Origin of the sequence: Pseudoalteromonas sp. 2CM41L, assembly GCF_023161905.1 — a bacterium.
Classification (GTDB): domain Bacteria; phylum Pseudomonadota; class Gammaproteobacteria; order Enterobacterales; family Alteromonadaceae; genus Pseudoalteromonas; species Pseudoalteromonas atlantica.
This window is the reverse complement of record NZ_JALNTN010000003.1, coordinates 287168-344838: the sequence shown is the minus strand read 5'-3', so window position 1 is coordinate 344838 and position 57671 is coordinate 287168. Positions and strand designations below refer to the sequence as shown.

Below are 57671 nucleotides of genomic sequence, written 5' to 3'. Positions count from 1 at the left end.
TAGTTACGTCGGTATCTGCTGGGCCACCGTTAGGTGGATTGTACTTAAAGCCACCGTCTTCTGGCGGGTTATGTGAAGGCGTTACCACAATACCATCGGCTAATTCGTTAGGATTTAATTTGTTATGGCAAACAATAGCATGGCTAATGACAGGGGTTGGCGTGTAATCGTGATTTTGCTGGGTAATTACTTGCACCTCATTAGCCACTAATACTTCTATGGCAGAGTTAAAAGCAGCTTCACTTAATGCATGCGTATCTTTACCTAAAAAAAGCGGACCAAAAATGTCATTTTGCTTTCTGTAGTCACAAATAGCTTGTGTAATGGCTAAAATATGAGATTCGTTAAACTTAACATCGTAAGAGCAACCACGGTGACCCGACGTACCAAAAGCAACACAATGCTCTGGGTTTTGCTCTAAGTCTGGCTCATTTAAATAATAAGCCGATACCAGTTTTGGTACGTTAACTAAAGTTGAATGTGGCGCAGTTTTCCCAGCACCTGAATGAATAGCCATGTTTATTTCCTTACAAGTAATCGCGAATTTCTTCTGCTTGCTCTGCTGAATAACCTAAGCACAGCGCAACCTCGTGTAGCATCATTTTTTTACGTGTCGTGTTTGAATTTGTCATTACCCAGTACTCACTGTCGGTAATGTTTTTAGGGTTCATACTACTGCCGCTATTAACTAAGTCTTCTTTGCTGGTTGCAAAGTAAACGCGGTCGCGCCCTTTTATATCAAGCACAGCACTAAACTCTTTTTTATGCGTTCTATAAAAAGCACTTAAAATAAATAAAAACCTGCCTACCACCCCTTTTTGCATTGCTAGTTCTTCTTTATTTAGAATATTAAATACATTAGCGTTTGTTTGCTTCACGGGTGTGACAACCTCTTGCTCTTGGCTGTCGTTAGTAGCTGGCGTGTCGTCAAGTGGGGCTTGAGTAGCTGTTTGGTTGTTTTGATTGTTCTTAGCAACGGGAGTGTTGTCATCACCGTTTAGATTTAATAAACGACGTAAAATAGTGGATGCGCTTTCGCCAATACTTTGTGTATTGCTAGCAATATACTGATATAACTCGTCGTCTATGTCGATTTGTTTCATGTTGTTCCTGTCATTACGGGCCACATTTTTTCTTTCCCCGTGATTATACCCAAACCAAATATAAATGCGAGTTACAACAAGCACTCGCACAAACATAACCTATAAACGCGCTAATAAAGGTGTGTTGATTATTTGCTTATAAACCCAATGTAGTAATTAACAGCTTTTAAAAGTACTACCCATATTATTATCTCCATTAGACTGGTAACACCAAAGAGCCCATAACTGGCGTAAAAATAAACTGTGTTACCCCATAAAAGGCGCGTGCAGAGCAGTTAACCGTTATATCTTTTGCTTTTTAGGGCAATGCTCGGCAAACTAAGCCAAAATTTTAGGAGGCGGTCATGCTATTAAACTATAAACAATACGGTGAAGGTCCGGATGTAGTGATCATTCATGGTTTATTTGGCTCTTTAGAAAACCTAAATGTTATTGCAAAACCATTGAGCGAGCACTTTAGGGTAACGAATGTAGATTTGCGTAACCATGGCGCTTCACCGCACAGTAATGAAATGAACTACCCTGCAATGGCCGCAGATATTGTTGAGCTAATGAACGCGTTAAATATTAACAATGCGCACCTGATTGGCCATTCAATGGGCGGTAAAGTGGCGATGGAAGTGGCGCTAATGCATAGCCAAAAAGTAAATAAGCTGGTGGTACTTGATATTGCCCCTGTGAGTTACCCTGCCCGCCACACACAAATTATTAATGCACTAAAAAAAGTGGCAACTAGCCAGGTTACTGATAGAAAACAAGCTGATGCTATTATGAGCGAGTACATTAATGAGCTAGGTGTTAGGCAGTTTTTACTAAAAAGCTTAGCTAAAAACGACGATGGACAGTACAAATGGCGATTTAATTTAGATGTACTTGATGAAAAATATTCGACAATCACAGCCAATGTTAATGAAAACAATTCTTGTTTGTGCGATACTTTGTTTATCAAAGGTAACGATTCTGATTACATACTGCCAGAATACCGCGATGAAATAACAAAGCGCTTTAAAAATACACGAGCAAAAATTATACACGGTGCAGGACATTGGCTTCATGCACAAAAACCCGCTGCAGTTAATAAAGCAATAAATGACTTTTTAACAGGGCTTTAATGCAATTTTAATCATGTGTTTTTGGTTATCCGTACTAAATTAATGCATATTTATATGCTATAGTACGCGCCGTTTAATTTAAAGGTTATACGTTGATGGTCAGTCAGTTTATTAACGAATTTGATACCCTAGGGTTGTACTTTGGCTTAGCCGGTATTTTTGTATTCATCGGCCTGGCAATTAAAGACGTACTTAATAGTGGTAACGTACCTAAGTTTGGTCGCTACATTGTGTGGGGCGTCCTCTTTTTAGGGTGTTCTGGCTTTATTGCGAAAGGACTTATACAAGTTTTTTGGCAAGGTGCAGGTGTAGGTTAGGCATGGCGAAGTCAGAAACAGATAGAACAACTCCCGATTTATTTGAATACGAAAAGCGCCCAGGCAGGCCTAAAACGAACCCTTTACCAAGGGATATGCAGTTAAAGGTTAATAAACGTAATCAAATAAAACGAGATAAAGCACGCGGTTTAAAGCGTGTAGAATTTAAAGTTTCATCACAGTTATATCAGGCACTGAGTGATATGGCAGATGCACAAAATATTAGCCGTAGTGCGCTGATTGAAACAATTTTACAAGAAAGATTGGCTATTGATAGATAAAAGGTTTGAAGTCCATGGCAAGTGTAGGCATTTTTTTCGGAAGTGACACAGGTAATACAGAACACGTAGCAAAAATGATCCAAAAAGAATTGGGTAAAAAGCTTGTGGCTGTACACGACATTGCAAAAAGCTCTAAAGAAGAGATTGCAGAGTTCGATTTAATCTTATTCGGTATTCCTACTTGGTACTACGGTGAAGCACAATGTGATTGGGATGACTTTTTCCCTGAGCTTGAAGAAGTAGACTTTGAAGGTAAGCTAGTGGCTATTTTTGGTTGTGGCGACCAAGAAGACTACGCAGAATACTTTTTAGACGCTATGGGTATGATCAACGATATCGTTACCGAGCGCGGTGCTATTGTGGTTGGTCATTGGTCTAGTGAAGGCTACGACTTTGAAGCATCTAAAGGTATGGCTGATGATACGCACTTTGTAGGCTTAGGTATTGATGAAGACCGCCAACCTGAATTAACAGAACAACGTGTTAAAGCATGGTGCGCACAAGTATATGATGAAATGTGCTTAAGCGAACTAGCAGACTAACCTCCCCCCCCCTTTTATCGCTAACTGTTTAAATAATTATCAAACAGTTAGCGACTTTAGAATTAATAGCAAAATTGATCAATTGTTCTTTGCACTCAGTGCTTAGGCGCGTTATCCTTGTTATTGCTAATGTGTCGTGTGCATCTGTAAGAGATGTCTAGTATAACCAAACAAATTTGAGACAGATTTAATGACTGATCATAACTTGGAACTTAAAAAAGCCGGTTTAAAAGTAACTTTACCGCGTATTAAAATCTTAGAAATTCTACAATCTCCAGATAACCAACACATCAGCGCTGAAGATGTATACAAAATTCTTTTAGATTTAGGTGAAGAAATTGGTCTTGCGACTGTTTACCGTGTATTAAACCAATTTGATGACGCAGGTATTGTAAGCCGTCACCATTTTGAAGGCGGAAAGTCAGTATTTGAACTTTCTGGCAGCACTCACCACGACCACCTAGTGTGTTTAAAATGTGGTAAAGTTGTTGAATTTGAAGATGACTTAATTGAACGTCGCCAGTTAGAAATAGCCGAAGAAAACGGTATTACACTAACAAATCACTCTTTATACCTATACGGTGAGTGTCAAGACAAAGCAGCGTGTAAAGCATTTAGCGATTCAAATAGCTAATAACGCGCTATAGTAATAAAAAAACCTGCTATTGCAGGTTTTTTTGTGCTTAAAATTAAACATTTAAACTATGTTTAATACCAATTTGCAATAATAATATATTATGCAAATTGGTATTTTAAAGCGTTACTGCTTCTCGATTTTAGCCCATGAATCTCTAAGACCAACCGTTTGGTTGAATACTAAATTTTCTGACTTTGTATCACGTGAGAAATAGCCAGTACGCTCAAACTGGAAGCCTTGAGCCGGTTCGGCTTTAGCAAGCGATGCTTCTAGTTTTGCATTTTCTAATACAACTAACGAATCAGGGTTAAGTGTTGATTCGAACTCTTCAGCTGCACCTGGGTTTGGTACATTAAATAAACGGTCATACAATCTAACTTCTGCATTAACCGACTCAGGCGCAGAAACCCAATGAATAACCCCTTTTACTTTACGACCGTCACTTGGGTTTTTACCTAGTGTTTCGTTGTCGTAAGTACAGTAAATAGTGGTAATTTCACCATTTTCATCTTTTTCTACACGCTGGGCTTTAATTACATAAGCACCACGTAAGCGTACTTCTTTATCAAGTACTAAGCGTTTAAATTTATTATTCGCTTCTTCGCGGAAATCTTCACGCTCAATGAAAAGCTCACGAGTAAACGGTACTTCACGACGCCCCATTTCTTCTTTATTAGGGTGGTTAGCTACCGACAATGTCTCTACTTTATCTGCATCAAAGTTTTCTATTACAACTTTAACTGGATCGAGTACTGCCATTGCACGTGGTGCGTTTTCATTTAAGTCTTCACGGATACACGCTTCAAGCATGCCCATTTCAACCATGTTTTCTTGCTTAGTCACACCGATACGTAAACAGAACTCACGTATTGAAGCCGGTGTATAACCACGACGACGTAAACCAGCAATAGTTGGCATACGTGGGTCATCCCACCCTTCTACATAGTTATTTACAACTAAGTCGTTTAGCTTACGCTTAGACATAATTGTATATTCAAGATTTAAGCGCGAAAACTCAATTTGCTGTGGGTGGCATTCAAGGCTGATATTATCAAGTACCCAGTCGTATAAACGACGGTTATCTTGAAACTCAAGTGTACACAATGAATGGGTTATCCCTTCAAGCGCATCAGAAATACAATGTGTGAAGTCATACATTGGGTAAATGCACCACTTGTCGCCTGTTTGATGGTGATGAGCAAAACGAACGCGGTAAATAATTGGATCGCGAAGCACCATAAATGAGCTTGCCATATCAATTTTAGCGCGAAGAACACACTCACCTTCTTTGAATTCACCCGCGCGCATTTTTTCAAACAATGCGAGGTTTTCTTCTATTGAGGTGTCTCTGTATGGGCTGTTTTTACCCGGCTCTTTTAACGTACCTCGATACTCGCGTGCTTGATCGGCCGTTAAAAAACAAACGTACGCTAAGCCTTTTTCAATAAGCTCTACTGCATAGCCGTATAGGGTATCAAAATAGTTTGACGAATATTTTATCTCACCACTCCAGTTGAAGCCTAACCACTGCACGTCTTCTTTGATTGAATTAACGTAGTTAATATCTTCTTTTTCTGGGTTTGTATCATCAAAACGTAGGTTACATAAACCATCGTAATCTTTTGCAATGCCAAAATTCAAACAAATTGATTTTGCATGGCCAATATGTAAAAAGCCATTTGGTTCAGGTGGAAAACGTGTATGCGTAGTTGCATGTTTGCCACTTGCTAAATCTTCATCAATTCGAGTTCTTATAAAGTTACTTGGGCGATTCTCAATTTCCGCCATAGGAGTGCGATCCTCTGAATATTCGTGATAACAAAACTAATGCATTATTACAAAAACAAACACTAACATACAGCACTAGATGCGGGTTTATTCTAGTTATTATGGCAATGGTGCATTAGTTTATTACTTAAATTTGTTTTAGCGCAATATTTGAGTCATGAAAGGCATTTATAGTACCTAAACTTAAGCTCCTTAAAAGGATTCAAAGATGGCCAGTTCTACACAACACAGAGTTTATATACCAACAAATGCGCGAGCTAATCACTATTTACTCGCTGAAATAACACCCACTGATGACTTTTACACTAGTTTTAGCGATATCGATAGTTGCTATACCCGCATTGCCAAGCAACTATTTGCAAGCTGTGATGAATACGAGCTACATAATGTACACCTACTCGCTAACGACAAATTACCCGTTGTCAGATTTCATGATGAGTCGTATCAATTAGAAACAGCTAAGCAAATGTTGTTTTTTTACAACCCGCGTTACCACGAGGCGCACAAACTACACTACACCCCTACTTTTAAAAGTAAAAAAATTCGCTTGTTATTTTTAGCCACCGGTGATGATTTACGCGCAAGCTCGGCACAATTTCACAGCAGGGTGCAAAAAGTGTTAGATAATTTACAAACACAATTATTTATTGAACAACCCCAGTTTAAGCTTCGCGATCATCAGCATTTAACCTATGACTTATTTGCCAAGAGCAAAGGCTGTAACCAAAGTTACGGCTACAAACTTAGAAGCCTATACCCCCGTTATTTAGCTCGCCAATGTAAAATACCCGCCGAGCATGCAGAAATGACCTATGCAACGTTTTCTATACCGGTTTCACGCGGCATTAAAACGCAATTTCAAAGCTTAATAAATAAAAATAATTACACTGAGTTTTATAACTACTTTGCCCAATCATTTAAAGGGTGCTGCGAGCGATACGAATTATCTCACGGCGCTATGGTTGCTAATGGTGCAAGGCCCATAGTGCGTAATAGCCAAATAGATAAAAATGATGGGAATGCAGAATTACAAAAAATAAGTTTTGATGTGAATGGCACAGCCACGCAAATACATATTTTTTTCAATGCTGAAAAGTTGGTAGAGTCACTACACTTTGTGATTGTTGCCACCCATAAAGATAAACATGAAATGGGCTACGGCCGCTTTATGAATCAAATAGAAAAAACAATACATGCTATGTGCTCAGAGCTGGCAATAAATAAAGAACGACAAGATTTATCAGTACGGTTTTTTCAACACATTAGTTACCCATACTAATTTTTAAGCCAATAACAAAAAGGCTCGCAAATGCGAGCCTTTTTAAAGATTAAGCAAACTGATTACCAGCCTGTTTTCTCTTTAAGTGCTTTACCGATATCAGCAAGTGAACGTACAGTTTGTACGCCAGCAGCTTCTAGTGCAGCAAATTTCTCATCAGCAGTACCTTTACCGCCTGCGATGATTGCGCCAGCGTGACCCATACGCTTACCTTCTGGTGCAGTTACACCAGCAATGTACGAAACAACAGGCTTAGTTACGTTAGCTTTAATGTACTCTGCAGCTTCTTCTTCTGCAGTACCACCAATTTCACCAATCATTACAATTGCTTCAGTTTGTGGATCTTTTTCGAACATTTCTAGCACGTCGATAAAGTTAGTACCTGGGATTGGGTCGCCACCAATACCAACACACGTAGACTGACCAAAACCAGCGTCTGTAGTTTGTTTAACCGCTTCGTACGTTAAAGTACCAGAGCGAGAAACAATACCTACTTTACCAGGCTTGTGGATGTGACCAGGCATGATACCAATCTTAGTCTCACCAGGAGTGATAACACCTGGACAGTTAGGACCGATCATACGAACACCAGAGTTATCAAGCTTAACTTTAACGTCAACCATGTCTAGTGTTGGGATACCTTCAGTGATACAAACAATTAGCTCGATGCCCGCATCGATAGCTTCTAAGATTGCATCTTTACAGAACGGTGCTGGTACGTAGATAACTGACGCTGTTGCGCCTGTTTCTTTAACTGCATCGCGTACTGTGTTGAATACTGGAAGACCAAGGTGCGTTTGACCGCCTTTACCTGGGCTTACACCACCAACCATTTGTGTACCGTACTCAAGCGCTTGCTCAGAGTGGAAAGTACCTTGGCCACCAGTGAAACCTTGACAGATAACTTTTGTATCTTTATTGATTAATACAGACATTATTTGCCCTCCGCAGCAGCTACAACTTTCTCAGCAGCGTCTGTTAGTGATTCAGCAGCGATGATATCTAGGCCAGAGTTCTTAAGAACGTCACGACCTAATTCAGCGTTAGTACCTTCTAAACGTACAACTACAGGCACGTTTACACCTACTTCTTTAACTGCGCCAATGATACCTTCAGCAATCATGTCACAACGTACGATACCACCAAAGATGTTAACTAAAACAGCTTTTACGTTATCGTCAGAAAGGATGATTTTGAATGCTTCAGAAACACGCTCTTTAGTCGCGCCGCCACCAACATCTAGGAAGTTAGCTGGCTTGCCGCCGTGTAGGTTTACGATGTCCATAGTACCCATCGCTAGGCCTGCACCGTTAACCATACAACCTACGTTACCATCTAGTGCTACGTAGTTAAGCTCGAAGCTTGCTGCGTGAGCTTCACGTGCATCTTCTTGAGATGGATCATGCATTTCACGGATTTTTGGTTGACGGTAAAGTGCATTACCATCGATACCGATTTTGCCGTCAAGACAGTGAAGGTTACCTTCGTCTGTGATTACTAACGGGTTGATTTCAAGAAGAGCGAAATCAAAATCGTTGAACATGTTGCCAAGACCCATAAAGATCTTAACGAACTGCTTCATTTGTGTAGGGTTAAGACCCAGTTTAAAACCTAACTCACGTGCTTGGTAAGCTTGAGGACCCACTAATGGATCGATCTCTGCTTTGTGGATAAGCTCTGGAGTTTCTTCAGCAACAGTTTCAATTTCAACACCGCCTTCAGTAGACGCCATGAAAACAACTTTGCGAGAAGCACGGTCAACAACTGCACCTAAGTACAATTCGTTAGCGATATCTGTACAGCTTTCTACTAAAATTTTAGCAACAGGCTGACCATTTTCGTCTGTTTGGTAAGTAACTAAGTTTTTACCTAACCAGTTTGCAGCGAATTCTTTTACTTCTTCGATTGTTTTAACTAGCTTAACACCGCCAGCTTTACCACGGCCACCTGCGTGAACCTGAGTTTTAACAACCCACATATCACCGCCAATTTTTTCGGCAGCTGCTGCAGCTTCTTCAGGTGTATCGCAAGCGAAACCTTGAGAAACTGGTAAACCATATTCGGCAAAAAGTTGTTTTGCCTGATACTCATGCAAATTCATGATGCTTTATCCAATTTTTTATACTAAAAGAGCTGAATATTTATGCAAATAAACAGCTATCCCAAATTGCGCACCTAGTATAGATCCCAAGGCTTAACATGAAAACCCCAGTAACACCAAAGGCGCAAAAAAAAAGCTGTGAATTGTCATTCACAGCTTATATTTCATACTACTCGATTAAACATCCAGTAATAAGCGAGTTGGATCTTCAAGTAACTCTTTAATAGTCACTAAGAAACCAACAGATTCTTTACCATCGATTTGGCGGTGATCGTAAGATAGTGCCAAATACATCATAGGAAGAATTTCAACTTTACCATTTACAGCCATAGGACGCTCTTGGATTTTGTGCATACCCAAGATTGATGACTGTGGTAAGTTAATAATAGGCGTAGAAAGTAACGAACCAAATACACCACCGTTAGTAATGGTAAAGTTACCACCTGTCATATCGTCAAGTGTTAGTTTACCGTCACGGCCTTTAAGGGCTAATTCACGAATACCTTTCTCAATTTCAGCAACAGATAGTTTGTCGCAATCTTTAAGTACTGGTGTAACTAAACCACGTGGTGTAGATACAGCGATGCTGATATCAAAGTAATTGTGGTAAACAATATCGTCACCATCAATTGATGCATTTACGTCAGGGAAACGCTTAAGTGCTTCAGTTACTGCTTTCACGTAGAAAGACATAAAGCCTAAACGAATACCGTGACGCTTCTCGAATACTTCTTGGTATTGCTTACGAAGGTCCATGATAGGTTTCATGTTTACTTCGTTAAACGTAGTTAACATTGCTGTTGAGTTTTTCGCTTCTAATAAACGATTAGCAATGGTTTTACGTAAGCGCGTCATTGGTACACGTTTTTGTGTACGGTCACCCATCGGTGCAGCAGGTGCTGAAGCGGCTTCTTTTTTAGCAGCTGGAGCAGGTGCTTTTAAGAAAGTATCAACGTCTTCTTTAGTTACACGGCCATTTTTACCTGTGCCTTTAATTTTAGACGCATCAAGCCCTTTTTCAGCGATTAAACGACGTACAGACGGCGTTAACACATCTGAGCTATCGTTAGACTCACTTGCAGCAGGCGCTTCTTCTGCTTTAGCAGCAGGTGCTGCTGGAGCGCCGCCCGCTTTAACGTTACCAATAACTTGTTCGCCAAGTACAGTATCGCCTTCTGCGTTTAGTTGCTCGCCCATGATACCGTCTTCTTGAGCTACTACTTCAAGAACAACTTTATCAGTTTCAATATCTACCAAGTTTTGGTCGCGAGTTACCGCTTCACCTGGTTGTACATGCCATGTAGCAATTGTTGCGTCTGCAACTGATTCTGGAAGTACAGGTACTTTAATGTCCACTTCTTTACCTTCTGATGCTGGAGCTGATTGCGCCGCAGGCGCGTCTTCTGATTTTTCAGGTGCGGCTTCTTCTTTAGCCGGAGCACTGTCACTTGCTGGTGCTGCATCAGCATCACCAAGTAAACCGATAACTTGGTCGCCAAGTACCGTTGCACCTTCTTCTTGTGATATTTCAGTAATTACACCGTCATTTTGTGCAACCACTTCTAAAACCACTTTATCTGTTTCAATGTCTACTAAGTTTTGGTCACGGCTTACTTTGTCGCCTACACTTACATGCCATGTAGCAACGGTAGCATCTGCAACCGACTCAGGAAGAACAGGAACTTTAATTTCTGTGCTCATTGCTTATCCTTTCTTTTGTATAGTAAGCGCGTCTGCAACGAGCGCTTGTTGTTCTTTAGTATGTACTGACATGTAACCACACGCTGGAGATGCCGACGCCTTACGCCCTGCGTAAGTCAATTTAGCACCCTGTGGGATTGCATCAATAAAGTGATGTTGCGAACAGTACCAAGCACCTTGATTTTGTGGCTCTTCTTGACACCAAACAAAATCAGTAACGTGTTGGTAACGTTCCATAATCGTGTCCATTTCTGCATGCGGGAACGGGTATAACTGCTCCACACGTACAATAGCAATGTTATCTTGCTCAAGCTTACGACGCTCTTGTAATAGTTCGTAGTAAACTTTACCACTACAAAATACTACGCGTTCTACTTTCTCAGGGTTAATATCATCGATTTCGTCGATCATATTGTGGAATACACCTTGTGAAAGTTCTTCAAGTGAAGATACCGCAAGTGGGTGACGAAGTAGTGATTTTGGTGTCATTACAATCAATGGACGTCGAAGTGGTCTAACTGATTGACGACGTAGCATAGCGTAAACTTGTGCAGGTGTTGAAGGAACACACACTTGCATGTTGTGATCGGCACAAAGCTGTAAAAAACGCTCTAAACGTGCAGAACTATGCTCTGGACCTTGACCTTCATAACCATGCGGAAGCAAACATGTTAAGCCACATAAACGGCCCCACTTTTGCTCACCAGAGCTTAAGAACTGGTCAAATACGACTTGTGCACCATTTGCGAAGTCACCAAACTGGGCTTCCCAAAGGACTAATGATGTAGGTTCAGCTGTTGCATAACCATATTCAAAAGCAAGTACCGCTTCTTCTGATAAAACAGAATCAAATACTTCAAAAGTACCTTGGTCTTCACTTAAATTTTGAAGAGGTAAGTAAGTTGAACCATCCGACTGGCTATGTACTACAGCATGGCGGTGGAAGAAAGTACCACGCCCTGAGTCTTGGCCAGTTAAACGTATATCTGTGCCTTCAGAGGCAATTGTTGCATAAGCAAGTGTTTCTGCCATACCCCAATCTAGTGGTTTTTCGCCACTTGCCATAAGCTTACGGTCATCGTAAATCTTTTTAACACGAGACTGTGCTTTATATTGCTCAGGGAACTGCGCAACTTGTTCGCCAAGTGCTTTTAGCTTATCTACCGGTACGCTTGCGTCGTACTCAACATTCCACTCATGGCCAACATATTTTGCCCAATCAGATGAGTGCGAAGTTTCTGGCTGAATTTCTTCAACAACACAGTTACCTTCATCTAAGCCGTTACGGTATTCATCAGCTAATGCTTTAATTTCACTCTCAGTGAATGAGCCTTCAGACATAAGTTGATCAGCGTAAATTAAACGCGGAACCGCATGCTTTTTAATTTTTTGGTACATAAGAGGCTGTGTTGCATTAGGCTCATCAGCTTCGTTATGACCATGGCGGCGATAACATACTAAATCGATTACTACGTCACGTTTAAACTGGTTTCTAAAATCAAGTGCAAGTTGTGTAACAAATGCAACGGCTTCAGGGTCATCAGAGTTAACGTGGAAGATTGGTGACTGAACCATTTTAGCAATGTCAGTACAGTAATCTGTAGAACGTACGTCGTCTTGTTTTGAGGTTGTAAAACCAACTTGGTTATTTACAACAATACGGATACTACCACCACATGAGAAGGCATTTGTTTGCGACAAATTAAATGTTTCTTGTACAACACCTTGGCCTGTAATCGCTGAGTCACCGTGGATAGTAATAGGTAATGCTTTGCTACCTGAACTGTCACCTAAACGGTCTAAACGTGCTCTTACTGAGCCCATAACCACAGGATTAACAATTTCTAGGTGAGAAGGGTTAAACGCAAGTGCCATATGAACATTGCCACCTTTGGTCGCAAAGTCAGATGAATAACCCATATGGTATTTAACGTCACCAGAGCTTAACGTGTCTTTGTGTTTACCAGCAAACTCATCGAATAATTCAGATGGGTTTTTACCTAACACATTAACTAGTACGTTTAAGCGACCACGGTGGGCCATACCAATAACTGCTTCTTTTTGCCCGCTTTCGCCGGCACGGTGAATAAGTTCTTTAAGCATAGGAACTAACGCATCACCACCTTCAAGTGAGAAACGCTTAGCACCAGGGAACTTTGCACCTAAATATTTTTCAAGACCATCTGCTGCGGTTAATCCTTTAAGGATACGCAGTTTTTCTTCTTTAGAAAAAGTAGGTCGTGATTGAACAGATTCTAAACGCTGTTGTAACCAACGCTTCTCTTCTGTTGATGTGATGTGCATATACTCAGCACCAATAGAACCACAATAGGTGGTTTTAAGTGCCTGGTATAGTTCACCTAAAGGCATAGTATCGCGGCCTACGGCAAACGATCCTACGTTAAATTCGCGGTCAAAATCAGCTTTAGATAAGTCGTGGTATTCTAGCTCTAAATCTCGAACACGCTCTCGTTGCCAAATGCCTAATGGATCTAGGTTAGCATTTTGGTGTCCTCGAAAGCGGAAAGCATTAATAAGTTGTAGTACTTTAACCTGTTTAAGGTCACCGCCACTACCCTCTGCTACCACTACCTCTCTATGCTTGTTTTTAGCAAGCGCCGCAAACTGTGAACGAACTTCTGAATGCTTTACTTCAACATCCACACCATCTACTTTTGGTAATTGTTCGAACACTTCTCGCCATTCTTCTGGCACAGAAGTCGCATCATCTAAATACGCTTCATAAAGCTCTTCTACATAAGCAACGTTGCCGCCGTTTAAATGTGAAGATTCTAGCCATGCCTTCATCACACCTTCGTGCATTTATAAGCCCTTTTCTTTAGCGCAGAAATTAATAGTTGTCATAACAAGATGGCTAATAAAAATATTAGCCATCTTACGTTACTAAGTGATTAAACCGCGCGGTTTAATAACATAGATTTAATTTGTCCAATTGCTTTGGTCGGGTTGAGACCTTTAGGACAAACGCTAACACAGTTCATGATACTGTGGCAACGGAACACACTGAACGCATCGTCTAAGTCTGCTAAACGTTCTTCAGTTGCCGTATCGCGGCTATCAGCCAAGAAACGGTAAGCATGAAGAAGGCCTGCTGGACCAATGAACTTGTCTGGATTCCACCAGAACGAAGGACACGATGTAGAACAACATGCACATAAAATACACTCGTAAAGTCCATCTAATTTATCACGTTCTTCAATAGATTGAAGACGCTCACCAGCCGCTGGCTGATCGTTAATTAGGTATGGTTTAACTTTTTCGTACTGAGTGTAGAACTGACTCATGTCAATAACAAGGTCACGTACCACAGGTAAGCCAGGTAAAGGACGAATTACAATAGTACCTTTGCCGCCTTTTTGCAGCGTAGATAATGGTGTAATACATGCTAAACCATTTTTACCATTCATGTTAACGCCATCAGAGCCACACACGCCTTCACGACATGAGCGACGGAATGATAATGTTGGATCTTGCTCTTTTAATAATAAAAGTGCATCCAATACCATCATGTCCTGACCTTCCTCTGTTTGCAAAGTATATTCTTGCATACGAGGTGCGTTATCAACATCCGGATTGTAACGATAAACTGAAAATTGTACTTGTGCCATCGTCTCGCTCCTAGTAGGTACGTGCTTTAGGTGGGAACGCTTCACGCGTCTTAGGCGCGTAGTTTACGTCACGCTTGCTCATTTCATCCGTTACCGGATTGAATACTGAGTGACATAACCAGTTTTCGTCATCACGATCTGGGTAGTCAAAGCGAGAGTGTGCACCACGGCTTTCAGTACGGAAGTTTGCAGCTACTGCAGTTGAGTAAGCTGTTTCCATTAAGTTGTCTAGTTCAAGACATTCGATACGCTGCGTGTTGAAGTCTGATGATTTATCATCAAGACGTGCATGCTGCAGACGTTCACGAATTTCTTTAAGCTCTTTAAGACCTGTCGCCATAGACTCACCTTCACGGAATACCGAGAAGTTAAGCTGCATACATTGTTGTAGGTCTTTTTTGATTTGAACTGGGTCTTCACCTTGGCCAGCCGTTGAATTTTCCCAACGGTTAAAGCGTGCAAGAGACGCGTCAATATCAGATGCTGTCGGTGCTTTAGTAATTTCAACTTCGTTTAGGTATTTACCTAGGAAGTTACCCGCAGCACGGCCAAATACAACTAAATCAAGTAATGAGTTACCACCTAGGCGGTTTGCACCATGTACAGATACACAGGCAATTTCACCTACTGCAAATAAGCCTTCTACTACTTTTTCGTTGCCGTTAGCATCGATTTGTAGCGCTTGACCATTTACGTTAGTTGGAACACCACCCATCATGTAGTGACAAGTTGGTATTACTGGAATTGGCTCTTTAGCAGGGTCAACGTGTGCGAAAGTTTTAGCAAGGTCACATACGCCAGGTAGACGTAAGTTAAGCGTTTCTTCACCTAAGTGGTCAAGTTTCAGCTTAAGGTGTGGACCCCAAGGACCATCACAGCCACGGCCTTCACGGATTTCAGTCATCATTGAACGTGCTACAACGTCACGAGACGCTAAGTCTTTAGCGTTTGGTGCATAACGTTCCATGAAGCGTTCGCCATCTTTATTTAAAAGATAACCACCTTCACCACGACAACCTTCCGTTACAAGTGTACCAGCGCCTGCAATACCCGTTGGGTGGAATTGCCACATTTCCATATCTTGCATAGCAACGCCTGCACGGGCTGCCATACCAACACCATCACCCGTATTAATGTGAGCATTGGTTGTTGATGCGAAAATACGACCAGCACCGCCGGTTGCAAGTACAACAGCTTTTGATTTGAAGAAAGTGATTTCACCTGTTTCAATCTCAATTGCTGTACAGCCTACTACATCGCCATTGTCGTTTTTAACTAAATCTAGTGCATACCACTCAGAGAATACATTAGTTTGGTTTTTAACGTTTTGTTGGTATAGAAGGTGTAATAAAGCGTGACCAGTACGGTCAGCTGCTGCTGCAGTACGTGCAGCTTGTTCACCACCAAAGTTTTTCGATTGACCACCGAAAGGACGTTGGTAAACACGGCCATTTTCAAAACGAGAAAATGGTAAACCCATGTTTTCTAATTCAGTAATAGCTTCTGGGCCTGTTTGACACATGTATTCGATAGCGTCTTGGTCACCGATAAAATCGGAACCTTTAACGGTGTCGTACATATGCCATTCCCAGTTGTCTTCGTGTGAATTACCTAGCGCTACTGTAATACCACCCTGTGCAGATACAGTGTGTGAGCGTGTTGGGAATACTTTAGATATTAATGCACACGTTTTGCCAGATTCGGTAATGGCAAGAGCAGCGCGCATACCAGCACCACCTGCACCAATTACTACGGCGTCAAATTCACGAACAGAATATTTCACTTAAACACCCCATAAAACGATTAGACCAATAGCTACGTAAGCAACGGCCATCAGGTTTAATACAAAGCCTAAAACAGCGCGTAGTTTAGCGTTTTTAACGTAATCCGTTAAAACTTGCCAAAGGCCAATGCGGGTATGAACCATCATGCATACAAGAGTAATAAGTGTAAAACCCTTCATTGCTAGATTAGAGAATAGGCCTGTCCAGGCTTCGAAAGTGACTTCTGGCGTTGCTAAAAAATAGCCGATAATAAAAATCGCGTATGCGGTGATTACTAGTGCCGTGGTACGTAAAGATACGAAATCTTGTACACCATCACGTTTAAGAGTTGCTTGATTTAAGACCATATCCACACCCCTGCCAGTACGGCAAATACAACGCCAAGTGCCATTGCAATTTTAGCGCTAAGGTTACCTGATTCAAGTTCTTCCCAGTGGCCCATATCCATAATGATGTGACGGATACCACCAATAAGGTGATAACCCAATACAGAAAGTGTGCCCCAAGCTATGAATTTGGCAATGAATCCGCTAAACAGACCCTTGACGAATTCAAAACCTTCAGCTGAAGAAAGAGACTCAGACCAAGCCCAAATGACAAACGTTAAAGCAAAAAATAATGCAACACCGGTGACGCGGTGAAAGATTGATGCTTTAGCCGTTGCCGGCATAGATATAGTTGTTAGATCTAGATTTACAGGTCTTTGCTTTTTCACAGTTACTTGCCCATCTTGCTCACATTGGAGCTCATCTACTTGTTTTTCTAAAACCCACCAAAATTTCTGGTGGAACTATCAAAGTAAACGTGTCAATACAGCAAAAGTTCACAAATCTGCAAAAATTACGCTGTAAAAATATGTTTACCTAAATACAAAGCGGTTTAAAACCTCCGATAGTATATATACCCAAAGGTTGTTTTACAATTCTTGTTTAGTTAGAGACGTTTGCGAATTAGCCGATAGTATAATATTTAATTAATACCGAATATTTATTATACATATATGCATAATGTTTATAAAAATTGACTTTAACCCCCTCTTTCACGTTAAAATGCGAAGATGTGCTTAAAACAAGATTTCAGAACTTTAAAAATCTAAAAATCAGAATAGATATCTTAATAGGAGATACATAGATGGCAGATAAAAAAGCCACAGTCCATATTGATGGACTAGATCCAATCGAACTTCCAATTTATCAAGGCACTGCTGGCCAAGATGTGATCGACGTACGTACGTTAGGTTCACACGGTCACTTTACTTATGACCCAGGTTTCATGTCGACTGGCTCTTGTGAATCTGCAATCACCTACATTGATGGTGGTAAAGGTGTATTACTTCACCGTGGTTACCCAATTGAGCAATTAGCTGAAGACTCTAACTACATCGAGCTTTGTTACTTACTATTAAACGGTGAGTTACCAACTAAAGAGCAATACGATGCATTTGCAAAAGAAATCACGCATAACACCATGCTTGATGAGAAAATTGCTAACTTTTTCCAAGGTTTCCGCTTCGATGCTCACCCAATGGCAATGCTATGTGGTGTAGTAGGCGCATTATCTTCTTTTTACCACGAAGATCTTGATATTACTGATGCAAGCCAACGTAAAACAAGCGCTATTAAACTTGTCGCTAAATTACCGACTATTGCAGCTATGGCGTACAAAACAAACATTGGTCAACCGTTTGTTTACCCACGTAACGATTTAAGCTACGCAGAAAACTTCTTACACATGATGTTCTCTGTACCGGCTGAAGAATTCAAAGTTAACCCTGTTACAGCTAAAGCAATGGATAAAATCTTCATGCTTCATGCTGATCATGAGCAAAACGCTTCAACGTCAACAGTACGTTTAGCTGGCTCTTCAGGCGCTAACCCATATGCATGTATTGCAGCGGGTATCGCATCTCTTTGGGGCCCTGCTCACGGCGGTGCTAACGAAGCATGTTTAAACATGTTAGAAGAGATTGGTTCTGTTGATCGTATTGATGAGTACGTAGCAAAAGCAAAAGATAAGTCTGATCCGTTCCGTCTTATGGGCTTTGGTCACCGTGTTTACAAAAACTTCGACCCACGCGCTACAGTAATGCGTCAAACGTGTCACGAAGTATTAGAAGAGCTTAACATTCAAGATCCGCTTCTTGATATTGCAATGAAGCTTGAACAGATTGCCCTTGAAGACCCATACTTTGTAGAGAAGAAACTTTACCCTAACGTTGATTTCTACTCAGGTATTATCTTAAAAGCGATTGGTATTCCAACAAGCATGTTCACTGTAATTTTTGCAATGGCACGTACTGTTGGTTGGATCACTCACTGGGATGAGATGCTATCTCAACCTGGTCATAAGATCAGCCGCCCTCGTCAAATGTATACTGGTTACACTCAACGTGACTTCGTATCAACTGACAAGCGCTAAGCTTAGTTAGTTAAAAAAGGCCGCTTTTGCGGCCTTTTTTGTGTGCTTTGCTTGTCAATTTTATGAAACCGATTACAATTCCTGCCTAAATTTATAGATGTTGAATAGCCATGCCTTCTCAAGAGTTTGATATAACAAAAATCCGCAACGACTTCCCTACGTTAAACCAAACCCTTAATGGCAACCCTTTAGTATATTTAGACTCTGGCGCAACCTCGCAAAAACCACAAAGCGTTATTGATGCAACGTCTCGTTTTTATAATTTAGGCAACGCAAACGTTCACAGAGGCCGCCATACTTTAAGCGAGCGCGCTACAGAACAATATGAAGCAGCAAGATTAAAAACAGCGGATTACTTTAACGTAAATGCTAAAGAAATCGTCTGGACAAAAGGCGCAACAGAGGCGCTAAATTTACTTGCTCATGGCCTACAAAGGCAAATTACTGGTGAAGATACGGTTTTAATTACACCCCTTGAGCACCACGCTAATATTGTACCTTGGCAGGTATTAACGCAAAATACCGGGGCTACGCTATCTGCACTCCCCCTTGAGCAAAATGCGACGTTTAATATAGCGCGCTGTATAGACATGATCACGCATACTAAAGCAAAGGTGCTGTGTATCAGCCAAGCGTCTAACGCATTAGGTAATATTACCAATTTAGGCCCATTAATAACTGCAGCGAAAGCAGTCGGCACGTTAGTTGTTGTTGATGGCGCACAAGGAGCCATGCATTTACGCCCTAATTTAAAGCAGCTTGGATGCGATTTTTATGTATTCTCAGCGCATAAAATGCTTGGCCCTACGGGTGTAGGGGGCTTATATGGTCGCTATGAATTACTTAATGCGCTTACCCCGTATCAAACGGGTGGTGAGATGATAGATACTGTAACGCTTGAAAAAAGCACCTACAGAGACGCTCCTGCTAAATTTGAGACCGGCACCCCAAATATAGCCGGCGTCATTGGCTTCAGTGCAGCAATTGATTATTTATCAGCCCTAAACATAGAACAGTTACAGCGCCATGAGCAGGCTATTTTTAATTATGCAGCTACACAGTTGAGTAAAATTAACGGTATTACTATTTATAGCGACCTAAACAACAATATTGGCACCCTTAGTTTTAATTATAAAAGTGAACACCCTTACGATTTGGCAACTTTGCTTGACGGATTTGGTATTGCAGTACGCAGTGGACACCATTGTACGCAACCATTAATGCACCATTTAGGGGTAAAAGGCACTGTTCGAGCAAGCTTTGCATTTTATAATACCCACCAAGATGTTGATAATTTCATCAATGCCTTGAAAGAAACGATTGAATTATTAGACTAATTTAGGATAACTCATGACAAATACGTTTAAAAACGTAGTAAAACCTATACAACAGGCGCAATCTTGGCAGCAAAAATATCGCGAAATAATGCTTCTGGGCAAAACACTTCCCGCTTTAGCGGATGTACTTAAAACCGATGACTCACTGGTGCCAGGGTGTGAGAGCAAAGTGTGGATGTTTATGGAGTTTGACGATAGCGAGAATCGTTTAGTGGTTATTGGCGACTCAGACACTCGCATTGTAAAAGGCTTATTAGCGATAATTTTAGCGCTTTATAATGGCTTAACACCTGAAGAAGTCGTGAATATTAATGCGTATGACGAATTTGAAAAGTTAGGCTTAATTAAACACCTTAGTGCATCTCGAGGGAACGGAATAAAAGCCATGGTCGAGGCAATTCAAAGCATGGCAACTAACAAGCTCAATTAAACTATTGAGCTTGTTGTAAACGCTGTTTTTTATCTAAATATTTACGTACCGCTTTAGCCGCTACAAAAAAGCCAAAACTTCCGGTGATCATAGTTACCGAGCCAAACCCGTTATTACAATCCATATTCATTGTACCATCAGCATTTTGTTTAGCGTGGCATACACTGCCATCACTGCCTGGGTAAACAAGTTGCTCAGTTGAGTACACACAATCAATATTAAATTTGCGTTTAGGGTTGTTACTAAAATTATATTGTTTGCGTAAAATATAACGCACTTTAGCAAGTAGCGGATCTTGCGTGGTTTTAGCCACATCACCAAATGTTATTTGGCTAGGATCAGTTTGCCCACCCGCGCCGCCAGTAGTAATAATAGGCATTTTATTGCGCTTACAATGAGCAATAAGCGCCGCTTTTTCTTTAACTGCATCAATACAGTCAATAACGTAATCAAAACCTTGAATATGCTCACGAATATTTTCAAGAGTAATAAAGTCATCTATCACAGTTACTTTACACGCTGGGTTTATCAGTTCGCAGCGACTTTTCATTGCATCTACTTTGGCTTGGCCAATACTGCCGCTAAGTGCATGAATTTGCCTATTTACGTTCGTCGCGCAAATATCATCTAAATCAATTAAAGTGATTTTACCCACGCCTGTACGTGCTAAAGCTTCGGCGGCCCAACTTCCTACACCGCCTATCCCCACTACACAAAAATGGGCTTGTTGTAGCCAGTCAAATTGTTGGTTACCGTATAGGCGTTTGATCCCGCCAAAACGAATATCTGTTACTTTTTCGCTCATTTACCAATCCAGTTGCCATGGCGATTGCCATGCTTGAAATTCTTGATGATTAATTAATTGCTGGTACTCATCACCCGTAGTAGGTAGCAAAGAGCAATTAATTTGCTCCCCATGCCATAAAAAACTTAACGCATAGGCATGAAGATACGCCCGCTCAGCTGCGGTGCCACTATAAAGTGTATCGCCTAAAATTGGCGCCCCTAAACTTTTTAATGCCACTCTAAGTTGGTGGGTTTTACCCGAATACGGCTTTAAAATATACGCTCTAAACCCCGGCTTATAACTAAAAGAATAAAAGCGGGTAATGGCCGGGTTTTGCAGGGTCGGTAAAAGCTTAAACATGCCCCTGCGAGACTTAGCCATATCACCTTTTATCCACCCTTGCTTTTTTTTAGGTTTAGCATTGCTTATAGCTAAATAAAACTTGTTTATTGCGTGCTCAGTAAAAAGAGACGTAAATTTAGCAGCGGCTTCTTTATTGCGACTAAGAATAATAAGGCCAGATGTCACTTTATCAAGGCGGTGAACAGCAAATAATTTTTCGCCAGTTTGCTGCTCAGCTAATACCACAAACCCTTTTTCACCTTCTGAGTGAAAATTAAGCCCCGCTGGTTTTTCAAATATATAAAAATCAGCGTGGCTAAATACTATGGGTAATTCACTTTTAACCATTATTAGGCTTGCTTAGCTTTTAGGTAGGCAATCACTTTTTCTAAATCCTCGGCCGTATCAACCCCTGCATGTGGTGTTACTTTGGCCTGCTCAATTTTAATAGCGTAACCATGGTACAACACTCTAAGTTGCTCTAGCGACTCAAGTACTTCAAGCGGCGATACACTTAGCTCAATATACTGCTTAATGAAGCCCGCACGATAAGCATATATACCCACATGGCGCTGAAAAGGCGTTATATCTAACACACTGTCGTTATTTAACATTGCGCTTCTATCAAACGGAATATTGGCCCGCGAAAAGTACAACGCATTTTTATTAATATCACTAACAACCTTCACGGCATTAGGATTAAATACTTCGTCTTGCTCTTCAATGGCTACACTTAATGTTGCCATTGGCGCGCTTGAATTATTTAGTAAAGTGGCAACTTGCGATACGTTTTCGCTGGCAAGTAATGGCTCATCGCCTTGTACATTTACCACCAGGGTTTCTGCGTCTAGCTTAAGTAGGTCAACAACCTCTGCTAAACGTTCAGTACCCGATTGATGATCTTCTCGCGTCATCAGCACATCGTTTGTGAACAATTTAACAGCATCAAAAACTTTTTGATGATCGGTTGCAATAACCACTTTACTTGCACCTGACAAACACGCTTTTTCATACACGTGTTGAATCATAGGTTTACCGCATATGTCAGCTAATGGCTTGCCAGGCAAACGGGTAGACGCGTAACGTGCAGGTATAACAACTACGAATTCCACTTATCAACCTCATCTTGAGATAGCTCGCGCGCTTCATTTTCTAAAAGTACCGGTATATCATCGCGTACTGGGTATGCAAGTTTAGCTGCAGTACTGATAAGTTCTGCATTTTCTTTATCAAAACGAAGCTTTCCTTTACACACAGGACAAGCAATTATTTCAAGTAATTTTGTATCAAAGGCCATTGAGGATCCCTTTTTGTTTTAATAATAAATCTAATTTATGTATTACAGCGTCTGTAGGTTTTGCATTTACGGGTAGGTAATACCAAGTATCTTTTGCAAAGTCTTTACATTTTACTGCATCTTTTTCTGTCATTAATACGTTATCATCATTAAATTGAGTAAAATCAGCCATGCTATAAGCATAGTGATCTCGATAATGATGAGTCGAAAGCAGCTGAATATTTTGACCCTTTAATGAATCTTCAAAACGTTGTGGGTTACCAATGGCACTTACCGCATGGCCTTTTTCAATGGTTTTATTCACAGGGGTATTGTTAGCAACGTGTTTAAGTGCACCAGTTTGCAAAACGTAGCTAAGGGATTCATCTCCCCCGTTTTCAATCACTAAATCAACGCTATTTAATCTGTTTGTGGTTTCACGTAGTGGCCCTGCAGGCATAACAAAGCCATTACCAAATCGCCTTTGGCTATCAACAATGCAGCACTCTATATCGCGCGCCATTTTATAATGCTGCATACCATCATCTGAGATTATGACATCCACACAAAATTGCTGCTCTAATAATGTAATGTTGGCTTTTCTATCGGGTCCGACAACAAGCGGACATTTTAAGCGATTAAATAAAAGTATTGGCTCATCACCGGCTTGTGCACTTGTTACACCGCGCTCTACCACCAGCGGGTAGCTGTTGGCTTTACCGCCGTAGCCTCGGCTGATAATGCCCACTTTTAGGCCTTGCTCTGACAAGTATTCGTAAAGCCATAACACAAATGGCGTTTTGCCATTTCCACCTACACTTATATTGCCCACCACAATCACTTTAGATTTAGCTTTAAAAGGCGTGGCAAAGCCAACTTTAAAAAACCATTTCCTAATGCTTGAAATAAACCAAAAAAGCGCAGCTAATGGCAGTAAAAGTAGCGTTATAAAACTAAATGGTTTATACCAGCTTTGCTCTATTTTACTCACCCGTGCTCACCAAACTGCATTTTACATAGAGCTGAATAAGTACCATCTTTAGCTAATAAACTCTGATGATCGCCACTTTCAATCACCCGACCACCATCAATAACGTATATTTTGTCGCTGTTCTCAATGGTTGAAAGACGATGGGCAATGACTATAGACGTTTTGTCTTTCATAAGGGTATCAAGAGCTTGCTGAATTAGTTTTTCAGACTCTGTGTCTAAGGCTGAAGTTGCTTCATCTAAAATTAAAATAGGTGCATCTTTTAATATAGCACGAGCAATTGCTATACGTTGACGTTGACCACCAGAGAGCATCACCCCGTTTTCACCGACCATGGTATTGAGTTGCTCAGGTAGGTCTTTAACAAATTCCCACACGTGAGCTTGTTTAACCACCTCTTCTAATTGCTGCGGTGTTATTTCGCGGCTTATACCATAACAAATATTATTGGCAATTGTGTCGTTAAACAACACAACTTGCTGAGATACTAAGGCAAACTGGCGGCGTAAATCAGCCAGTTTATATTTCTCAAGCGCAACGCCATCTAATAAAATTTCACTTGGTGCTTCTAAATCATAATAACGCGGTAATAAGTTAGAAATAGTCGATTTACCCGAGCCTGAGCGCCCTACAAGCGCGATGCTTTCACCGGCTTTTATACTTATTGATAGGTTATTTAAAACAGCTTCATCTTTAGTTGGGTATTTAAAGGTAACGTTTTTAACCTCAATTTCGCCCTTCACCTTATCTACGGTGTAAGTACCTTTGTCTTTTTCAATTTCTTCATCTAAAACTAAAAAAATACTTTGCGCTGCAGAAATACCGCGCTGCATATCACTGTTCACGTTTGCTAATTGTTTAAGCGGGCGTAAAAGCATCATCATAGAAGAAATGAGTACCATAAAATCGCCAGAGCTGATCGTATCTATCATTGAAGGCATAGATACAACCCACAAAATAACAGCCATTGCACTTGCTGCAAGCACTTGAATTACCGACACGCTTAACGCTTTAGTGGCATCCATTTTAATACGTTGCTGGCGATTATGATTATTGATTTTTGAAAACTGGTCGATTTCTTGTTTTTGCCCACCAAAGCCATGAATAACTTTGTGTCCACTTAGCATTTGCTCAGAGCTACGGGTGACCTGCCCCATTGCAGACTGTATATTTTTTGAAATATGGCGAAAGCGTTTAGACACAAACGTTACAATAATTGCCACTAATGGAATGATCACTAAAAAAATCAGCGAAAGCTGCCAGCTGGTATAAAACATAAGGGCAAGTAGAAAAACGACAAAAGCGCCTTCTCTTACAACAATTAACAGTGCTTTGGTGATTGCTTGCTGAACTTGTTCTGTATCAAAAGTAATTTTTGAAATTAAATCACCTGTTGAGTTTTTATCATGAAACGAAACAGGCAAATGTAATATGTGTTCAAATAACTGCTGGCGTAACGAACGAACTACTTGCGAGCCTACATAGCTTAGGCAATACGAAGACATAAAATTAAACAGGCCACGCCCTATTACCAGCGCAATTACCACAAATGGGGCATAAGCTAGCACTTCGTTATTACGTTGGTTTAGACCTTCATCAATAAAGGGTTTCATTAATTGAATAAATAAAGCATCCATACCCGAATAGCCGATCATTCCAATAATAGCGACGAAGGCAACGCTTTTATAATCACCAACGTAAGAAATCAACCGTTTATAAATTTGTGTAGTACTTTGACTCATATTACTCTCGTTATACAATTACAGCCCTTATTGTATCCTTCAAACCGTTAAAACTAAACGTCAATCTTCTATAAACCAATAACTTTCGTGTTTGCGCGCCGTTGTCACTTTAAAGCTATCTTGATAAATACTTACCGTAATTTGCCCATCAAGTGCCGTAACATATTGTTTAGCATTTATTGCTTTGTAGCGCGAAACCACTTTTTCACTGGGAAATTGCCATTGGCCTTGAAAAGCTGTTGAGTGAATAACCGTATGCGGATTTACATGGTTGATAAATTCCGTGCTTGAAGACGTATCGCTGCCATGATGAGGGCTTAAAATCACATCGGCTTGTAATGAGTGAGTTTTAATAAGGCTCATCTCACGTGCTTTAGAAATATCACCCGTTAATAACATAGTAAGTTGGGGTGATTTGATTAAAAGCACACACGAATTATCATTTTCGTTATTAAATGTGCTATCAGCAAAGCTGCTAATGCGCAATCCATTAAAGTTATAATCTAAAGACATACACTGTGTGGTTATGCCATATGGGTGAAAACGCTTAAAGCTTTCACCATACCCTGCATTAATAAAATGTGCTGCGCCCCCTGCATGGTCGTTGTCTTGATGGCTTATTATTGCATCACTGACGGTTAAGTTATGTGTTTTTAAATAGGGAATTAACACACTGTATGTACGGCTAAAACGGTTAAAATAACTCGGGCCAAAATCGTAAACCAGCGCTTGATTGTCTTTTTCGAGTAACGTCATTAATCCGTGCCCAACATCAAACACATGCAATTGCCAAAGAGGTTTTGGTGAATACAGATAATCTATTAATGTAACGCATAGAGGAATGAGTGCTAAACGTTTAAAGGGACTAAACCAAGCGATTAATATGCATAGATAAGCTGCGACTAAGTACAATGTACGCGGTTTAGCTATATCTAACCATCTGTAATGCCAAGGGATTTCATCCATATACTTAAACAATGTTATAAGTACACTATCGAATAATAAAATGACGGGCGTTATATCTACCACAGTACTTATTATCGTAAATAGCAGCAAAAGCGGCATGATCGCCACGCTTAATAATGGAATTGCCAATAAATTAATAACCAACCCAGCAATACTTACCCCATTAAAATAAATAAGGGTAATAGGCAAAAGCCCAATAAATAAAGCAAGCTGAATAATACACAGCGCTATAAACACGCTAAGCCAATTATATTTAATTTTAGGAAGGTGCTTTATAACAAGGAAAATAATTGCAACCGCAATAAAAGAAAAATATAAACCTGGGTTTAAAACATTAAAAGGATTGATGAGTAATACAGCGACTAAAGCATATAGAATGCTTCGCCAGCGCAGTGGCTGTTTGGCAATAAAGTAAAGACCTAATACACAACTCAACATAATAAATGCGCGAGTCGCTGAGAGTAAAAATTCACTTAAATAAACATATATAAATGCCGCTAACCAGCCGATAAAACAATAAATAATAGTTAAATTAATAGACTGCAATACATTAATTTTAAGGATGTATGCTATGTACTTACTCAGTAAATAAAAACTGCTGAATATAAGCCCTATGTGCAACCCTGAAATGGCTAATAAATGGCTGAGCCCTAAACTTTGCATAGTTTGTTTATTTTCGAACGACATCAGTGATTTATCACCACTAAGCAATGCATAATAAAGCCAGTTAAGCGCTGTGTTTTGATAGGTGTGTTTTAAAAATACCCTGTATTTATAAATTATTGAAGGTGAAGCCGCGTTAGTAATGCGCAATTGCTTATTAAGTACTTTGCCTTTAAATAATATGCGTTGTTTAAAGGCATGCACATTATTATCAAACACACCGATATTTTTAATTGTTCTGAATTTTTTCAGCGCTATTGTTGCCTCAAAAGTATCGCCCTGTTTAATAAGCTGTGCAGAATCGACACTTAACATGGCTTTAGGTGCTTTAAATTTGTATATTTCATCCCCATTTAACTTTAATAACGTTGCTTTTATATACTGTGGTTGCTTTGCAGAGATAACGTCATCAACGAGAATTGTGGCAGGGTAAGCATAGTTATTTTTATCATTTGGCAATGTATAGCTATAAAACAGGTAAAAGTGCACAACAATGCAGCAAATAGCTAAAATAAACCCTAACAAAACATTCAAAAACGGCTTAAAATAGGCGCTCGCAATAAGGACAGATATTGTGATGACTGTAAATTCATGGGTTTGATAATAAAATACGGTTGAAATACAACCTATTACAAATCCAAGACTAATCCACACTGAAGTAAATGGTTGCTTGAAATGCCTAAGAAAACGATCCAACGATTTTTACCTGATCCTAATAAAATTAGGCATCATAAAACACTTAGAATATTCGGCCGCCTATTACAAGACGCCAACCTATGGCATTTAAACAGACGCTCGGCAAGGGGCGCATTTGCGGTTGGTTTATTTTTTGCGTTCATCCCTGTTCCTTTTCAAATGGTTTTAGCCGCTGCGGCAGCTATTGTATTTAGAGTTAACTTACCTATTTCTGTGGCATTAGTGTGGCTTACCAACCCACTGACTATGCCGCCAATATTTTACGGCTCATACCTTGTAGGTACGCTTGTTTTAAATCAACCAGAGCAGCATTTTGCATTTGAAGCCAGTTGGGCATGGTTCTTAGAAAGCCTTTCTACCATCGGTCCTGCATTTTTAATTGGCTCACTGGTGTGCGCTTCTGTTGCCGCTATTATTGCTTATTTAGGTATTGATATTATTTGGCGACGCTCTGTGCGCAAAGCCTGGTTAGCACGAAATACTAATACGTAATAAAGCCAACTATTAAAGTACTAAAATAGAATGACTTAATGAAGCAAATTGAGATAACTAATTAACGCCAGCACTTTATTATAGACGAAAAAAAACCAACTTTTATAAGTTGGTTTTTTTATGAAAAGCGTTAAGCTTAAAACCTAAATACTCTGCGTAAGCCCACTAGCGGCAATAATAACAGTGTGTACCAAGGGAAGCTTGCTGAGCTTCTTTCATAAAGCTCTTCTTCTATAGGTGTACAGTCTTCTACTTCACCATCAATAGGTGTTAGCTTTACTGCAACAGCAACACTTTCGTACTCAATATTACCTTCGATATCGGTTTCTACATTACCAAAGGTATCGCGCTTTTCAACGGTTTTGGTAGCTACACCAAAAATCTCATTGTCTTCATTAATGACTTTCGCTTCAGCCATTGTGTAGGCGTAGTCTGTTTCACCATCTGTTTCATAACAAGGTAGTAAATCGTTTAAATTGGTAATTTTATCGTCACCAATTTTATATATAAACGCTTCTTTACGACGGCTGTTTTCAGATGTACCTACCTCGCCTTCACCAACAACATAACCTTGGTTATTAATATCATTACCATAAGCGCTTGAGCTATTAAAGTAACCGGTAGGGAAAACGGTATTGCCAGTACTTATATCATGATAGAAAAACTGATCACGGATCGTGGTTTCAATACGCTTTGATGCATAACCAACAATTACATCGTTGTCATTGACAGCAAGCGCTTTGCCAGAAAGCCAATCATCTTCTTGGTCTATAAAATTAAACACGTCACCATTTTTAAAATAAACAGGCATTGTTAAAATAGTGTCGTCATTTTTATAGTAACGAGCATTTGAAGAGCCCACCACTGTGCCATTATTATTTAGCGCAAGAGCGGTACTTGTAAAAGCAAAGTCATCATCTTCTTCTGGCGTTAAGGCAAGGCCTAGTATTTCAGTAGAAGTGATATTAAATGCTTCATCAAGCTCCCATTTTACCGCGCGCTCATCAAATACGCCGGTGGTTACACTTGAATTTAATAATTCCACACAGGTATTGGTTGGCTCGTCTTCGTTATCACAGTTATCTTCAATATTATCAAGCCTGTCTTCAGGAATACCTGTTGAAACATAACCAACGACAGTGTATCCGTCATTTGTTTTAACAATATCGTTAGCTCGGCTAGTACCGCCGTAATCGTCAAAGTCTGGAACTAACTCAACCTTTTGCGTTCCATCTTCAGAAATAACTATTCCGCGCTCAATAAAGTCATGGGTAAACCATGTTTCTTCTTCATCTTCATCATCTGGCGTAAATAAAACTTTATCATATGGAGCTGCACTCCAACCAACGCTCACGCCATCTTCGCTTACCGCATTATAAAAGTTACTAACCGAACGCGTTAAACCATCGTAATCTACCGACTCTTCATCAAACAGTATTTGCTCAGTCACTATGCCATCGTCAAACTTAATACCAACTACCGAGCTTAACTTTTGGTACTCGTAATCCGTTGGTCTGCCAGCTAAAAAGCTAACCATAAATGAATGCGCATCGGCGTTATTAAAAACCGCATCGTTATTTTCTATATCATCAAGTGTAAAAGTAATTTCTTTATCACTTAGCTCAAAGTTGTACTCTTCACTATCGTACGCATTTTCAATAACGCTTTCGGTAAAGTCGATATAGCTAATATCGATTGGTAAATTATACAATCCGTTGGCAGTACCAATAATGTGCCCGCTTTCGCTTACGTCAGTCACGTAAGAATGTTTAGCGCCGTCAAGAGTACCTAGTTCTGTTAATTCATAGGTTGCACTTAATGCAGATGTACTCAATGTCGCTAAAATACTGGCAGCGAGTAATTTATATTTCATTTTAATCCTTACTACTGATTCTGTAATTCTTCAAGTTCTTCCCAGCGCTCAAACGCGGCTTCAAGGTCAGACTCAAGTTTTGCTAAATGGTTCAATGCATTAGTGGTTACGTCGCTATCTTGTTTGAAAAAGTCAGGATCGCTCACTACAGCTTGCTGCGCTTCTACAGCGGCTTCAAGTTGTTCCATTTTATTGGGTAGTTGCTCTAATTCAAGTTTTAATTTGTAAGAAAGCTTAGTGCTTTTGTTTTCAGGCTTTGTCGCGGCTACAGGCGCAGGTTTAACGTCTTTTTTTGGTGCTTGTTGCTGTTTTTCCTGCTCGGCTAAATAGCTTAAATAAGCTTGGTAATCGGTGTAACCCCCTACCATATCAGTTATTTTGCCATCACCTTCAAACGCCCATACACTACTACACGTATTATCAATAAATTCACGGTCATGGCTTACTATAAGCACAGTACCCTGATACTGATTAATAATTTCTTCTAGTAACTCTAATGTTTCAATATCCAAGTCATTGGTTGGCTCATCGAGTACTAAAATATTTGAGGGTTTTAAAAATAGCTTTGCAAGTAAAAGCCTGTTTTTCTCACCACCAGAGAGTGCTTTTACAGGTGTACGCGCACGTGCCGGTGGAAACAAAAAGTCTTGCAGGTAACCAAGTACATGACGAGAACGCCCGCCCATCATTACCTCTTGTTTACCTTCGGCAACGTTATCTTGAACAGTGGCCTCTTCATCAAGCTTTTGCCTATATTGGTCAAAGTAAGCAAATTCTAAATTAACGCCTTGTTTAACATGGCCGCTATCGGCTTCTAAATCACCAAACAGCAATTTAAGTAAGGTAGTTTTACCAATACCATTTGGGCCTACTAAGCCAATTCGGTCACCGCGCATAACAAGGGTAGAAAAATCATTAGCAATCACTTTATCTTTAAATGCATGACTAAGGTGTTTTGCCTCAAACACTAGCTTGCCGGATCTATCAGCCGTTTCAATATTAAAATCGGTTTTACCTACTTGCTCTACACGGGCTTTGCGCTCAACACGTAGCTGTTTAAGTTCACGTACACGGCCTTCGTTGCGGGTACGACGGGCTTTAACACCTTGGCGTATCCAGGCTTCTTCCTCTGCTAAACGCTTATCAAAAAGTGCATTTTGTGATTCTTCTACTTTTAAGTCATGCGCTTTTTGTTCAAGGTAGGTCGCGTAATCACCAGGGTAAGAGATAAGTTTACCGCGGTCTAAATCTAAAATACGCGTTGCAACAGCACGGATAAACGCACGGTCATGCGATATAAATACAATACCGCCTTTAAATTCTTTTAAAAACTGCTCTAGCCATTTAACACTGTCTACGTCTAAATGGTTTGTTGGTTCATCAAGTAACAATAAGTCAGGCTCACTCACAAGTGCACGTGCTAAGGCAACTTTACGCAACCAACCACCTGAGAGCGATTCTAATTTAGCATCTGGGCTAAGCTCTAAACGCGTGAGTACTAATTGAATACGCGAATCAAAACGCCAACCGTCACACGCTTCTAAATCGTTAGATAAACGCTCAAGCTTATTTAGCAGTTTGTCGGTACAATCGGTTTGTAACTGTGTGCTTACATGATGATAATCAATCAGCAAATTAGCAATATCAGGCATACCCTGTGCTACATAGTCGAATACTGAGCCATTTGCTCCTTTAGGAGGATCTTGCTCTAAGCGAGATATTTTGATCCCGCCAAGCTGGTTAATTTCACCATCATCTAAAATAACTTGGCCATCTAGTACTTTTAAAAGTGTAGATTTACCCGCCCCATTTCGCCCTACAATACAGACGCGCTCACCGCTTTCTATCACTGCATCAGCATCATCAAGTAATGGGTGCGTACCATAAGCTAACTGCGCTTTTTGTATTCTAATTAAATCCATAAATACTGCTCTTTTATTCTTGCGCTAAAAATTCATGCACTGTTTGTGCATCAAACGGCCAGTACAAATGGTGGCCGCTTTTGCTCTCAAATACGGGAATACTTAACTGAAAACGCGCTATTAGCTGCTCATCAGTGAGTATATCAATTAATTTAAGCTCACTACTTTTATCCAAAACCGATAATAAAACCTGCTCGGCTTGCTCACATAAATGACAGCCATCGGTGTGGTATAAAACATAATTAGCCATGGGTAATTAACCAACTGTTGTGTATTTTTTTATTACGTTTAAAATCAGGTGATAACGTTTTTTCTGAAATATTTTCAGCTTTTAACCCTAAGCCCATCAAACCTACTTCATCCATTACAAAACCGCGTTTGTTATTAGAAAAAATTAATGTACCCGACGGACTCAAGATTTTTTTAACCCAAGTAAGTAATTTTATATGATCGGTTTGCACATCAAACGCGTCTTTCATTCGTTTAGAATTAGAAAACGTAGGCGGGTCTAAAAAGATTAAATCGTATTGGCCTTGAGCGTATTCTAGCCATTTTAAACAATCAGCTTGCTCAAAACGGTAGCGAGTATTGCTAATATCATTTAGCGCAAAGTTATCTTGGCCCCACTTAAGGTAGGTTTTTGATAAATCAACGGTGGTAATTGCTTTTGCACCACCTAATGCCGCGTGCACAGAGGCTGTACCGGTGTAGGCAAATAAGTTTAAAAAGCGTTTGTCTTTTGCATTTTGCTGAATATAACGACGTGCTAAACGATGATCTAAAAACAGCCCAGTATCGAGGTAATCAAACAAGTTTACTTTAAACTTAGCGCCAAACTCTTCCACCACCATAGTGCGGTTTTGTTTAGCCATTGGGGTGTACTGCTCTTCCCCTTTTTGTTTTTTACGCACTTTAACGGCAATGTTTTCAGGCGCTATGTTTAGCTGCTGTGCAGTTAAGCTAATCACATCTTGAAGACGCTTTTCAGAAGTTTTTTCGTCAATTTCTTTAGGTGCTGCGTATTCAAAAATAACAGCAGAGTCGCCGTAAATATCAACCGCTACGTTGTACTCAGGAATATCAGCATCGTATACGCGATAAGCTTGTACTTCGTTTTGTTTAAGCCAATTTTTCAGGCCTTGTTTGTTCTTTTTCAAACGATTTGCAAACGACATTGAGCCTTCAAAATTAAGAGCCGGTTTGTCATCGCTTGTCAGGCTTACCTGTTTATCATCTAACTGGTATAAATTTAGTTCTACATCTAATGGGCCGTTTTTAAATTTATAACGCTTTTGTTTAACCAGTTTTAACAGCTTAAATAGGCTTTCATCCATGCCTAGTAAGGCAAGCTTCCAATGATTAAAGTGCTTTTTAAAACCCACGCCCATGCTGCGGTGTAAATTTACCAGCTCAGCCATAGAGCCAATACGTTCGCCGTACGGTAAGTTAGAAATAACCACCCCGGGTAATTTAGCAACAGAGGTAAGCTTAGTTGCATCACTTTGCTTAAACTTAATAACATTACCCAGCTCTGCACGCTCGGCATTGGCAATGGCTTTATCAAGAACTTGCGCATCGTAATCGTGGCCAATTAACCACAATTTAGGATCGGTAATTTGCTCAATTAATTCTTCGCGAAGTTGTTTAAATTTTGCCGCTCTAAAACTAGGTAAACGCTCAAAAGCAAACCCTTCTCTAAATAAACCAGGTGCTTCGTTTCGCGCCATGCCCGCCGCTTCTATTAAAATAGTGCCGGCACCACAACATGGGTCAAATAAAGGCTGATTTACATTTTCAAGCCAACCACTGCGTTTAATAATCGCGGCCGCTAAGTGCTCTTTAATAGGGGCTTTACCTTGGCCTTGGCGATAACCGCGCTCAGACAAACGAGGTCCCGAGTAATCAATGTACAATGCCACACCATGGCGGTTTAAACGCGCCACAACACGCACATTGGCATCTTGCTTATCTACATTTGGGCGTTGTTCGTATAAATCGTTAAAGTAGTCAACAATCGCATCTTTAATTACCAAGCCTGAAAACTGGGTATTTTTTAAAGAGTCGTTGGTACCATTAAAATCAACGGCAAATGTTTGGGTAGGGCCAAACCATTCTTGCCATGGCTGAAAACGAGCAAATTTATACAGGCTATCTTTATCATTAACGCCTTCTTTTTCTTCAATAAGCATCAGCACACGTGTTGCGTAACGAGTTGATAGACAAACCTTTTGCGCCAATGTTGAATCTGCCTCAAAGCGAACAGAACCCACAGTTTGTTTAGACACGACGGCGCCTAATTCTGTTAGTTCATCAACAAGTAAATTTTCGATTCCGATAGAAGTAAGTGCGATAAATTGCAAAGTAATAACCCTTAATAGCTAATTGCGCAGGATTATAACATAGGTTGGCTGACAAACACTTGATAAACGCAGCTCGATTTGTAAATTTGCTAAGCTGATTTAGTGTGATATTGCTCAAGTAATAGCGGGTGAACACGATTGTTTAAAACGCGGATAACTTCAAACTGTTCAAGAGACAAATTATCATCAAGTTTGAATGTTTCGTTAAGGTTTAGGCAAATTGAAGCATCAGGGCAATGTTCAACAATTAAAAACTCACCGGTTTGCGCTTTTGAGGTAAGTTTAACGATGGCTTCTGTACTTGGCTGGGTGCCTGTGTACTCTTCAAAAAACCAACTTTTAGCCAGTACCGGTTTTAAATGAAATTTTACAGCGGTGGCATTGAGCGCAATTTGGCAAATTTGTGCAGGCTTATACAGCTCAAAACCATCTAAGTAGTTATATACCTGTTCATAAAAAGCAGCATCTTCTAAGCTAAAACGCGGGTTTTCAAATACACAGTCGGTGAGTTGTCTTAACTTATACGGAGTGCATAGTTGCATATCGTCATTTAAATCAAGTAGTAAGCGGTTTTTATTTGCACATGCAATCCACTGCCATTGTTTTGTTGCTTGTAACATTTGCCTCCTCCTTGTTTAAAAATTTATTTTTTATTAAGACATTAATATTAGATTATAACGGCTTTTGACCATTTTTAAAACATTTGTTTAGAACATTTATTGAACGATCAAAAGCTTACATAACTGATCCTTATAAGGAATCAACGATCGATTTTACCAATTGTGGCCCTTTGTAGATGAACCCAGTATAAACCTGCACTAAATTTGCGCCTGCATTTAGCTTTTCTTGAGCAGATTGCGCATCATCAATACCGCCTACACCAATAATTGGTAATTTACCTTGTGTTAAACGTTTAAGTTCGCTAACAACGTGTGTAGAGCGCTCTCTTACTGGGCTGCCAGATAAACCACCCGCCTCATCGGCGTATTGCTGACCCATTACTGCACTACGTTCGAGCGTAGTATTTGTTGCGATTACGCCATCAATTTGATTAGTTAATAGTGACTCGCTAACCTGATCAATTTGGATTTGATCAAGATCTGGCGCTATTTTAACCAGCATAGGTACTTGCTTATTATGCTTGGCAATTAAATCGAGCTGTTCATTCTTTAAACTTTGCAGTAAATCATCTAACGCGGCGCCATATTGTAAATCGCGCAGCCCTGGGGTATTTGGAGATGAAATATTGACCGTAATATACGAAGCATGCTCGAACACTTTACGCATACAATGAATGTAGTCGTCTTTACCTTGCTCATTTGGGGTATCTTTATTTTTACCAATATTAATACCTAAAATACCGGTGTACTTGGCCTTTTTTACGTTATTAACTAAATTATCGACCCCTTTATTATTAAAGCCCATTCGGTTAATAATGGCATTTGACTGCGGTAATCTAAAAATGCGCGGCTTATCATTACCTGCTTGCGGGCGCGGGGTAACCGTGCCAACTTCTACAAAACCAAAGCCCATTTGGCTAAAGGCATCAATACACTCAGCGTTTTTATCTAAACCTGCAGCCAAACCCACAGGGTTTTTAAACTCAAGACCTAAAAAATTAACTGGTTTGTTTTGTAGTTGTTGTGACCAAGCTGCGTTTAAAGGGGTGTGTGCAAAACGGCGTAAATTATTAAGCGCAAACTCATGTGCCCATTCAGCATCTCGGGTGAACATAAAACGGCGGGCTAAATCGTAAAACATGAATTGTTCCTCTTTAAATTACAGACAAAAAAATACCTCAGACTAGGCTGAGGTATTGTATAACAATTTTAACAATTAACTGATTATTTACTGAATAAATAACCAATTAAAGCTAAATTATTTTCCTGATGTATCACAGTTATGGCTTAACAACATTAATTCGCGAAGTGCAACTGAGAACTTAGCAAAGTCGTGACTTTGCGAGGTTTTAAATTCAGCTAACATTTGCTTCCAACGCTGTAGCAGCAGATCTTGGCTTGCCATCCACTGATCGATTTGATTATCAACATCGTTTTCGTCACCTTCAAAGCTGTTTAGCACAACATGAGAAAGCGTACGTTGTTGCCAATCAAGCTCTTCACGGTACGACGCACGGGCAAGTGCTTGCCAATGGTTAGAAACAGGCTGGTTAGTAATTTGATCTAAGAACCAGTGTAAGCCCATACGCGAGCCAAGTTTAAAGTAGGTATTAGATACCATCGCCACACTGCGGCCTGAATTATGCGCTATTTCAGCAATATCCATTACAGAGAACAGGCTAGAAAGGTCAATAATACGCTTAGCAATTTGCTTAGGTACACCTTTTTCAACTAGCTCATTTGCTTTACCAGTTAAACATTCGTGTTCTTTGTCTTGCATGTACGTATTTAAGTTTTCGCTTAAATTTTTAAACGTTGGCGCAAAGAACTCGATAGCTTGTTCAATTGTTTGTGACTTATTACGATGACGTAAGAACCAGCGTGTTGCACGGCGAACAGTACGACGTAATTGGTACAGCATTTCGGTTTGAACTGCTGCTGGGATTTTATTATCTAGCGCGCTGATTGATGACCAGGTTTCACGCATTTCAAAAATCTCACTCGCAATTGAGTAGCACATTGCGATTTCAGCTTCGTTAGCACCGGTCTCTTCGTTCATGCGTACCATGAAGTTTAAGCCCATGTCATTAACGATATTGTTCGCCAGTTTTGTTGCAATGATTTCTTTTCGCAGTGGGTGATTATCCATCGCGTCGTTAAATTTTTCACGCAGTGGACGCGGGAAAGACTTAACTAGTAGCTGACGGTAGTACGGGTTTTCAGTAATTTCATCTGTTACTAAAGACTCTTTAAGCACCATTTTAGCGTACGAAACTAATACTGAAAGCTCTGGACGTGTTAGGTCTTTACCTGCTGCAGCGCGCTCTGCCAACTCTTCATCAGTTGGTAAAAACTCGATTGCACGGTTTAGCTTGCCTTCTTTTTCAAGGGCATGAATAAAGCGGATCTTCTCTTTAAGTGTTGATGCACCTTTAGACTGTGTAATCGACAATGTATGTGTTTGACGGTAACAATCTTTAAGTACAAGCTCAGACACTTCGTCGGTCATAGAGTAAAGTAACTCATCACGTTGTTTACGTGTTAAATCCCCTTCTGAAACTAAGCCGTTAAGTAAAATTTTAATATTTACTTCGTTATCTGAACACGCAACACCGCCTACGTTATCAATAAAGTCGGTATTTACACGCCCGCCTTTGGCTGCAAACTCGATACGCCCTAATTGGGTTGCACCTAAGTTACCGCCCTCACCTAAAATTTTAGCGCCAAGGTCTTTACCGTTTATGCGCAGCGCATCGTTTGCACGATCCCCTACATCAGCGTCTGTTTCGTGGCTGTTTTTAATGTAAGTACCAATACCACCGTTCCACAGTAAATCAAATTCCATCATTAATGAGGCTTTGATTAACTCGTTCGGTGTCATGCTTGCTTTTTTAGTGCCAAGCATTTTTTTCATTTCTGGGCTTAAAGAAATCGATTTAGCTGCGCGCGAGAAAATCCCACCACCCGCTGAAATCAGATCTTTATTGTAATCTTCCCATGATGAACGAGGCAGGTTAAACAAGCGCTCACGCTCTGGGTAAGAGGTCGCTGCATCTGGTGTAGGGTCTACAAATATGTGCATATGGTTAAACGCGACTTGTAAGCGAATGTGCTTAGACAATAACATGCCGTTACCAAATACATCGCCGGCCATATCACCAATAGCAACCACAGTGAAATCGGTAGTTTGACAGTCAATATCCATTTCACGGAAATGACGTTTAACAGACTCCCATGCACCTTTTGCTGTTATGCCCATTTTCTTATGGTCATAACCTACTGAACCACCTGATGCAAACGCATCACCTAGCCAGAAGTTGTATTCATTAGCAATACCGTTAGCAATATCAGAGAAGGTAGCTGTACCTTTATCGGCTGCAACTACTAGGTATGGGTCGTCTTCATCGTGACGTGTTACATTAGCTGGCGGTACAATTTCACCACGCTCAATGTTATCGGTAATGTCTAATAAACCACGGATGAAAATTTTGTAACACTCTTGACCTTCTTTAATAAAGGCTTCGCGTTCACTCGGTAGCTGCTTACATACAAAACCACCTTTAGAACCTACCGGAACAATTACGGTGTTTTTAACTTGTTGTGCTTTTACTAAGCCCAGTACCTCAGTACGGAAATCTTCACGACGGTCTGACCAACGAAGGCCACCACGAGCAACTTTACCACCACGTAAATGCACACCTTCTACACGCGGAGAGTATACAAAAATCTCAAATGCTGGCAGCGGAAGCGGCATATCAGGAATTAAGCTAGGCTGTACTTTAAACGACACGTAAGATTTAAACTGACCTGTTTCATCTTTTTGGAAGTAGTTAGTACGCAGTGTTGCCACAATCATATCTACATATAAACGTATAATACGGTCATCATCAAGGTTCGCTACGTTTTCAAGCTCTAAGTAAATTTGTGCACTTAATTTTTCAAGTGTTTTAGGGCTTGCAGGGCTTTTTACTGAGAATTTTTTAGCAAATAAGTTAACTATTTGCGCAGCAATATGCGGGTAGTTTGCAAACGTGCTCTCAATGTAGGTCTGTGAGAAGGTAACCCCAATTTGGCGCATATATTTTGCATAGGCACGTAATATAGAGGCTTCACGACCTGTTAAACCACCCATTAATACTAAGCGGTTAAAGCCGTCGTTTTCAAGGCGGTTGCCCCATACATTAGTTAATGCAGCGCGAAAACGAGCAGAAATCTTATCAAAGTCGGCCATTCCTTTGCTGTCAATCAGCATAGAGAAGTCCATGATCCAATTGATACGGCCATCACTTGTTTTAACAGAATATGGCGTTTCACCTACAACGCGTAAACCAAAGTTTTCTAGCATTGGCATAACATCAGATAAGTGAATTGGCTCATCTTTATGGAACAAGCTTAGGCGTACAATATTGCTGTTAGCTTCTTCTTGCGGACGGTAGAACAGCATTTCTAGCTTGTTCTCGTCGTTTAACAATTCTAGCTTTTCAATATCTACAACCGCAGCACTTGGTAGTACTTCATCTTTGTAAGAGCGTGCAAACGCGTTGCAATATTTACGATTTAGCTCATTACCGCGGGCTTCCCCTGCTGACTCTAACAGTGCAGATTGTAATTTATCTTCCCATGTACGAGCAGCTTCTACTAGGTTGTTTTCGATGTCTTTCACGTTATATTCGATATTGTTATCGGTCACACGAACGGTGTAATGTGTACGCGCCAGTGTTGACTCAGAGAAATAGGTAGTAAATTCGACTTTTTCGTCAGAATTAAAGGCGTTAGCTAAAATGTCTTGTGTTTCTCGGCGCAGCGCTGTGTTATATCGCTCACGCGGGACATACACCATACAAGAGAAGAAACGTCCGTAGGCGTCTTTACGAACAAACAAGCGACACATGTCGCGCTCTTGAATTTGTAAAACACCCATTGCTACTTCAAGTAACTCGCTCTCGCGAGCTTGAACTAATTCATCACGTGGGTACGTTTCTAAAATATTAAGTACCGCTTTGTATGCATGGGTGCCTTTTGCAAAGTCACACATATCCATGATGCGGTTAATTTTAGTTTTTAGAACAGGCACATCTGCTGCGCTGTTGTTGTAAAAGCTTGATGAAAATAGGCCGATAAAACGGTCTTCACCAACCACATTGCCTTCATCATCAAAGCGTTTAATACCAACGTAATCTATGTACGCTGGGCGATGAACGCGCGATACAGAGTTCGTTTTTGTTAATACTAATAAGTTACTGCTGAGGGCTTCTTGGCGAGCAAATTCTGGTAATTCAGATAATAAACGTGTGTGCTCATCGGTTGAATTTTTCATCAGGCCAAGGCTTGTGTCCATTTTACCTTTTAACTGGTAATCACCTTGTACAGGGGTAAGCTCGTACTCGCGATAACCCATTAAAGTAAAGTTATCTTTAGCCAGCCAATCTAAAAACTCTACGGCTTCAGATACTTCGTTTTTGTTTTTATTGTGCTTGCGTTTTGGTACTTCTTTAGTAACAGAGACTAATTTTTCGCGAATTGGCTGCCAATCATCTACCGCAATAGAAACATCAACCAATACTGATTCGAGCTCTTTTTTGAAAGACGCAATAACAGATGCATCGGTTTGGCGGTCAATCTCAATAAAGAACACTGTTTTAGTAGAGGTTGATTCTTGCTCTGCTTTTAAATTTGATAAACCAGAAATTTTAGCGTTATCGTCACGCTGAATTTTTAGTGGGCAGTGAAGTAATAAGTGAGAAGCTATATTTTCACGGGTCATAGCCATACGAACAGAATCGACTAAAAATGGCATATCTTTAGCAATAATTTCTACAATTGTATGTGATGACTGCCAGCCATCTTTTGCTACTTCAGGGTTGAAAACGCGAATTACTGCGTCGTCCGTGGTGTTTTTTTCTAGTGCATTCCAAAGGCTGAGTGCAGCACCGTATAGGTCACTATCATTGCGATTTGCCAAATCCTCTTTAGACATATTGCTGTACAAGGCTTTGGCGAATTTCTCAACGAGTAACACATTATCAGCGTGAACTTTTTTCTGGATAAGCTTACAGACATTATCTAGGATAACCGAGGCTTGGCCTTCATTTCGTGTCATTGTATGTTCCTTAATCTATTACTGCTTTTAGTTAAGCAGAATATTTGTACAGCCATTTATTAGCGTGGAGTCAGTTAAATTCTAACCCTTTTAGCGCTAATAAACAGCCTTTTCGATGAAAACATTTTAAGCATTTCAGCTATTTGGTCATCTATTCACAAAATATAGATATAAATGACCATTACAGGTCATTTAGGAGCACAATTATTCACTTTATTTTTTCTGGTCGGTCCACAGCAGACTACCAATTGCGGGTAATAGCAGTACCGCACCTAACATATTTACTAAAAACATGAAGGTAAGCAGTATTCCCATATCTACTTGAAACTTAAGATCAGAGAATATCCACGTACTCACACCTATCGCAAGGGTAATACCGGTAAACAATACAGCACTGCCACGCTCAACAAGGGCATTACGGTACGCCACGCTCAGCGGTACGTTTTGCTTAAGTTGGCCCATCATTGAAGAAAGTATATAAATACCGTAATCCACACCAATACCTACACCTAAGGCTATAACAGGTAAAGTAGATACCGTTAAGCCAATTTCTAATTGCACCATCAGTGCCTGTGCAAGAGTTGATACAATATACAGAGGTAATACCACTGCAATTGTCGCTTTTACGCTCTTAAAGCTTAACAAACACAAAATAATAACCGCGCCGTAAACGTACAGCATCATCGGAATTTGCGCCGCAGAAACAGACTCGTTTGTTGCCGCCATCACCCCTACAGGCCCAGACGCTAACTTAAAGGCTAACTTGTCTGTGCCTTCTTCTTGTGCAAATTGCTTAACACGTTGAATAACGGTATCGATTGTATTTGCTTTGTGATCATCTAAAAATATAATCACCGGCATGACTGAGCAATCGCCATTGAGTAACCCTGTGCTTGTTTCTACACGGGCTGTTGATTGCACTAAGCTGGCTGAATTACGCGGTAAGCTTTGCCATTTTAAGTTACCTTCGTTGTAACCTGCGTTAACCGACTGCGCCACAGAGCTTAAACTAACCGCCGATTGTACGCCTGGCACGTTTTCTACCTTGTACTGAAAACGGCTAATGCGCGCCATCACATCGTGCTCTGTACACGCCGCAGGGTAAGCCTCAACAATAACTTTTAAAATATCCGACGAAATAGTGTATTTGTCCGATATTAAAAAAGTATCTTGATTGTAGCGAGCATCTTGATGCAGTGAAGGCGCACCTGCATGTAAATCACCAATTCGCATTTTATCTGCTTGCCAGTAACCTAATGCAAATAACACCAGCGTAAAACCAATAATCATTTTTGCGGTTTTAGGGTCTGTGGCTTTTACCAATAAATCGCGTATCGCATCTAGCATATTTGGCTTTTGCGCATCGCCTGATTGAATATGCACAGTGTTGGCAAAATTCATATACGAGGCCCACACTGGCAATAAAATTAAATTAGTAAATATAATAACAGCAACACCTAAACTTGCTGTGATTGCAAGTTCACGAATAATACCTATATCAATAGTCAGCAGGGTTAAAAAGCCCACCGTGTCTGAAAGCAGCGCAATACCACCAGGTACAAGTAATGCTCTAAAGCTTGATTGACAACAAATGCGGGTACTTTTGCCCTCACCTACTTTTTTACCAATGGCGTTGATCATCTGCACGCCGTGGCTTACACCAATCGCAAATACTAAAAACGGCACCAATATAGACATAGGGTCGAGACCAAAACCTAGACTCGACAATAAACCCATTTGCCAAATTACGGCAATAATTGAACACGCTATAGGTAAAATGGTGAGCTTCAAACTGCCACAAAATAGCCATACCATAATAAAGGTAAAACCAATGGCAATAGCAAAAAATAGCACAACGCCTTTTGCCCCTTGTGCGATATCGCCGGCCATTTTGGCAAATCCAATAATATGAATACTGACTTTATCTGTACTTAAAGGCTCTCTTACTTGCGTTTCTAACTTATCTGCAAATGCCAGTGTATCTAGCTTTTGCTGAGTTTGCGGGTCGGTTTCGAGTAGTTGCGCGGTCACCATGGCACATGAGTAATCGCTGGCAATCATTCGCCCTACTACTTTTGCTTTTTCAATGTTTTCTTTAACTACCGCTAAACCTTTCTGGTCAGCTTTAAAGTTTGCAGGAATGATTGGGCCGCCAGCAAAACCATCTTCAACCACTTCGACAAAACGTGCACTGGGCGCAAAAATAGAGTTAACTAATGGGCGGTTTACACCGGGAATAAAATACAGTTGATCGTGTACTGCTTTTAATTGGGTGAAAAATTCGGGGTTAAAAATGTTACCACTGTCATCACACACCGAAATTAAAATGCTATTTGCACCACCAAATTGTTTTTCGTGTTTGGTGTACACTTTCATGTATTCGTGATTTAGCGGAATATTTTTGTTAAACGAGGCGTCTAGTTCAATGTGAGTGGCTTTATAGCCTAAAAAACATGTGATTAGCGCAAAAGCAATCAACATGATAGTACGGTGTCTAAACACCGCCTTTTCTAAAAAATCTAAAAACGTATGCATTAAGGGTTTAACTCCTTCACTTTAATGCCATCTTCTGTTGCCATGACCAATTTATTATTAATTATTACGCCATCTAGAATAGCTTTACCATCGGGGCGTTGTTCATGTGTAAGTAAGCCGTCTTTTAAATGAAAGATCACACCACTATTTGCCAGCAGTAACCAATGCTCATTATTATAATTTATAATGTTATTAACCGTGGCCGTTTTAACATTTTCAAAATGTTGCCATTGTTGTTCATTTTTATTTTTAGCAAATACATTTCCTCTCAGCCCTGCCACAATTTCTTGCTGCGCATCTGATGCTACCGCAAAAAAAGAACCTGGGTAAATTTCATCAAGGCGTTGCCATGTTTGGCCATTATCACTGCTTTTGGCCATTAACCCCATTTCACCGACTAACATCAAACCACTGTCTGTTTTTTCAATACGGTTAAAATGTGGCAGTATAGATGCTGTTTCAGCCTCGTAGCCTTGAGGGTCATTTTCTTTTAAATCATTCAAATACTCTCTATCTTCACTAAACAGTAAAGAGTCTAAAAAGCGTTTATGCCAGTGCTTACCGCCATCACTGGTTTGATAAAACATGCCATAAGCGCCAACAGCAAAACCATTTGAGTCATCTTCAAAGTAAATATCTAAACACGGCTTATCAAGCTCTGGCTTTGCTTGTTGTAATTGCCAATTTAAACCACCATCGGTGGTATTAATTATTGTGGCATCGTGCCCGCATGCCCACCCATGAGTTTCATTAGAAAAATCGACAGCTGTTAGCAATACCTGTGTAGGGACGCTTTGCGCTTGCTGCCATTGCTCAGCGTTTTTGCTTGTTATTACCGTACCGTGCTTACCTACAGCCACTAAAGCAGCACCTGTATTGGTAATATCAGTTAGTAGGGTTTTATTTGCGTTGATTGCGCTAATAGCATACTGAGGTGCATCTTGTGCAATACTCGCACCGCTTATGATCAGGCTGGCATATACCAAATACTTCATAAATTTTAATCGCCTTGAACTGAAGAATTGTTTGTCTGTTTGCTGAGGAAAATCCTGCGTGTCGTATAGACAAACGCGATGAGAAAGAAAAAAGCAGCTAACGGGCTGTTAGCTGCATATTACGTTGTTATCTACCTTCACGGCGTAATGCGCTTGAAGTAAATTCGTTATCGTTAAACGTCTCTGAAAAGTCGTACATTTTTTCTTGGTTATCTAAACCAATAGCTAAGTAACGGCGCGAATTTAAATCATGATACACTTCTAAGGTACTCCACTGCGTAGGTACCTCGTAGTAGTTTAAGCCATATGCCATTGCTACACGATAAAGCTGGTCGCGATTATCATAAATATCGGTCACTTGTACTTGCCAGCTATCTTCATCAATATAAAACACGCGTTTTTTATAAATATGGCGTGTATCATCTTTTAAGTTAGCTTCAACAACCCATACACGGTGCTTTTCATAACGCGTATGCTCTGGGTTAATGTGGCCTGGTTTTAAAATATCGTCGTACTCTAGTTTATCACTGTGTAACTTGTAGCTATTGTACGGAATATATAGTTCTTGCTTACCTTTTAACGTCCAGTTGTAACGGTTAGGTGAGCCATTAAACATATCAAAATCATCAGTAGTACGTAAGCTATCTGCGGCTGTACCTGGAGCGTCATATGCAACATTTGGTGCACGACGAACACGACGCTGACCTGAGTTATATGTCCACGCTTGGCGAGGCGTTAAAATTTGATCCATAGTTTCGTGTACAAGTAGCGCTGTACCGGCAAGGCGTGCTGGCTCTGTCACCTTTTGCTTAAATTTAAACAAAATGTTTGAGTCTTGAAGCTCTGCAGGAGTCGCTTTAGGATCTGAATATTTAACCAATAGTTGTTCATCAAAGCCAACATAATTGTACGAACCCGATGCGGTGGGTGCAGCTTGTCCACCAAAACGCTCTATTGATTGTCCACGATAGCGTAATAAGTGATTCCAGATAGCTTCTAAGCCAGATTTAGGAATAGGAAATGGAATACCAATTGCGGTATTTTTTATTCCGTTGCCACCTTCAATAAGCTCAGCCGTTGCAGCAAACTCTTTTGTTGCATCGTATACAAACTGTGGGTAAGACGCAGAGCGGCGCGTTTCATAAACAGGCATTTTAAACGTATCTGGGTATGCTTCAAATAAAGCAATTTGACCAGGGCTTAAGTTAGCTTTGTACTTATCAAGGTTTGTTTTATCAATGGTAAACAACACTTTGTCCGCAGAATACGGGTCTAAATGGTGCATCCCTGGTTCATAACCTTCTGGTGCAGATGTAATACCGCCATTCCACGCTGGAATTGACCCATCAGCATTGGCTGCTTTTTCTGCGCCAAATGGCGTTAAGTCTTGTCCTAAACGTGCAACTTCTTCAGCGCTCATTTTTGCCATTGCCGCTGAACTTAAAAACATGCTACACAAAGCGGTAGCGATGAGGGTAGGTTTTTTAATCATACTAATATTACCCCTAAATTGAATATTTTAAATTGAAAGAAACGTAGTCACGATCTGAGAAAGTATTGATATCGCCACCACCCCAAAATGAGTTGTAGCTCACATCAAGTGACCATGCATTTTGGTAATTAAAGTTCATCGTTACACCCAACGATTTACGGTCTTCAATAAACAAGAACATAGGATCAGGTGTGTTACCGTTTACATCATGAGAAAATACAAATCGTGGAGAGAAGTTAATGCCATTGTAAAGGTTAAAGTAATCACCTTTAGCAATTAGGCGGTAACCCCAAGATGATGCCGTTGCAAACGACTTTTCTTCTGGGCCATTAGAAAGGCCTAGTTGTAATGTTGTGTAGTCAGTAGTGCCTGGGCCTGTGATCACACCGCTTCGACCTGTACCCGACACATTTAAACGCATTTCGTCGTAGTCAGGCATATCATGAATTTTAACAGCACCTACTTCACCTACTACAGCCCAGCTATCAGCACCTAATGACGGGCCAAATAAATGTGTTGCAGTAAACTGAATTTGTGATGTGTCGCGTTCAATATAACCTTGTGCAACTTCACCTGCCGCTACAGAGCTAATCGCATCACCAAAACTCATTTGCGAAATACCCGCAAAGTCTGGGCGAATACCGGCAAGCGCCAATTGTTCAGGCATGGCGGTATAAAGTAGCTCTACATCGTCTATTTGTAATGGTTCGTCTTTACGAAATGCAAACTCACCAGCAAACGCAGTTTCGCCAATTGTGGTGTTAAAGCTTAAACCGTAAAGTTTAATATCTTCTGGGTAATCATTTTCTGCTTTTGAAAACGCAACTAAATCTGCCACGTTGTCATCTGTAATTTCTGTTGTTGCAATCATCGCTAAATCTTGTGCGATGGCAGCTTGAGAAAAGTTAGATACACGACCAGAAATTAGCGGACGTCGACTATGGTAATTAACGTGGTATAACGCCACTTCTGTGTCGTTCCACTCTGGTAAAAATACACCTAAACGTAAACCATATTGGCCGCCGTCATCTGGCTCTGTTTTACCGTTATCGCCTTTACCTTTAAGCGCAACTTTAGTTGGATGAGCTAAATACATGTTTGCAAGCAGGGCTTGGCCTTCAGCACTTGTTGGGTCAATACCCTGTGCAGCGGCTACCTGAGCAAAATTAGTATAAAGGTTATTAAGGCTGTCGGTTAAATAGGCCATATCAATGTCAGGGTTTGAAGTAAAACCTAACTGTACATTTTGCTGATAGCCGTTTTCTGCTGCAAAGTCATTGGTAGAAAAATAAGTACCCGCAGCCGGTAGGCGTGTTTCATGCCATTGGTACTGATAAAAACCTTCTAAAGTAATATTTTCAGTGATCCCTAATGACGCCCAAAGCATACCTACAGGAATAAATGCTTCTTTAAGCTCAGCACCTGGCGCTTTTAAGCGGTCAATATCGACCGGGTTTACGTTAATACCATGAGAGATAAGTGTACTCTCACCCCAGTTAACTACTTGTTGACCAAGGCGAATTGACAGCGGGTTATTGCCATCGTTTAAGTCAAAATTTGCCCAAACGTAGGCATCTAATAAACGAATGTCGGCACAGCTTTGCTCTTTTGTGTCGTCATCATCACATGGATCTACGCCTTGTCCTGAGGTTGGGTTAACGTAGGCTCTATCACCATCCATTAACTCAAAATCGTAAAAGTACATAAAACGTGTGAATAAGCCGTAGTTATCTTTGCTAATTGAAAGGTCGTGTGTTCCTTTCAATAATTTTGAAAACGAATCACCGCTATCAAAATTAAGATTACCTGCATCGCCATTATTAGAGTAAGAGCCTGGTTGAGCCCAAACATCTTGAGAAGAATAAATTGTATTTAATGAAGGATTATACCCAGTCCAATCAAATGCAGGATTATTGCTTTTACCAATAATGTCGAAATCTCTGTCTTCAACACGGACGCTTTGACCATAGGAAAAAGTTGAGTCGAAGGTAACATCAAAGCCCCCTACCTCAAAATTTGCTGCATTCGCTGCTGCAGATAAACCTAAGCTTGCGGCTGCTAAACCTATAGCTATTTTGTTTTTAACAAAAAGCGATCTTCTTATCATTGTGTATCCCCCTGTCGTGGGTAATTATGTGTGATCAAGTTATTGTTTTTAGTGTAATCTTAACGATAGAAGCGATTATAAAAAATTACAAATGGTCGCGTTCAATCAATTATTATATTTTTTGAGCTGACGTTTACGTATTGGTAAGACGTCATACCAGATAATTTATACACGTAAATTAACAATAGAACAAATTGAAATTAACAAAAAGATAATATTTTTATGTATCTATAACATAAAAACAGCAGGTTAGGCGATACGTTCGAGGCGAATAAATTTATTCTCGGGGGTAAGTAAAAGTCTAAAACGCCCTCTTATTCCTATAGATGAAATGTAAGGGCGTAAGTGCGAGGCGGCAAAACGTATTGTTTTACCGCTATCCTCAACCACTTGTACTGAGCTAAAACGACCATGGTAGTAGTCCATGCATTTGTTATAGCTCAGGTGTAAAGAGAAGTAATACTCAATCATTTAATTAAGCGCTTTTTCAACCTTTTCAAATAAATCAGCACTTAATCCTTCAAGGTTTGCTAAGCGTTGCAACTGTGCTTTCATTGCTTGAGCGCGGGTTGTGTCAAAGCGTTTCCACGACATGAAAGGCGTTAACATTCTAGAGGCATTTTGCGGATTAATCGCGTTTAGCTTAATAAGTAAATCACCTAATAATGCGTAACCTTCACCATCTTTTCGGTGAAATTGTGCGGTATTAAAATGACTAAAGCTGCCCACTAATGCCCGTACACGATTTGGATTTGAAAAATCAAAGCTAGGATGCGCGTACAACGCTTTTATATTCTCAATAGCATCATCACCAGATTGCATAGCCTGCAGCGCAAACCATTTATCCATAACTAAAACATCATGACGCCACTGGCTATCAAAATGATCTAACAACGTTGTTCTTAATGGGTGTGATGCTTTTACTACCGCACTTAATGAGGCTAAAACATTGGTCATATTCGGTGAATCTGCCGATTCTCTAATAAAGCGGTCAACTTGCTCAGAAGGTATTTTAGCTAAGTAATGTAGACAAACACCTTTAAGCGCTCTTATAGCCACTGCATCAGGATTTATACTGCCATCATCTACAAACGAGCTGTAACAATGTAAAAGCTCATCAGATAATTGCTCGGCAATTTGTTGCTCAAACAACCTTGTGATTGTAATGATTTCGTCAACAGGAATTATGTCAAACTCAGCGGCAAACGTGTCAAAGCTTGGCAGTTTTATAAGCTCTGCTACCAGTGCTAAATCGCCACTTTGTGCGCTTATTAACACACGTAGTGCATTAATAACGTTTTCACTTAATGTTGCATGTTCAGGTGCGTTGACTGCTTGCTTAACTGCATTAATAAATAACTGCTGCTGCGCATCCCAACGCGAAAAATCGCTGCGTGCATAACGCATAATATGCAGTAAATCAGGTTCTGAATTTTGCTGGCTTAAAATACAGGGCGCTGAAAAATCTTCAAGTAACACCGCCACTGGGCGAGCAGGTATTTGATCAAAGTAAAACGTTTGCGTTGGCGCAGTTACGTTAAGCACGTGGTCGCGTTTTTCACCTTGATAAGTAAGTGCAATACTTTGCCCATTTTCATCTAATAATTCGATGGCAAATGGAATGTGAAGGCTCTTATTATCTGGCTGATTTAGCGGAGCTGATTGCTCAATTGTTAAAGTATAAAGTTGCTTATCGTGATCATAGTGCTGTGTTGCATTTAATCGTGGTGTACCTGATTGGCTATACCAACGCTTAAATTGCGTTAAATCTATGCCTGAAGCATCACTCATTGCAGCAACAAAATCATCACAGGTAACCGCTTGACCATCATGGCGTTCAAAGTAAAGCTGCATCCCTTTTTGAAAGTTAACCTCACCTAACAGGGTGTGCATCATTCGGATAACTTCAGCCCCTTTATCGTATACCGTTACGGTATAAAAGTTATTCATTTCGATAACTTTTTCAGGGCGAATTGGGTGCGCCATTGGCCCCGCATCTTCACTAAACTGATGTGTGCGCATTACTTTAACGGCATCAATGCGGTTAAGTGCGCGTGAGCCTAAATCGCTACTAAATTCTTGGTCTCTGAATACTGTGAGCCCTTCTTTTAATGATAGCTGAAACCAGTCTCTACAGGTAACACGGTTACCCGTCCAGTTATGAAAATACTCATGACCAACAATCGACTCTATCGTGTGATAATCTTTATCGGTGGCGGTTTCTTGGTTAGCCAATACGCATTTACTATTAAATACATTTAGCCCTTTGTTTTCCATTGCTCCCATATTGAAAAAATCTACGGCAACAATCATGTAAATATCTAAGTCATATTCTAGGTTAAAGCGTGTCTCATCCCAATGCATGGCTTTTTTTAATGAGTTAATTGCATGTGGTGTTTTAGATAAATTGCCTTTATCAACAAATAACGCAAGCTCAATTTCGCGCCCACTTTTTGTTGTGTAAGTGTCTTTTAGTACATCAAAATCACCCGCTACTAATGCAAATAAGTAACTTGGCTTTTTAAATGGGTCTTGCCATTTAGCAAAATGGCGGCCATCAGCTGTTTCACCACTGTCAATTTGGTTACCATTTGACAGTAAATGCTTAAAGCTTTTATCAGCAATAATCGTCACATCGTACGTACTTAGCACGTCAGGGCGATCTAAAAAGTAGGTTATTTTTCTAAAACCTTGCGCTTCACATTGCGTGCAATATGCTCCACCAGATAAATACAAGCCTTCTAAAGAGGTGTTTGTATCAGGAGAAATTTCAGTAACAATTTTAAGCTGGCATGTGTGAGGTAAATCATTAATGATTAGGTGCTCACCTTCAATCTTATAATTAGTATAAGCAACATTATCTACTTGCAGCTCCACTAATTGTAAGTCTATGCCATCTAACACAAGCGCTGAGTTTTGATTTGTTGTTCTTTTAAGCGTTAGTAGCGCCGTCACTTTTGTATTTAGTGGTTGTAAGTCAAAAGTGAGTTCAGTGTGCTCTATAGAAAAATTAGGCACAGTGTAGTCTTTTAAGTATTGCGCTTTTGGCTTTGCTGAAACAGTCATAGTTACTCCAACTAAAGCTCCTTAAAAAAGGAGCTATTTAGATTTAAGCAGGTTGCTTGGGTTCAATGCGTAAAATTTTAATACCTACGTACGCATAAATAATGGCTAAGAAAGGGTTAATTAAATTAAAGAAAGCATACAAGGCATAGTCAAATGGGTTTATTAATAAAACGCTTTGCATGTATGCACCACAGGTATTCCACGGAATTAACGGGCTAGTTATTGTGCCGCCATCTTCTAAAGTACGCGATAAATTAACGGGCTTTAAACCACGCTTTTTATATTCTTCTTTAAACATACGACCTGGCACTACAATAGCAATGTATTGATCAGCCGCTATTAAGTTTGTGCCCACACAAGTAGCAATGGTAGATGTAATAAGCGAGCCCGTGCTTTTTGCAATTTTTAAAATGCTCTTAACAAAAATATCTAATAAGCCGGTTTTTTCCATAATGGCACCAAACATAAGAGCTGTCATGATCAGCCATGTTGTAGTTAACATCCCTGCCATACCGCCACCACTGAGCAATGAATCCATTTTGTCATCACCCGTGTCGATGCTAAAACCATCGAAAAAAGTTGTCCAAATAATTTTAAAATAACCAACCAACTCACCCTGAGAAAGGTCAATTTGTGTCGCAATTAAATCAGACTGAAACAACATTGCCCACACAGCACCGATTACAGCGCCAATTGAAATAGCCGGAAACGCTGGCATTTTTTTAATAGCTAAAACTAGCAGCACAATTAATGGAATTAGCATTTCAAAGCCAATATTAAAGTTTTGCTCTAAAATCGCTGTTATTTCGTCAATCCTGCCGGCTTCGTTAGAAGCCGTTGCATTAAAGCCCATAAATATAAAAATGATTAATGCAATGACAAAGCTAGGAACAGTAGTCCATAACATGTGGTGAATATGTTCAAATAAATCAGCTCCAACAACAGCCGGTGCTAAGTTAGTAGTTTCAGAAAGCGGACTGAGTTTGTCACCAAAGTAAGCACCCGAAATAACCGCCCCTGCCGTCACAGTTTGATCAAGCCCTAACCCGGTGGCCACCCCTAAAAGCGCCACACCTATGGTGGCAGCTGTGGTCCAAGAGCTACCTATACTCATTGCAACAATGCCACAAATTAAGCAGCTTGCGGCGTAAAACCAGCTTGGGTTAATAACCTGTAAGCCATAGTAAATGAGCGTTGGCACGGTACCCGACAACAACCAAGTACCAATTAAGGCGCCCACCATTAATAAAATTAAAATAGCCCCCAATGATAAGGTAATACCTTCAATCATGGCTTCTTCAAGCTTTTTCCACGTGTAGCCATTTTTTAGCCCTATTAGTGCCGCAGCAAAGGTGGCAAATAATAACGCTATTTGGTTAGGACCTGATGACGAGTTATCGCCAAATAAATATACCGCTGCGCCTAAAAGGCAAATTAAAACAGTGATAGGAACAAGTGCATCAAAAAACGAGGCGGGTTTAATCGGTTTTTCTAAAGGCTTCAAAATAGTGACTCCTGCACACCACATATCGTGGCGTGGTTATTTATTATTTTTAGCGTATCAGTGCTTTTTTTAAGCCACAGTAATGTAACTCAATTTAGTAATTCGCGATTATAGCAATTTAGCGAAATTTAGGTAACAAAAAAGGCGCAAAAAGCGCCTTTTAAACGGGGTAAACACGTGTTTATTTTTTAGCGATACGGCCAAAGTTAATGTAATCTTGAGTGATCAGTGCTGCCTCTTCTAAGAAAGGGTCAAGCTCTTCAATTACCTCAGGTACATCATCTAGGTTTTCTATTGGCTCTTTACCTAAACGCTTTAAACGCTCATTAGTGCGCGCTAGAGTACGTGCTTCATTTTCATCTTTTTCTTTAATACGGTCTGCTTCAACTAAAGAAATAGTTTTGCGGTCTTTCTCTTCATTGTAACGGGCAATATCATCAAATACGTAACCAAACTCTGGCTCTGACTTAATACGTACTTCGTGCTGTTTTTCAAGATAAGTGATTACAGGCGTTAAATTACCCTGCCTATTATACTTAGCTCGTACTATGCTATCCCACGGCAATGCATTATCTTGCTTGCTCTCGCCCCACTCTGCTGGGTCTATCGCCGAAGGGAATGAAATATCAGGAATAACCCCTTTATGCTGAGTACTGCCGCCGTTTATACGGTAAAACTTAGCAATAGTGTATTGTACGCTACCTAAGTCGTTGTCGTATAAATCGTACGCACGACCTAAGCCTTTGTGCTGCTGAACCGTTCCCTTACCAAAGGTTTGCTCGCCTATAATTACTGCGCGGCCATAGTCTTGCATTGCGGCGGCAAAAATTTCAGAGGCTGAAGCACTGTAACGGTCAACTAAAACAGTTAATGGGCCATCGTAGTAGGTAATTCCGTCACGGTCTTTTTGCTCTTCGATACGGTTATTTAATGTATGAATTTGTACAACCGGACCTTGGTCAAAAAACAAGCCTGATAGCTGTGTAGCTTCATATAATGATCCACCGCCATTTTGGCGCAAATCAATAATAATACCGTCTACGTTTTCTTCTTTAAGTTTAGCTAATTCAACTTTAACGTCTTTTGAAAGATTGTTGTAAAAGCCTGGGATCTCAATAACACCAATTTTTGAAGTTAAATTTGAATAACTCGCTTCAAATACTTCAGATTTAGCAGCCCTATCTTCTAAGCGAATTTTATCACGGGTAATTTCAACTACTTTAGGCGTGCCATGTGCATCAGAACCTTTAAGATACTGTAAACGTACTTTAGTGCCTTTAGGTCCTTTGATTAAATCAACTACATCATCTAAACGCCAGCCAATAACATCAACAAACTCTTTTTGATCTTGGGCAACACCAATAATTTTGTCGTCAGCTTTTAGCTGCTCTGTTTTATCGGCAGGTCCACCTGGTACTAAGCTACGAATAACGGTGTAATCTTCATCTGGGCTTAAAACGGCGCCAATGCCTTCAAGCTCTAGGTCCATATCCATTTTAAATTGTTCTGCGCGGCGCGGCGATAAGTACGACGTATGCGCTTCAATGCTTCGCGCTAGCGAGTTCATTACAATTTGAAATGCATCTTCTGAATTTGTTTGAACTAAACGTTTTTGTGCATTTTTATAACGCTTGGTAAGGACCTCTTTGATCCCTTCCCAATCTTTGCCTGTCATTTTTAAACGCAAGGCATCGTATTTAACACGTTCACGCCAAATTTCATCAAGCTCAGCTTGCGATGCTGGCCATGCTGAATCTTCACGGTCAAAAAAGTATTCATCGTCTTTATCAAACGTCATTTCTTTATCTAGTAATGATAAAGAGTAATCATAACGTTCAAAACGGCGCTTTAAGCTTAAGTTAAAAATATCAAACGTAAAGCCAAGCTTACCGGTGGTAATCGCATTATCAAAATCGTTGCGGTATTTTTCAAACGCAGCAATGTCGCTTGCTAAAAACACACTTTTATTAAAATCAAGGGATTCGATATAACGATCGTACACTTTGCTAGAAAGCGCATCGTTAAATCGAACCGGTGTATAGTGTGAACGAGCAAATAAGTTAGCCACTCGTTTGCTGGCAGTGCCATGTTGACTTTCTTGTTTAAGTACAGGCAAGTCTTCAAGTTTTGCCGCTTCTACGGAAGCGAATAAAGAACCCGAAAACAGGGCAGCAACTAACGGAATGAGCGTAAACTTTTTACTCATACACAACTCCTTAATTTATTTACAGCTTAAATAATGTATAAGCTGTCAGCTTTGGTTTTAACTTGCATACCAGTTACTAATTCAACATGAACTTCGTCCTTGTTTACTTCAGTAATTACTGCATTTACAAGTGCTTGGCCAAGTTTAACCTTAACCTTGTTATTAACCTTGACCTCACTGGCAGGTAAAGGTTCAACTTTTCCTGAACGTTTAGCTGGCGCTGCTTTAGCTGGTTTATTAGCTTGTGCATTGTTTTTGCTTGCGTGAGCTGGTTTTTTCTTAAAAGATTTAGAATCTGAATCTTGGCGAGGACGCTGCTGCTTTTTGCGCTTTGCCATTTTCGCGCGGCTTTCTTCTAGGGCTTTTTGAGCGTGGTCAATATGCTCTTGCTCTACTTTTTCACCTTGATTACCATCAAGGTCAATACGAAACTCTGACTTAGTCACAGCTTCTAAATAGCGCCAGTTCGACGTGTATTTTCTAAGCGCTTGACGTACTTGTGTCTTACTTACTTTTTCAGACCCTTCAATACGTTCAGCGATATCTTTAAAAATACCGACTTTAAGCGGTTTAATACCGTCTTTTTGTTTAAAACATTGTGGGAATTCTTGATATAAAAATTCCAACACTTCATTAATATCTTTTAGCTTGTTTGTGGTTTCCATTTTAGAACCTATTTTTCACATCTTTTCATCAAGGGACGAATCAACGTAGTGTATTACCCAGTCGACTAACTCTTCGAAGTCGGCCTCTAGTACAGCCATATCACCACGAAGGTGTTCCCAAATACCATTTATTATTTCATCGATTGATTCACAATCTAAATCATCTGGAAGTTTATCCCAGGCAATGTGAATCAAATCATTGAGCGTTTCCGCTACATGTTCTTCATCCCCTTCCCAGTCGCCAACATCTTGTATAGCAAATAGGTAGTCTTGAACATTTAGCAAATCTTTCATTACAAGCTTGCCTCTAAGCATTTAACTAATGCTTCAAGACCCGCTTGGTCATCAGTATCAAATCGACCAATAGTTGGGCTATCAATATCAAGTACAGCAACTATTTTATCATTTTTCATGATAGGTACAACAATCTCTGAGTTTGACGCCGCGTCACATGCAATGTGACCATCAAAAGCGTGAACATCTTCAATTAATTGTGTTTGCAACGTTGCTGCCGCAGTACCACATACTCCTTTACCTACAGGAATACGGATACAGGCCGGATTACCCTGAAAAGGCCCAAGTACTAATTCACTCGGTGAATCCATAAAGTAAAAGCCCGCCCAATTTACATCTTCTAATGAGGTAAATAACAGCGCACTTACGTTAGCCATATTAGCAATGACATTAGATTCACCAGCAATTAGTGATTCAGTTTGCTTAACTAATGACTGGTAAAAATCGTGCTTTTGCATACCAAACTACTTCTTATTAAACAGACAGTAGCTAAAGGTACTCTTTGTCGTGAAAAATTGAAACCTTTTGCAGGCAAAAAAACAGAAATAGCGCCGTTTTTCAGCACGCTTGATTAATATTTCTGCAATTATTTTTTTGAGGATTTACGAAGGCCAAACAAAAATAGTCCAGCAGCAAATGCGGACATTACACTATTAATTAGAAATATCTCGCCTGTTGTAGCACTGAGTAAATAACTAAATATTGCACCACCAAGCAGACCAAGTGTTAATACACCTGAATAATTCACTTTTGCATACTTAAACATAAGCAAATAACCCGGTACAACAAAAGCGGCCATAGTAAGCCCAACAATATGTGCGTTCGCGATTGCACTCATCAGTAGTTGTAAAAAAATGGTAACCGCATCGCCATTCATAGTGAGCCCATAATAAAGGCCAAGTAAACTACCAACAATCACAGGGGATAATAAAGAAAGCGCGACACTTTTGGCTAGTTGATGTTTCATATAAGTTCCTAAATACACACTGCAAACATTATATTAAGCATGCACCAAGTTCTTAAGGTTAGAAACAGAGACTATGGTCGTAATTTATGATGGGAAATTGAGCACTCTTTAAACGGGTGTAACTAGACATTTTAATGAATAGTTTTGTTAACTGAAAATCAAACACCTATTTTGTTGGCAGCTCACGCTTACTTTGAGCTGTTTATTCGCCTGTAAGGCAAAGCTCACTACTTTACAGGCGCTATCTTCAATAAAACTTAGCCTTAAAATTGCAATATAAATGCGTTCTTCAATTAATGGCTAATTTACGCATTTAGGCTGCGGCACTAATCTGCGGTTTGAACGGGGTATTAAGCGTCGCTACTGATGTATTTATAAATAATGTGGACATAGTGACTTCGCGTTTTTTCCCTCGGCGGATCAGTGCTTCTACATACACGATACTTAATACAATAGCGGTGGCTTTATAAAGGTTGCCGTGCAAATCACCCACTGCGCCACCCGACATACTAAAAATGCCATAAGCTGCATTCATAAAAATATGCATCCAC

Annotated in this window: 48 protein-coding genes (2 of these 48 running past the window's edge); 10 read left to right on the top strand and 38 right to left on the bottom strand. The window is 40.2% G+C overall.

The window, feature by feature from the left end:
• Both pgm and seqA read right to left on the bottom strand, forming a co-directional pair.
• On the bottom strand, positions 1 to 517 hold the start of the coding sequence (gene pgm / locus MTF64_RS06455; protein WP_004586669.1) for a phosphoglucomutase (alpha-D-glucose-1,6-bisphosphate-dependent). The gene continues 1121 nt to the left of window position 1, outside the view; 517 of the gene's 1638 nt are visible here — the first part of the coding sequence; the start codon lies at positions 515 to 517; the stop codon falls past the left edge of the window.
• 10 nt (positions 518 to 527) lie between these two features.
• Positions 528 to 1103: a replication initiation negative regulator SeqA gene (gene seqA, locus MTF64_RS06450; protein WP_024033550.1), complete on the bottom strand. Its 576-nt coding sequence runs from the start codon at positions 1101 to 1103 to the stop codon at positions 528 to 530.
• 344 nt (positions 1104 to 1447) lie between these two features.
• Between seqA and MTF64_RS06445 the strand changes: the two genes are divergently transcribed.
• The 5 genes from MTF64_RS06445 to fur all read left to right on the top strand — a co-directional run bounded on the left by MTF64_RS06445 (position 1448) and on the right by fur (position 3989).
• Positions 1448 to 2215, top strand: coding sequence for an alpha/beta fold hydrolase (locus MTF64_RS06445; protein ID WP_055253688.1), 768 nt, complete (start codon positions 1448 to 1450; stop codon positions 2213 to 2215).
• A gap of 95 nt (positions 2216 to 2310) precedes the next feature.
• Positions 2311 to 2532 (top strand): DUF2788 domain-containing protein, encoded by a 222-nt coding sequence (locus tag MTF64_RS06440; RefSeq protein WP_004586672.1) that lies wholly within the window; start codon positions 2311 to 2313, stop codon positions 2530 to 2532.
• Between the two features lie 2 nt (positions 2533 to 2534).
• Positions 2535 to 2813, top strand: a complete 279-nt coding sequence (gene ybfE, locus MTF64_RS06435; RefSeq protein WP_004586673.1) for a LexA regulated protein — start codon at positions 2535 to 2537, stop codon at positions 2811 to 2813.
• Positions 2814 to 2827: 14 nt separating this feature from the next.
• Entirely contained in the window at positions 2828 to 3355 is a 528-nt protein-coding gene (gene fldA / locus MTF64_RS06430; RefSeq protein ID WP_004586674.1) for a flavodoxin FldA, read from the top strand.
• A 190-nt stretch (positions 3356 to 3545) separates the two neighbouring features.
• On the top strand, positions 3546 to 3989 hold the full coding sequence (fur, locus tag MTF64_RS06425; RefSeq protein WP_004586675.1) for a ferric iron uptake transcriptional regulator: 444 nt from the start codon (positions 3546 to 3548) through the stop codon (positions 3987 to 3989).
• A 126-nt stretch (positions 3990 to 4115) separates the two neighbouring features.
• On the opposite strand, the gene glnS is transcribed toward fur, so the two are convergent.
• Positions 4116 to 5780, bottom strand: coding sequence for a glutamine--tRNA ligase (gene glnS, locus MTF64_RS06420; RefSeq protein WP_248450928.1), 1665 nt, complete (start codon positions 5778 to 5780; stop codon positions 4116 to 4118).
• A 208-nt stretch (positions 5781 to 5988) separates the two neighbouring features.
• Between glnS and MTF64_RS06415 the strand changes: the two genes are divergently transcribed.
• Positions 5989 to 7059 (top strand): DUF3083 family protein, encoded by a 1071-nt coding sequence (locus MTF64_RS06415; RefSeq protein ID WP_138611479.1) that lies wholly within the window; start codon positions 5989 to 5991, stop codon positions 7057 to 7059.
• A gap of 62 nt (positions 7060 to 7121) precedes the next feature.
• On the opposite strand, the gene sucD is transcribed toward MTF64_RS06415, so the two are convergent.
• The 8 genes from sucD to sdhC form a co-directional block, all read right to left on the bottom strand.
• A complete protein-coding gene (gene sucD, locus MTF64_RS06410) occupies positions 7122 to 7994 on the bottom strand; it encodes a succinate--CoA ligase subunit alpha (protein ID WP_004586678.1) in 873 nt (290 codons plus the stop codon).
• Entirely contained in the window at positions 7994 to 9160 is a 1167-nt protein-coding gene (gene sucC / locus MTF64_RS06405; protein ID WP_004586679.1) for an ADP-forming succinate--CoA ligase subunit beta, read from the bottom strand. Before sucC ends, sucD begins: the two co-directional genes overlap by 1 nt.
• 177 nt (positions 9161 to 9337) lie before the next feature.
• Complete coding sequence (gene odhB, locus MTF64_RS06400; protein WP_024033546.1) at positions 9338 to 10861, bottom strand: 2-oxoglutarate dehydrogenase complex dihydrolipoyllysine-residue succinyltransferase; 1524 nt, start codon at positions 10859 to 10861, stop codon at positions 9338 to 9340.
• Between the two features lie 3 nt (positions 10862 to 10864).
• Positions 10865 to 13684 carry a 2-oxoglutarate dehydrogenase E1 component gene (locus tag MTF64_RS06395; protein WP_004586681.1) on the bottom strand — a complete coding sequence of 940 codons (2820 nt, stop codon included), beginning with the start codon at positions 13682 to 13684 and terminating at the stop codon, positions 10865 to 10867.
• 89 nt (positions 13685 to 13773) lie between these two features.
• Entirely contained in the window at positions 13774 to 14490 is a 717-nt protein-coding gene (locus tag MTF64_RS06390) for a succinate dehydrogenase iron-sulfur subunit (protein WP_004586682.1), read from the bottom strand.
• Positions 14491 to 14500: 10 nt separating this feature from the next.
• On the bottom strand, positions 14501 to 16273 hold the full coding sequence (gene sdhA / locus MTF64_RS06385) for a succinate dehydrogenase flavoprotein subunit (RefSeq protein ID WP_004586683.1): 1773 nt from the start codon (positions 16271 to 16273) through the stop codon (positions 14501 to 14503).
• Positions 16274 to 16621 carry a succinate dehydrogenase, hydrophobic membrane anchor protein gene (sdhD, locus tag MTF64_RS06380; RefSeq protein WP_004586684.1) on the bottom strand — a complete coding sequence of 116 codons (348 nt, stop codon included), beginning with the start codon at positions 16619 to 16621 and terminating at the stop codon, positions 16274 to 16276. It abuts the gene before it with no gap.
• Positions 16612 to 16989: a succinate dehydrogenase, cytochrome b556 subunit gene (gene sdhC / locus MTF64_RS06375; RefSeq protein ID WP_084554498.1), complete on the bottom strand. Its 378-nt coding sequence runs from the start codon at positions 16987 to 16989 to the stop codon at positions 16612 to 16614. Before sdhC ends, sdhD begins: the two co-directional genes overlap by 10 nt.
• A gap of 416 nt (positions 16990 to 17405) precedes the next feature.
• Between sdhC and MTF64_RS06370 the strand changes: the two genes are divergently transcribed.
• The 3 genes from MTF64_RS06370 to MTF64_RS06360 all read left to right on the top strand — a co-directional run bounded on the left by MTF64_RS06370 (position 17406) and on the right by MTF64_RS06360 (position 20459).
• On the top strand, positions 17406 to 18692 hold the full coding sequence (locus tag MTF64_RS06370) for a citrate synthase (RefSeq protein ID WP_138611481.1): 1287 nt from the start codon (positions 17406 to 17408) through the stop codon (positions 18690 to 18692).
• Between the two features lie 110 nt (positions 18693 to 18802).
• Entirely contained in the window at positions 18803 to 20029 is a 1227-nt protein-coding gene (locus MTF64_RS06365; protein WP_248450927.1) for a SufS family cysteine desulfurase, read from the top strand.
• 13 nt (positions 20030 to 20042) lie between these two features.
• A complete protein-coding gene (locus tag MTF64_RS06360) occupies positions 20043 to 20459 on the top strand; it encodes a SufE family protein (RefSeq protein ID WP_248450926.1) in 417 nt (138 codons plus the stop codon).
• 1 nt (position 20460) lies between these two features.
• On the opposite strand, the gene tcdA is transcribed toward MTF64_RS06360, so the two are convergent.
• The 7 genes from tcdA to MTF64_RS06325 are packed head-to-tail and all read right to left on the bottom strand — an operon-like array spanning position 20461 to position 27922.
• Positions 20461 to 21264 (bottom strand): tRNA cyclic N6-threonylcarbamoyladenosine(37) synthase TcdA, encoded by an 804-nt coding sequence (gene tcdA, locus MTF64_RS06355; RefSeq protein ID WP_248450925.1) that lies wholly within the window; start codon positions 21262 to 21264, stop codon positions 20461 to 20463.
• Positions 21265 to 21936, bottom strand: a complete 672-nt coding sequence (locus MTF64_RS06350) for a TIGR01621 family pseudouridine synthase (RefSeq protein WP_248442252.1) — start codon at positions 21934 to 21936, stop codon at positions 21265 to 21267.
• 2 nt (positions 21937 to 21938) lie between these two features.
• A complete protein-coding gene (kdsB, locus tag MTF64_RS06345; protein ID WP_248450924.1) occupies positions 21939 to 22700 on the bottom strand; it encodes a 3-deoxy-manno-octulosonate cytidylyltransferase in 762 nt (253 codons plus the stop codon).
• Entirely contained in the window at positions 22688 to 22885 is a 198-nt protein-coding gene (locus MTF64_RS06340) for a Trm112 family protein (protein ID WP_004586692.1), read from the bottom strand. The genes kdsB and MTF64_RS06340 overlap by 13 nt, the downstream gene beginning before the upstream one ends.
• Positions 22875 to 23855, bottom strand: coding sequence for a tetraacyldisaccharide 4'-kinase (gene lpxK / locus MTF64_RS06335; protein WP_248450923.1), 981 nt, complete (start codon positions 23853 to 23855; stop codon positions 22875 to 22877). The genes MTF64_RS06340 and lpxK overlap by 11 nt, the downstream gene beginning before the upstream one ends.
• Positions 23852 to 25597 (bottom strand): lipid A export permease/ATP-binding protein MsbA, encoded by a 1746-nt coding sequence (gene msbA / locus MTF64_RS06330; protein ID WP_248450922.1) that lies wholly within the window; start codon positions 25595 to 25597, stop codon positions 23852 to 23854. The genes lpxK and msbA overlap by 4 nt, the downstream gene beginning before the upstream one ends.
• A 60-nt stretch (positions 25598 to 25657) precedes the next feature.
• Positions 25658 to 27922, bottom strand: coding sequence for a DNA internalization-related competence protein ComEC/Rec2 (locus tag MTF64_RS06325; protein ID WP_248450921.1), 2265 nt, complete (start codon positions 27920 to 27922; stop codon positions 25658 to 25660).
• On the opposite strand from MTF64_RS06325, the gene MTF64_RS06320 reads away from it, so the two are divergent.
• Positions 27902 to 28414, top strand: coding sequence for a DUF2062 domain-containing protein (locus MTF64_RS06320; RefSeq protein ID WP_024033538.1), 513 nt, complete (start codon positions 27902 to 27904; stop codon positions 28412 to 28414). The genes MTF64_RS06325 and MTF64_RS06320 overlap by 21 nt on opposite strands.
• A gap of 136 nt (positions 28415 to 28550) precedes the next feature.
• On the opposite strand, the gene MTF64_RS06315 is transcribed toward MTF64_RS06320, so the two are convergent.
• The 20 genes from MTF64_RS06315 to MTF64_RS06220 form a co-directional block, all read right to left on the bottom strand.
• Entirely contained in the window at positions 28551 to 30287 is a 1737-nt protein-coding gene (locus MTF64_RS06315; protein ID WP_004586697.1) for a DUF3466 family protein, read from the bottom strand.
• An 11-nt stretch (positions 30288 to 30298) separates the two neighbouring features.
• Positions 30299 to 32209 (bottom strand): ABC transporter ATP-binding protein, encoded by a 1911-nt coding sequence (locus tag MTF64_RS06310; protein ID WP_029772627.1) that lies wholly within the window; start codon positions 32207 to 32209, stop codon positions 30299 to 30301.
• Between the two features lie 13 nt (positions 32210 to 32222).
• A complete protein-coding gene (locus tag MTF64_RS06305; RefSeq protein WP_024033535.1) occupies positions 32223 to 32459 on the bottom strand; it encodes a glutaredoxin family protein in 237 nt (78 codons plus the stop codon).
• On the bottom strand, positions 32452 to 34569 hold the full coding sequence (gene rlmKL / locus MTF64_RS06300; protein ID WP_054982571.1) for a bifunctional 23S rRNA (guanine(2069)-N(7))-methyltransferase RlmK/23S rRNA (guanine(2445)-N(2))-methyltransferase RlmL: 2118 nt from the start codon (positions 34567 to 34569) through the stop codon (positions 32452 to 32454). Before rlmKL ends, MTF64_RS06305 begins: the two co-directional genes overlap by 8 nt.
• 89 nt (positions 34570 to 34658) lie before the next feature.
• Positions 34659 to 35189 (bottom strand): cell division protein ZapC, encoded by a 531-nt coding sequence (locus MTF64_RS06295; protein ID WP_024033533.1) that lies wholly within the window; start codon positions 35187 to 35189, stop codon positions 34659 to 34661.
• Between the two features lie 130 nt (positions 35190 to 35319).
• Entirely contained in the window at positions 35320 to 36330 is a 1011-nt protein-coding gene (gene pyrD / locus MTF64_RS06290; RefSeq protein WP_248450920.1) for a quinone-dependent dihydroorotate dehydrogenase, read from the bottom strand.
• Positions 36331 to 36447: 117 nt separating this feature from the next.
• Complete coding sequence (locus MTF64_RS06285) at positions 36448 to 41289, bottom strand: NAD-glutamate dehydrogenase (RefSeq protein WP_248450919.1); 4842 nt, start codon at positions 41287 to 41289, stop codon at positions 36448 to 36450.
• A gap of 213 nt (positions 41290 to 41502) precedes the next feature.
• The gene (locus tag MTF64_RS06280) at positions 41503 to 43824 is read right to left on the bottom strand and encodes an MMPL family transporter (RefSeq protein WP_096041646.1); all 2322 of its coding nucleotides are present in this window, start codon (positions 43822 to 43824) and stop codon (positions 41503 to 41505) included.
• Positions 43824 to 44819: a YCF48-related protein gene (locus MTF64_RS06275; RefSeq protein WP_248450918.1), complete on the bottom strand. Its 996-nt coding sequence runs from the start codon at positions 44817 to 44819 to the stop codon at positions 43824 to 43826. The genes MTF64_RS06280 and MTF64_RS06275 overlap by 1 nt, the downstream gene beginning before the upstream one ends.
• A gap of 127 nt (positions 44820 to 44946) precedes the next feature.
• The gene (locus tag MTF64_RS06270; protein ID WP_248450917.1) at positions 44947 to 46311 is read right to left on the bottom strand and encodes a DUF1329 domain-containing protein; all 1365 of its coding nucleotides are present in this window, start codon (positions 46309 to 46311) and stop codon (positions 44947 to 44949) included.
• A gap of 13 nt (positions 46312 to 46324) precedes the next feature.
• A complete protein-coding gene (locus tag MTF64_RS06265; RefSeq protein ID WP_248450916.1) occupies positions 46325 to 48418 on the bottom strand; it encodes a DUF1302 domain-containing protein in 2094 nt (697 codons plus the stop codon).
• Between the two features lie 249 nt (positions 48419 to 48667).
• The gene (locus MTF64_RS06260) at positions 48668 to 48889 is read right to left on the bottom strand and encodes a DUF2835 domain-containing protein (protein WP_004586708.1); all 222 of its coding nucleotides are present in this window, start codon (positions 48887 to 48889) and stop codon (positions 48668 to 48670) included.
• On the bottom strand, positions 48890 to 51484 hold the full coding sequence (gene pepN / locus MTF64_RS06255) for an aminopeptidase N (protein ID WP_248450915.1): 2595 nt from the start codon (positions 51482 to 51484) through the stop codon (positions 48890 to 48892).
• A 43-nt stretch (positions 51485 to 51527) separates the two neighbouring features.
• Positions 51528 to 52988 (bottom strand): Na+/H+ antiporter NhaC, encoded by a 1461-nt coding sequence (gene nhaC, locus MTF64_RS06250; RefSeq protein ID WP_171036153.1) that lies wholly within the window; start codon positions 52986 to 52988, stop codon positions 51528 to 51530.
• Positions 52989 to 53169: 181 nt separating this feature from the next.
• Positions 53170 to 55194 (bottom strand): carboxy terminal-processing peptidase, encoded by a 2025-nt coding sequence (prc, locus tag MTF64_RS06245; protein ID WP_064385143.1) that lies wholly within the window; start codon positions 55192 to 55194, stop codon positions 53170 to 53172.
• 26 nt (positions 55195 to 55220) lie between these two features.
• Positions 55221 to 55859: an RNA chaperone ProQ gene (gene proQ / locus MTF64_RS06240; protein ID WP_004586712.1), complete on the bottom strand. Its 639-nt coding sequence runs from the start codon at positions 55857 to 55859 to the stop codon at positions 55221 to 55223.
• Between the two features lie 15 nt (positions 55860 to 55874).
• Positions 55875 to 56153, bottom strand: coding sequence for a hypothetical protein (locus MTF64_RS06235; protein ID WP_054982581.1), 279 nt, complete (start codon positions 56151 to 56153; stop codon positions 55875 to 55877).
• On the bottom strand, positions 56153 to 56611 hold the full coding sequence (locus MTF64_RS06230; protein WP_054982582.1) for a GAF domain-containing protein: 459 nt from the start codon (positions 56609 to 56611) through the stop codon (positions 56153 to 56155). The genes MTF64_RS06235 and MTF64_RS06230 overlap by 1 nt, the downstream gene beginning before the upstream one ends.
• Before the next feature lie 128 nt (positions 56612 to 56739).
• Entirely contained in the window at positions 56740 to 57120 is a 381-nt protein-coding gene (locus MTF64_RS06225) for a hypothetical protein (RefSeq protein WP_248450914.1), read from the bottom strand.
• 313 nt (positions 57121 to 57433) lie between these two features.
• Positions 57434 to 57671: the final stretch of a CPBP family intramembrane glutamic endopeptidase gene (locus MTF64_RS06220; RefSeq protein WP_248450913.1), read on the bottom strand. The gene runs 590 nt beyond the window's last position; the window shows 238 of its 828 coding nt (coding positions 591–828); its start codon lies off the right edge, out of view — the gene reads right to left on this strand; the stop codon is at positions 57434 to 57436.

What these genes read in the sequence shown, in the direction of transcription:
- seqA (WP_024033550.1), bottom strand. Translation starts at nt 1,103, where the DNA reads ATGAAACAAATCGACATAGACGACGAGTTATATCAGTATATTGCTAGC.
- MTF64_RS06445 (WP_055253688.1), top strand. Translation starts at nt 1,448, where the DNA reads ATGCTATTAAACTATAAACAATACGGTGAAGGTCCGGATGTAGTGATC.
- MTF64_RS06440 (WP_004586672.1), top strand. Translation starts at nt 2,311, where the DNA reads ATGGTCAGTCAGTTTATTAACGAATTTGATACCCTAGGGTTGTACTTT.
- ybfE (WP_004586673.1), top strand. Translation starts at nt 2,535, where the DNA reads ATGGCGAAGTCAGAAACAGATAGAACAACTCCCGATTTATTTGAATAC.
- fldA (WP_004586674.1), top strand. Translation starts at nt 2,828, where the DNA reads ATGGCAAGTGTAGGCATTTTTTTCGGAAGTGACACAGGTAATACAGAA.
- fur (WP_004586675.1), top strand. Translation starts at nt 3,546, where the DNA reads ATGACTGATCATAACTTGGAACTTAAAAAAGCCGGTTTAAAAGTAACT.
- glnS (WP_248450928.1), bottom strand. Translation starts at nt 5,780, where the DNA reads ATGGCGGAAATTGAGAATCGCCCAAGTAACTTTATAAGAACTCGAATT.
- MTF64_RS06415 (WP_138611479.1), top strand. Translation starts at nt 5,989, where the DNA reads ATGGCCAGTTCTACACAACACAGAGTTTATATACCAACAAATGCGCGA.
- sucD (WP_004586678.1), bottom strand. Translation starts at nt 7,994, where the DNA reads ATGTCTGTATTAATCAATAAAGATACAAAAGTTATCTGTCAAGGTTTC.
- sucC (WP_004586679.1), bottom strand. Translation starts at nt 9,160, where the DNA reads ATGAATTTGCATGAGTATCAGGCAAAACAACTTTTTGCCGAATATGGT.
- odhB (WP_024033546.1), bottom strand. Translation starts at nt 10,861, where the DNA reads ATGAGCACAGAAATTAAAGTTCCTGTTCTTCCTGAGTCGGTTGCAGAT.
- MTF64_RS06395 (WP_004586681.1), bottom strand. Translation starts at nt 13,684, where the DNA reads ATGCACGAAGGTGTGATGAAGGCATGGCTAGAATCTTCACATTTAAAC.
- MTF64_RS06390 (WP_004586682.1), bottom strand. Translation starts at nt 14,490, where the DNA reads ATGGCACAAGTACAATTTTCAGTTTATCGTTACAATCCGGATGTTGAT.
- sdhD (WP_004586684.1), bottom strand. Translation starts at nt 16,621, where the DNA reads ATGGTCTTAAATCAAGCAACTCTTAAACGTGATGGTGTACAAGATTTC.
- MTF64_RS06370 (WP_138611481.1), top strand. Translation starts at nt 17,406, where the DNA reads ATGGCAGATAAAAAAGCCACAGTCCATATTGATGGACTAGATCCAATC.
- MTF64_RS06365 (WP_248450927.1), top strand. Translation starts at nt 18,803, where the DNA reads ATGCCTTCTCAAGAGTTTGATATAACAAAAATCCGCAACGACTTCCCT.
- MTF64_RS06360 (WP_248450926.1), top strand. Translation starts at nt 20,043, where the DNA reads ATGACAAATACGTTTAAAAACGTAGTAAAACCTATACAACAGGCGCAA.
- tcdA (WP_248450925.1), bottom strand. Translation starts at nt 21,264, where the DNA reads ATGAGCGAAAAAGTAACAGATATTCGTTTTGGCGGGATCAAACGCCTA.
- MTF64_RS06350 (WP_248442252.1), bottom strand. Translation starts at nt 21,936, where the DNA reads ATGGTTAAAAGTGAATTACCCATAGTATTTAGCCACGCTGATTTTTAT.
- MTF64_RS06340 (WP_004586692.1), bottom strand. Translation starts at nt 22,885, where the DNA reads ATGGCCTTTGATACAAAATTACTTGAAATAATTGCTTGTCCTGTGTGT.
- msbA (WP_248450922.1), bottom strand. Translation starts at nt 25,597, where the DNA reads ATGAGTCAAAGTACTACACAAATTTATAAACGGTTGATTTCTTACGTT.
- MTF64_RS06320 (WP_024033538.1), top strand. Translation starts at nt 27,902, where the DNA reads ATGCCTAAGAAAACGATCCAACGATTTTTACCTGATCCTAATAAAATT.
- MTF64_RS06315 (WP_004586697.1), bottom strand. Translation starts at nt 30,287, where the DNA reads ATGAAATATAAATTACTCGCTGCCAGTATTTTAGCGACATTGAGTACA.
- MTF64_RS06310 (WP_029772627.1), bottom strand. Translation starts at nt 32,209, where the DNA reads ATGGATTTAATTAGAATACAAAAAGCGCAGTTAGCTTATGGTACGCAC.
- MTF64_RS06305 (WP_024033535.1), bottom strand. Translation starts at nt 32,459, where the DNA reads ATGGCTAATTATGTTTTATACCACACCGATGGCTGTCATTTATGTGAG.
- MTF64_RS06295 (WP_024033533.1), bottom strand. Translation starts at nt 35,189, where the DNA reads ATGTTACAAGCAACAAAACAATGGCAGTGGATTGCATGTGCAAATAAA.
- pyrD (WP_248450920.1), bottom strand. Translation starts at nt 36,330, where the DNA reads ATGTTTTACGATTTAGCCCGCCGTTTTATGTTCACCCGAGATGCTGAA.
- MTF64_RS06285 (WP_248450919.1), bottom strand. Translation starts at nt 41,289, where the DNA reads ATGACACGAAATGAAGGCCAAGCCTCGGTTATCCTAGATAATGTCTGT.
- MTF64_RS06280 (WP_096041646.1), bottom strand. Translation starts at nt 43,824, where the DNA reads ATGCATACGTTTTTAGATTTTTTAGAAAAGGCGGTGTTTAGACACCGT.
- MTF64_RS06275 (WP_248450918.1), bottom strand. Translation starts at nt 44,819, where the DNA reads ATGAAGTATTTGGTATATGCCAGCCTGATCATAAGCGGTGCGAGTATT.
- MTF64_RS06270 (WP_248450917.1), bottom strand. Translation starts at nt 46,311, where the DNA reads ATGATTAAAAAACCTACCCTCATCGCTACCGCTTTGTGTAGCATGTTT.
- MTF64_RS06265 (WP_248450916.1), bottom strand. Translation starts at nt 48,418, where the DNA reads ATGATAAGAAGATCGCTTTTTGTTAAAAACAAAATAGCTATAGGTTTA.
- MTF64_RS06260 (WP_004586708.1), bottom strand. Translation starts at nt 48,889, where the DNA reads ATGATTGAGTATTACTTCTCTTTACACCTGAGCTATAACAAATGCATG.
- pepN (WP_248450915.1), bottom strand. Translation starts at nt 51,484, where the DNA reads ATGACTGTTTCAGCAAAGCCAAAAGCGCAATACTTAAAAGACTACACT.
- prc (WP_064385143.1), bottom strand. Translation starts at nt 55,194, where the DNA reads ATGAGTAAAAAGTTTACGCTCATTCCGTTAGTTGCTGCCCTGTTTTCG.
- proQ (WP_004586712.1), bottom strand. Translation starts at nt 55,859, where the DNA reads ATGGAAACCACAAACAAGCTAAAAGATATTAATGAAGTGTTGGAATTT.
- MTF64_RS06235 (WP_054982581.1), bottom strand. Translation starts at nt 56,153, where the DNA reads ATGAAAGATTTGCTAAATGTTCAAGACTACCTATTTGCTATACAAGAT.
- MTF64_RS06230 (WP_054982582.1), bottom strand. Translation starts at nt 56,611, where the DNA reads ATGCAAAAGCACGATTTTTACCAGTCATTAGTTAAGCAAACTGAATCA.
- MTF64_RS06225 (WP_248450914.1), bottom strand. Translation starts at nt 57,120, where the DNA reads ATGAAACATCAACTAGCCAAAAGTGTCGCGCTTTCTTTATTATCCCCT.